Annotated in this window: 58 protein-coding genes and 3 tRNA genes (1 of these 61 running past the window's edge); 17 read left to right on the plus strand and 44 right to left on the minus strand. The window is 72.8% G+C overall.

All coding sequences use genetic code 11. The features are described 5' to 3' along the window. The 4 genes in view from JQT67_RS09190 to JQT67_RS09205 are tightly spaced (at most 12 nt apart) and all read left to right on the plus strand, a layout consistent with a single transcriptional unit that may run on beyond the window. On the plus strand, nt 1-470 hold the 3' portion of the coding sequence (locus JQT67_RS09190; protein WP_208064404.1) for an ABC transporter ATP-binding protein. Its footprint begins 394 nt before the window's first position; only the last 470 of its 864 coding nucleotides appear in the window; its start codon lies off the left edge, out of view; the stop codon is at nt 468-470. Beyond that, a complete protein-coding gene (locus JQT67_RS09195; protein WP_208064405.1) occupies nt 467-1,330 on the plus strand; it encodes an ABC transporter permease in 864 nt (287 codons plus the stop codon). Before JQT67_RS09190 ends, JQT67_RS09195 begins: the two co-directional genes overlap by 4 nt. A gap of 12 nt (nt 1,331-1,342) precedes the next feature. Beyond that, nucleotides 1,343-2,515: a sensor histidine kinase gene (locus JQT67_RS09200; RefSeq protein ID WP_208064406.1), complete on the plus strand. Its 1,173-nt coding sequence runs from the start codon at nt 1,343-1,345 to the stop codon at nt 2,513-2,515. After that, nucleotides 2,512-3,126, plus strand: a complete 615-nt coding sequence (locus tag JQT67_RS09205) for a response regulator transcription factor (protein ID WP_208064407.1) — start codon at nt 2,512-2,514, stop codon at nt 3,124-3,126. The genes JQT67_RS09200 and JQT67_RS09205 overlap by 4 nt, the downstream gene beginning before the upstream one ends. Nucleotides 3,127-3,129: 3 nt before the next feature. Here JQT67_RS09205 and JQT67_RS09210 read toward each other — a convergent pair whose 3' ends face one another. The 8 genes from JQT67_RS09210 to JQT67_RS09245 form a co-directional block, all read right to left on the minus strand. Next, nucleotides 3,130-3,552, minus strand: coding sequence for a VOC family protein (locus tag JQT67_RS09210; RefSeq protein ID WP_208064408.1), 423 nt, complete (start codon nt 3,550-3,552; stop codon nt 3,130-3,132). Nucleotides 3,553-3,604: 52 nt separating this feature from the next. Next, nucleotides 3,605-4,753, minus strand: a complete 1,149-nt coding sequence (locus tag JQT67_RS09215) for a UDP-N-acetylmuramate dehydrogenase (RefSeq protein ID WP_208064409.1) — start codon at nt 4,751-4,753, stop codon at nt 3,605-3,607. Beyond that, a complete protein-coding gene (locus tag JQT67_RS09220) occupies nt 4,750-5,163 on the minus strand; it encodes a MaoC/PaaZ C-terminal domain-containing protein (RefSeq protein WP_208064410.1) in 414 nt (137 codons plus the stop codon). Before JQT67_RS09220 ends, JQT67_RS09215 begins: the two co-directional genes overlap by 4 nt. Continuing rightward, entirely contained in the window at nt 5,160-5,609 is a 450-nt protein-coding gene (locus JQT67_RS09225) for a MaoC family dehydratase N-terminal domain-containing protein (protein WP_208064411.1), read from the minus strand. The genes JQT67_RS09220 and JQT67_RS09225 overlap by 4 nt, the downstream gene beginning before the upstream one ends. 25 nt (nt 5,610-5,634) lie before the next feature. Then, the gene (locus JQT67_RS09230) at nt 5,635-6,639 is read right to left on the minus strand and encodes a homocysteine S-methyltransferase family protein (protein WP_243755869.1); all 1,005 of its coding nucleotides are present in this window, start codon (nt 6,637-6,639) and stop codon (nt 5,635-5,637) included. 151 nt (nt 6,640-6,790) lie between these two features. After that, nucleotides 6,791-6,864, minus strand: a tRNA-Met gene (locus JQT67_RS09235). Between the two features lie 38 nt (nt 6,865-6,902). Next, nucleotides 6,903-6,974 (minus strand) — tRNA-Thr (locus tag JQT67_RS09240). Nucleotides 6,975-7,030: 56 nt separating this feature from the next. Further along, nucleotides 7,031-7,936 carry a LysR family transcriptional regulator gene (locus JQT67_RS09245; protein ID WP_208064412.1) on the minus strand — a complete coding sequence of 302 codons (906 nt, stop codon included), beginning with the start codon at nt 7,934-7,936 and terminating at the stop codon, nt 7,031-7,033. A gap of 108 nt (nt 7,937-8,044) precedes the next feature. Here JQT67_RS09245 and JQT67_RS09250 point away from each other — a divergent pair, with 108 nt between their 5' ends. Next, on the plus strand, nt 8,045-8,980 hold the full coding sequence (locus JQT67_RS09250; RefSeq protein WP_374222126.1) for an EamA family transporter: 936 nt from the start codon (nt 8,045-8,047) through the stop codon (nt 8,978-8,980). 133 nt (nt 8,981-9,113) lie between these two features. On the opposite strand, the gene JQT67_RS09255 is transcribed toward JQT67_RS09250, so the two are convergent. The 7 genes from JQT67_RS09255 to JQT67_RS09285 all read right to left on the minus strand — a co-directional run bounded on the left by JQT67_RS09255 (nt 9,114) and on the right by JQT67_RS09285 (nt 16,753). Then, nucleotides 9,114-10,691, minus strand: a complete 1,578-nt coding sequence (locus tag JQT67_RS09255) for a cation acetate symporter (RefSeq protein ID WP_208064414.1) — start codon at nt 10,689-10,691, stop codon at nt 9,114-9,116. After that, a complete protein-coding gene (locus JQT67_RS09260) occupies nt 10,691-10,996 on the minus strand; it encodes a DUF485 domain-containing protein (RefSeq protein WP_243755885.1) in 306 nt (101 codons plus the stop codon). Before JQT67_RS09260 ends, JQT67_RS09255 begins: the two co-directional genes overlap by 1 nt. 156 nt (nt 10,997-11,152) lie before the next feature. Continuing rightward, a complete protein-coding gene (locus JQT67_RS09265) occupies nt 11,153-11,281 on the minus strand; it encodes a MetS family NSS transporter small subunit (RefSeq protein WP_021009766.1) in 129 nt (42 codons plus the stop codon). Then, complete coding sequence (locus tag JQT67_RS09270) at nt 11,278-12,810, minus strand: sodium-dependent transporter (RefSeq protein ID WP_208064416.1); 1,533 nt, start codon at nt 12,808-12,810, stop codon at nt 11,278-11,280. Before JQT67_RS09270 ends, JQT67_RS09265 begins: the two co-directional genes overlap by 4 nt. A 70-nt stretch (nt 12,811-12,880) precedes the next feature. Continuing rightward, nucleotides 12,881-13,735: a sugar ABC transporter permease gene (locus JQT67_RS09275; protein ID WP_243755886.1), complete on the minus strand. Its 855-nt coding sequence runs from the start codon at nt 13,733-13,735 to the stop codon at nt 12,881-12,883. A gap of 80 nt (nt 13,736-13,815) precedes the next feature. Further along, nucleotides 13,816-15,414: an ABC transporter permease subunit gene (locus tag JQT67_RS09280; protein ID WP_208064418.1), complete on the minus strand. Its 1,599-nt coding sequence runs from the start codon at nt 15,412-15,414 to the stop codon at nt 13,816-13,818. A gap of 82 nt (nt 15,415-15,496) precedes the next feature. Then, a complete protein-coding gene (locus tag JQT67_RS09285; RefSeq protein WP_208064419.1) occupies nt 15,497-16,753 on the minus strand; it encodes a maltose ABC transporter substrate-binding protein in 1,257 nt (418 codons plus the stop codon). Nucleotides 16,754-16,933: 180 nt separating this feature from the next. Here JQT67_RS09285 and JQT67_RS09290 point away from each other — a divergent pair, with 180 nt between their 5' ends. Further along, a complete protein-coding gene (locus tag JQT67_RS09290) occupies nt 16,934-18,574 on the plus strand; it encodes a glycoside hydrolase family 13 protein (RefSeq protein WP_208064420.1) in 1,641 nt (546 codons plus the stop codon). A gap of 72 nt (nt 18,575-18,646) precedes the next feature. Here the strand turns inward: JQT67_RS09290 and JQT67_RS13770 are convergent, their stop codons facing one another. Further along, nucleotides 18,647-19,831, minus strand: a complete 1,185-nt coding sequence (locus JQT67_RS13770; RefSeq protein WP_208064421.1) for a M23 family metallopeptidase — start codon at nt 19,829-19,831, stop codon at nt 18,647-18,649. A gap of 184 nt (nt 19,832-20,015) precedes the next feature. Then, nucleotides 20,016-20,819: an inositol monophosphatase family protein gene (locus JQT67_RS09300; RefSeq protein ID WP_208064422.1), complete on the minus strand. Its 804-nt coding sequence runs from the start codon at nt 20,817-20,819 to the stop codon at nt 20,016-20,018. A 90-nt stretch (nt 20,820-20,909) separates the two neighbouring features. Here JQT67_RS09300 and JQT67_RS09305 point away from each other — a divergent pair. The 3 genes from JQT67_RS09305 to JQT67_RS09315 all read left to right on the plus strand — a co-directional run bounded on the left by JQT67_RS09305 (nt 20,910) and on the right by JQT67_RS09315 (nt 23,121). Beyond that, nucleotides 20,910-20,991 (plus strand) — tRNA-Tyr (locus tag JQT67_RS09305). A 167-nt stretch (nt 20,992-21,158) separates the two neighbouring features. Further along, nucleotides 21,159-21,647, plus strand: a complete 489-nt coding sequence (locus tag JQT67_RS09310) for a YajQ family cyclic di-GMP-binding protein (protein ID WP_021011890.1) — start codon at nt 21,159-21,161, stop codon at nt 21,645-21,647. A 22-nt stretch (nt 21,648-21,669) separates the two neighbouring features. Then, nucleotides 21,670-23,121: a phospholipase D-like domain-containing protein gene (locus tag JQT67_RS09315; RefSeq protein ID WP_021011889.1), complete on the plus strand. Its 1,452-nt coding sequence runs from the start codon at nt 21,670-21,672 to the stop codon at nt 23,119-23,121. A 9-nt stretch (nt 23,122-23,130) separates the two neighbouring features. On the opposite strand, the gene JQT67_RS09320 is transcribed toward JQT67_RS09315, so the two are convergent. Genes JQT67_RS09320 through JQT67_RS09335 form a run of 4 tightly spaced genes read right to left on the minus strand, consistent with a single transcriptional unit; the run spans nt 23,131 to nt 27,059 of the window. Beyond that, the gene (locus tag JQT67_RS09320) at nt 23,131-23,895 is read right to left on the minus strand and encodes a sulfite exporter TauE/SafE family protein (protein WP_208064423.1); all 765 of its coding nucleotides are present in this window, start codon (nt 23,893-23,895) and stop codon (nt 23,131-23,133) included. Nucleotide 23,896: 1 nt separating this feature from the next. Next, on the minus strand, nt 23,897-25,249 hold the full coding sequence (locus tag JQT67_RS09325; RefSeq protein ID WP_208064424.1) for an FAD-dependent oxidoreductase: 1,353 nt from the start codon (nt 25,247-25,249) through the stop codon (nt 23,897-23,899). A 47-nt stretch (nt 25,250-25,296) separates the two neighbouring features. Next, nucleotides 25,297-26,307: a polyprenyl synthetase family protein gene (locus JQT67_RS09330; protein ID WP_208064425.1), complete on the minus strand. Its 1,011-nt coding sequence runs from the start codon at nt 26,305-26,307 to the stop codon at nt 25,297-25,299. Further along, nucleotides 26,307-27,059, minus strand: a complete 753-nt coding sequence (locus JQT67_RS09335) for a class I SAM-dependent methyltransferase (protein ID WP_208064426.1) — start codon at nt 27,057-27,059, stop codon at nt 26,307-26,309. The genes JQT67_RS09330 and JQT67_RS09335 overlap by 1 nt, the downstream gene beginning before the upstream one ends. 69 nt (nt 27,060-27,128) lie before the next feature. Between JQT67_RS09335 and JQT67_RS09340 the strand changes: the two genes are divergently transcribed. After that, complete coding sequence (locus JQT67_RS09340) at nt 27,129-28,337, plus strand: isochorismate synthase MenF (RefSeq protein ID WP_208064427.1); 1,209 nt, start codon at nt 27,129-27,131, stop codon at nt 28,335-28,337. A 255-nt stretch (nt 28,338-28,592) separates the two neighbouring features. Here the strand turns inward: JQT67_RS09340 and JQT67_RS09345 are convergent, their stop codons facing one another. Genes JQT67_RS09345 through JQT67_RS09365 form a run of 5 tightly spaced genes read right to left on the minus strand, consistent with a single transcriptional unit; the run spans nt 28,593 to nt 33,591 of the window. Then, on the minus strand, nt 28,593-29,444 hold the full coding sequence (locus tag JQT67_RS09345) for a polyphosphate kinase 2 family protein (RefSeq protein WP_208064428.1): 852 nt from the start codon (nt 29,442-29,444) through the stop codon (nt 28,593-28,595). Between the two features lie 9 nt (nt 29,445-29,453). Then, nucleotides 29,454-30,662: an AI-2E family transporter gene (locus tag JQT67_RS09350; RefSeq protein ID WP_208064429.1), complete on the minus strand. Its 1,209-nt coding sequence runs from the start codon at nt 30,660-30,662 to the stop codon at nt 29,454-29,456. Then, complete coding sequence (locus tag JQT67_RS09355) at nt 30,662-31,519, minus strand: SDR family oxidoreductase (protein WP_208064430.1); 858 nt, start codon at nt 31,517-31,519, stop codon at nt 30,662-30,664. The genes JQT67_RS09350 and JQT67_RS09355 overlap by 1 nt, the downstream gene beginning before the upstream one ends. Then, nucleotides 31,503-33,167 carry a 2-succinyl-5-enolpyruvyl-6-hydroxy-3-cyclohexene-1-carboxylic-acid synthase gene (gene menD, locus JQT67_RS09360; protein WP_307864285.1) on the minus strand — a complete coding sequence of 555 codons (1,665 nt, stop codon included), beginning with the start codon at nt 33,165-33,167 and terminating at the stop codon, nt 31,503-31,505. Before menD ends, JQT67_RS09355 begins: the two co-directional genes overlap by 17 nt. Beyond that, the gene (locus tag JQT67_RS09365) at nt 33,160-33,591 is read right to left on the minus strand and encodes a PLDc N-terminal domain-containing protein (RefSeq protein WP_208064432.1); all 432 of its coding nucleotides are present in this window, start codon (nt 33,589-33,591) and stop codon (nt 33,160-33,162) included. The genes menD and JQT67_RS09365 overlap by 8 nt, the downstream gene beginning before the upstream one ends. 51 nt (nt 33,592-33,642) lie before the next feature. Here JQT67_RS09365 and JQT67_RS09370 point away from each other — a divergent pair, with 51 nt between their 5' ends. Beyond that, nucleotides 33,643-34,056, plus strand: coding sequence for a DUF4229 domain-containing protein (locus JQT67_RS09370; protein ID WP_208064433.1), 414 nt, complete (start codon nt 33,643-33,645; stop codon nt 34,054-34,056). Nucleotides 34,057-34,075: 19 nt separating this feature from the next. Here the strand turns inward: JQT67_RS09370 and JQT67_RS09375 are convergent, their stop codons facing one another. The 9 genes from JQT67_RS09375 to JQT67_RS09415 all read right to left on the minus strand — a co-directional run bounded on the left by JQT67_RS09375 (nt 34,076) and on the right by JQT67_RS09415 (nt 42,314). Then, the gene (locus JQT67_RS09375) at nt 34,076-35,128 is read right to left on the minus strand and encodes a hypothetical protein (protein ID WP_208064434.1); all 1,053 of its coding nucleotides are present in this window, start codon (nt 35,126-35,128) and stop codon (nt 34,076-34,078) included. 44 nt (nt 35,129-35,172) lie between these two features. Beyond that, on the minus strand, nt 35,173-36,129 hold the full coding sequence (locus JQT67_RS09380; RefSeq protein ID WP_208064435.1) for a 1,4-dihydroxy-2-naphthoate polyprenyltransferase: 957 nt from the start codon (nt 36,127-36,129) through the stop codon (nt 35,173-35,175). A 163-nt stretch (nt 36,130-36,292) separates the two neighbouring features. After that, nucleotides 36,293-37,294 (minus strand): AMP-binding protein, encoded by a 1,002-nt coding sequence (locus JQT67_RS09385; RefSeq protein ID WP_051222457.1) that lies wholly within the window; start codon nt 37,292-37,294, stop codon nt 36,293-36,295. Nucleotides 37,295-37,333: 39 nt separating this feature from the next. Next, entirely contained in the window at nt 37,334-38,233 is a 900-nt protein-coding gene (locus tag JQT67_RS09390; protein ID WP_208064436.1) for a 1,4-dihydroxy-2-naphthoyl-CoA synthase, read from the minus strand. 32 nt (nt 38,234-38,265) lie between these two features. Continuing rightward, the gene (locus tag JQT67_RS09395) at nt 38,266-39,321 is read right to left on the minus strand and encodes a hypothetical protein (RefSeq protein WP_208064437.1); all 1,056 of its coding nucleotides are present in this window, start codon (nt 39,319-39,321) and stop codon (nt 38,266-38,268) included. Nucleotides 39,322-39,373: 52 nt separating this feature from the next. Next, a complete protein-coding gene (locus JQT67_RS09400; RefSeq protein WP_208064438.1) occupies nt 39,374-40,483 on the minus strand; it encodes a hypothetical protein in 1,110 nt (369 codons plus the stop codon). Between the two features lie 65 nt (nt 40,484-40,548). After that, nucleotides 40,549-40,935 carry a hypothetical protein gene (locus tag JQT67_RS09405; protein WP_208064439.1) on the minus strand — a complete coding sequence of 129 codons (387 nt, stop codon included), beginning with the start codon at nt 40,933-40,935 and terminating at the stop codon, nt 40,549-40,551. A gap of 69 nt (nt 40,936-41,004) precedes the next feature. Further along, nucleotides 41,005-41,949, minus strand: a complete 945-nt coding sequence (locus tag JQT67_RS09410) for a hypothetical protein (protein ID WP_208064440.1) — start codon at nt 41,947-41,949, stop codon at nt 41,005-41,007. A gap of 32 nt (nt 41,950-41,981) precedes the next feature. Then, on the minus strand, nt 41,982-42,314 hold the full coding sequence (locus JQT67_RS09415; RefSeq protein WP_208064441.1) for a hypothetical protein: 333 nt from the start codon (nt 42,312-42,314) through the stop codon (nt 41,982-41,984). A gap of 34 nt (nt 42,315-42,348) precedes the next feature. Between JQT67_RS09415 and JQT67_RS09420 the strand changes: the two genes are divergently transcribed. Then, the gene (locus JQT67_RS09420; protein WP_307864286.1) at nt 42,349-43,317 is read left to right on the plus strand and encodes an o-succinylbenzoate synthase; all 969 of its coding nucleotides are present in this window, start codon (nt 42,349-42,351) and stop codon (nt 43,315-43,317) included. Nucleotides 43,318-43,447: 130 nt separating this feature from the next. Here the strand turns inward: JQT67_RS09420 and ccsB are convergent, their stop codons facing one another. Genes ccsB through JQT67_RS09445 form a run of 5 tightly spaced genes read right to left on the minus strand, consistent with a single transcriptional unit; the run spans nt 43,448 to nt 48,019 of the window. Then, nucleotides 43,448-44,404 carry a c-type cytochrome biogenesis protein CcsB gene (ccsB, locus tag JQT67_RS09425; protein ID WP_374222130.1) on the minus strand — a complete coding sequence of 319 codons (957 nt, stop codon included), beginning with the start codon at nt 44,402-44,404 and terminating at the stop codon, nt 43,448-43,450. A 1-nt stretch (nt 44,405) separates the two neighbouring features. Beyond that, complete coding sequence (locus tag JQT67_RS09430) at nt 44,406-46,058, minus strand: cytochrome c biogenesis protein ResB (RefSeq protein WP_243755870.1); 1,653 nt, start codon at nt 46,056-46,058, stop codon at nt 44,406-44,408. Then, on the minus strand, nt 46,042-46,785 hold the full coding sequence (locus JQT67_RS09435) for a cytochrome c biogenesis protein CcdA (protein ID WP_208064531.1): 744 nt from the start codon (nt 46,783-46,785) through the stop codon (nt 46,042-46,044). The genes JQT67_RS09430 and JQT67_RS09435 overlap by 17 nt, the downstream gene beginning before the upstream one ends. After that, the gene (locus JQT67_RS09440) at nt 46,785-47,372 is read right to left on the minus strand and encodes a TlpA disulfide reductase family protein (RefSeq protein WP_307864287.1); all 588 of its coding nucleotides are present in this window, start codon (nt 47,370-47,372) and stop codon (nt 46,785-46,787) included. Before JQT67_RS09440 ends, JQT67_RS09435 begins: the two co-directional genes overlap by 1 nt. Nucleotides 47,373-47,377: 5 nt before the next feature. Continuing rightward, the gene (locus JQT67_RS09445) at nt 47,378-48,019 is read right to left on the minus strand and encodes a histidine phosphatase family protein (RefSeq protein ID WP_208064443.1); all 642 of its coding nucleotides are present in this window, start codon (nt 48,017-48,019) and stop codon (nt 47,378-47,380) included. Nucleotides 48,020-48,161: 142 nt separating this feature from the next. Here JQT67_RS09445 and JQT67_RS09450 point away from each other — a divergent pair, with 142 nt between their 5' ends. Together JQT67_RS09450 and aspS are read left to right on the plus strand one after the other, a co-directional pair. Next, a complete protein-coding gene (locus JQT67_RS09450; RefSeq protein WP_021011863.1) occupies nt 48,162-48,443 on the plus strand; it encodes a hypothetical protein in 282 nt (93 codons plus the stop codon). A 10-nt stretch (nt 48,444-48,453) separates the two neighbouring features. Next, on the plus strand, nt 48,454-49,776 hold the full coding sequence (gene aspS, locus JQT67_RS09455) for an aspartate--tRNA(Asn) ligase (RefSeq protein WP_307864288.1): 1,323 nt from the start codon (nt 48,454-48,456) through the stop codon (nt 49,774-49,776). A gap of 40 nt (nt 49,777-49,816) precedes the next feature. Here aspS and JQT67_RS09460 read toward each other — a convergent pair whose 3' ends face one another. The 3 genes from JQT67_RS09460 to JQT67_RS13775 all read right to left on the minus strand — a co-directional run bounded on the left by JQT67_RS09460 (nt 49,817) and on the right by JQT67_RS13775 (nt 51,041). Continuing rightward, entirely contained in the window at nt 49,817-50,068 is a 252-nt protein-coding gene (locus JQT67_RS09460; protein ID WP_208064445.1) for a glutaredoxin family protein, read from the minus strand. A 79-nt stretch (nt 50,069-50,147) separates the two neighbouring features. Further along, the gene (locus JQT67_RS09465; protein ID WP_021011861.1) at nt 50,148-50,246 is read right to left on the minus strand and encodes a 30S ribosomal protein bS22; all 99 of its coding nucleotides are present in this window, start codon (nt 50,244-50,246) and stop codon (nt 50,148-50,150) included. Nucleotides 50,247-50,360: 114 nt separating this feature from the next. Further along, complete coding sequence (locus JQT67_RS13775) at nt 50,361-51,041, minus strand: helix-turn-helix transcriptional regulator (RefSeq protein WP_208064446.1); 681 nt, start codon at nt 51,039-51,041, stop codon at nt 50,361-50,363. A gap of 129 nt (nt 51,042-51,170) precedes the next feature. Between JQT67_RS13775 and JQT67_RS09475 the strand changes: the two genes are divergently transcribed. Genes JQT67_RS09475 through JQT67_RS09485 form a run of 3 tightly spaced genes read left to right on the plus strand, consistent with a single transcriptional unit; the run spans nt 51,171 to nt 53,675 of the window. Continuing rightward, nucleotides 51,171-52,601 (plus strand): TrkH family potassium uptake protein, encoded by a 1,431-nt coding sequence (locus JQT67_RS09475; protein WP_021011859.1) that lies wholly within the window; start codon nt 51,171-51,173, stop codon nt 52,599-52,601. Continuing rightward, nucleotides 52,594-53,265: a TrkA family potassium uptake protein gene (locus tag JQT67_RS09480; protein ID WP_021011858.1), complete on the plus strand. Its 672-nt coding sequence runs from the start codon at nt 52,594-52,596 to the stop codon at nt 53,263-53,265. Before JQT67_RS09475 ends, JQT67_RS09480 begins: the two co-directional genes overlap by 8 nt. Next, nucleotides 53,262-53,675, plus strand: a complete 414-nt coding sequence (locus tag JQT67_RS09485; RefSeq protein WP_307864289.1) for a YchJ family metal-binding protein — start codon at nt 53,262-53,264, stop codon at nt 53,673-53,675. The genes JQT67_RS09480 and JQT67_RS09485 overlap by 4 nt, the downstream gene beginning before the upstream one ends. Before the next feature lie 6 nt (nt 53,676-53,681). Here JQT67_RS09485 and proC read toward each other — a convergent pair whose 3' ends face one another. Further along, the gene (proC, locus tag JQT67_RS09490) at nt 53,682-54,506 is read right to left on the minus strand and encodes a pyrroline-5-carboxylate reductase (RefSeq protein ID WP_208064447.1); all 825 of its coding nucleotides are present in this window, start codon (nt 54,504-54,506) and stop codon (nt 53,682-53,684) included. Nucleotide 54,507: the final 1 nt, after the last annotated feature.

The raw sequence follows: 54,507 nt of genomic DNA on the forward strand, positions 1-54,507 counted from the left end.
AGCTCTCGGGCGGCCAGCAGCGCCGCGTCGACGTCGCCCTCGGCATCATCGGCCGGCCCGAGGTGCTCTTCCTCGACGAGCCGACCACGGGCTTCGACCCGCAGGCGCGGCGCGCCTTCTGGCAGCTCATCCGCGACGTCGCGGCCGACGGCACGACCATCCTGCTCACGACCCACTACCTCGACGAGGCGGAGCAGCTCGCCGACCGCGCGGGCATCATCGCCGGCGGCCGGCTGCTCGCGATGGATCGCACCGACCGCATCGGCGGCGCCGACGCGCGCACGCCGATCGTGCGGTGGTCGGATGCGTCGGGCCACCACGAGGTGCGCACGCACGAGCCCGCCGCGGTCGTGCGACAGCTGCGCGGCGAGCCCGCCGACCTCGAGATCATGCGCCCCTCGCTCGAGGACGTCTACCTCTCCCTCATCGGCGACGACGCCGACGACCAGCCCGAGGAGGCTGCAGCATGACCGCCATCGCTCCGCTCACCGCCGGCGCCGCCCCCGCGCGCACCGGCCTCCGACCCGGCCACACGCTGCGGTGCGCCGCCGACCGCGTGCGCATCGAGCTGCTGCAGTACTTCCGCCGCAGCGACGCGCTCGTGTTCACCTTCCTGTTCCCCGTGCTGCTGTTCGCGATCTTCGCGAGCGCGTTCGGCTCGCTGCCGGCGATGCTCGAGCTCGAGGGCCAGCAGGTGACGCAGGCCCACTACTACGTCCCCGCGATGCTCGCGGCCGGCGTGTTCCTCTCTGGCGTGCAGAACCTCGGGATCGAGATCGCGGTCGAGCGCAACGACGGCACGCTGCAGCGGCTCGCCGCGACCCCGCTCCCGGTGCTCTCCTACTTCCTCGGCAAGCTCGGCCAGCTGCTCGTCACCTCGCTCGCCCAGGCGGCGCTCCTGCTGGCCGTCGCGGTCGGCGCCTTCGGCATCGACCTCCCGACCGAGCCCGAGCGCTGGTTCGCGCTCGCTTGGGTGTTCTTCGGCGCGCTCGTGTGCTTCGCGGTGCTGGGCGTCGCGGTCGCGCAGATCCCCCGCACCGTGAGCAGCGCATCCGCCGTCGTCATCCCGCTCGCGCTCATCCTGCAGTTCGTCTCGGGCATCTACCTCGCCTTCCCGATGCTGCCGGAGTGGCTGCAGACGATCGCGAACCTCTTCCCACTCGCGTGGGTCGGGCACGGGATGCGCTTCGCGCTGCTGCCCGAGATCGCCCACCACCTCGAGGTCGGCGAGGCGTGGAACCTGCAGGGCGTCGCGATGGCCCTCGGGATCTGGGCGGTGGTCGGTACCGTGGTGGCAGCGCTGACGTTCCGCTGGATCAAGCGGGGCTGACCGGAGGACGACATGACGGCGAGCGAGCCGCTGCGCGCCGGGGGCGAGAGCGCTCCCGGCGCCGCTCGCGTGCGCGCGACGGCCATCGAGGACCCGCGGATGTGGGATGCGTTCGTCGGCATCGGGGTCGTCGTGCTGCTCGTCGTCGCGGGCTTCGCGGGCGACCTGCCGTCGATCGCGCTCGGCGCCGCCGGGGTGCTCACGGTCGGCGCCGCCTACCCGCTCGCGCGCCGGGCGATGCTCGAGGAGCGGCCGAGCACCGCCTTCCAGGTCGCCGCGGTCGTCGGCACCGCGGTCGCTGCCTTCGCGTATCCGCCGCTCGCCGGCACCCAGGCGCTCGCCGCGCCGCTCCTGTGGGTCGCCTCGTGCGACAGCATCCGTCGAGCCGTGGTCGCGAACGTCGCGCTCTTCGCGGCCGTGCTGGCCGCGTTCCTGCTCTCGGGCGGCGACGCGTGGCTGCTCACGACGACGCAGTCGCTCAGCTTCGCCTTCAGCATGGTCATCGGCCTGTGGATCTCGGGGCTCTCGCGGGCGACCGAGGAGCGCGACCGGCTCATCGCCGAGCTCGAGGCCGCGCAGGCCTCGATCGCACGGCTGAGCGGCGAGCACGCGACCGCCGCCGAGCGGGCGCGCATCGCCCGCGACCTCCACGACACGATCGCGCAGGACCTCGCCGCGATCGCGATGCTCGCGCAGCGCCGCGGCGCCGACGCGGCGACGCTCGCCGCGGTCGAGGAGCTCGCGCAGGGCGCGCTCGCCGAGGTGCGCGGGCTCGTCGCCGCGAACGCACCCGTCGGCCTCGACGACGGGCTGCCGATCGCGCTCGAGCGGCTCGGCGAGCGCTTCGCGGCCGAGACGGGCATCGCGGTGCGGGTCGAGGCGGTCGCGGTCGAGCTGCCGGTCGACGCGCAGGCGGCGCTCCTGCGCACGGCGCAGGAGTCGCTCGCGAACGTGCGCAAGCACGCCAGCGCGGCGAGCGTCGGGGTCACCCTGACGGCGGATGCGTCCGGCGTGCGGCTCGAGGTCGCCGACGACGGGCGCGGGTTCGACCGCGCCGCGGTGCGGCGGGGACTCGGGCTGCAGGGCCTCGACGAGCGGATGTCGCTCGCGGGCGGCAGCCTCGAGATCGACTCCTCGCCCGCGGGCACGCGCGTCGTCGCTCGGGTCGGCGCGGGGGCGGCGTGATCCGGGTCGCGGTCGCCGACGACCACCCGGTCGTGCGCGGCGGCCTCGCGGCGCTGCTGGCGGAGGCGGACGACATCGAGGTCGTCGGGCAGGCGGCCGACGGCGAGGCGCTCGTCGCGCTCGCGCGGCAGGAGCGCCCCGACGTCGTGCTCACCGACCTGCGGATGCCGGGGGTCGGCGGCGCGGAGGCGACCCGGCGCATCCTCGCGGAGCTGCCGCAGACGCGCGTGCTCGTGCTGACGACCTACGACTCCGATGCCGACATCCTGGCGGCGACGGAGGCGGGCGCGACCGGCTACCTGCTGAAGGCCGCGCCGCCGCTCGAGATCTTCGCCGCGGTGCGCGCGGTCGCTCGGGGCGAGCGCGCGATGGCGCCGACCGTCGCGCGAGCGCTCGCCGACCGCCAGCGCGGTCCGGCGCTCGCACTCTCTGCCCGCGAGCGGGAGGTGCTCGAGCGCATGAAGGCGGGCGCGACGAACGCGGCGATCGGTCGCGCGCTGTTCATCGGCGAGGCGACGGTGAAGACGCACGTGCAGTCGATCTTCGCGAAGCTCGGCGTGCGCGATCGCACCTCGGCGGTCGCGGTCGCGATCGAGCGCGGCCTGCTCTGAGCCCTATCCCACCGGGACGAAGCGCTCCTCGCCATCGAGCTCCTCGAAGAGGGTGAGCGTGAGGTCGGCGGGACCCTCGAGTCGCGCGTTCCGCGAGCGCCACGGCGTCTCAACGGGCTCGGCGATCACGGTCGCACCGGCGGTCTCGAGCCGTCGCGTGACGCCCTCGGCGTCGTCGACCTCGAACGCGACGCGCATCCGCGGGCTCTCCCGCCCGTCGGCCTCGATCCGGTCGATCATGCGCTTCTGCGCGGGGTTCGCGAGCTCGAGCGTCGCGCGACCGGCGTCGAGGATCGCGACGCGCGCCTCGCCGTCGCCCTCGAACGCCGCGATCTCGGGCAGGCCGAGCGCATCGCGGTAGAACGCGAGCGCGGCCTCGAAGTCCTCCGCCTCGACGACGAGGCGCAGCTGCATGGGAGCGGTCATGGCAGCGGCAACCGCGGCCGCGTCGCGCGCATTCCCGCGCGGGCTGGTGCGCCTACAGCTGCAGGCCGACGAGCACGGGCTCGGGCACGAGGTGCACGCCCCACTGGTTCTCGACGCGAGCCTGCACGAAGCGCGCGAGCTCGGCGATCTCCTCGCCCGTCGCACCGCCGCGGTTCGTGAGCGCGAGCGTGTGCTTCGACGAGATCGCCGCGCGCGAGCCCGGGAGCGAGAAGCCGCGGCCGATGCCCGAGTGCTCGATGAGCCACGCGGCCGAGAGCTTCACGCGCGGCACGGGCCGCTCGAGCGGCGGCACGGCGTCGTCGGCGCCGAGCGGGAGCACGACCGGCTGCGGCTCGGGCGCGACCGACCAGCGGGGCGCGTCGTCGGGCAGCCCGGCGGCGAACCGCGCGGAGACGACCGGGTTCGTGAAGAAGGAGCCGGCGCTCACCGAATCGGGGTCGTCCGAGAGCACCATGCCCTTCGAGGAGCGCAGCGCGAGCACCGATGCGCGCACGTCCTCGAGCGGCACGCGCGTGCCGAGCTCGACGCCGAGCGCTGACGCGAGCTGCTGGTAGGCGATCGGCTGGCTGCGACCGTCGGCCGAGCGCCGCAGGCGCAGGTCGACCGAGAGCACGACGCCGCGCAGCACGCCCTGCTTCATCGCCGAGTCGCGGTAGCCGAGCCGCAGCTCGGCCGCCGGCACGAAGCGGGTCTCGAGCGTGTCTGCCTCGAGCAGCTCGAGGCCGACGAGCGTCGACGAGAGCTCCTGGCCGTAGGCGCCGATGTTCTGGATCGGCGCGGCGCCGGTCGAGCCCGGCACGCCGCTGAGCGCCTCGATGCCCGCGAGCCCCTCCGCGACCGTGCGCTCGACGAGCGCGTCCCACGGCTCGCCCGCCTCCACGCGCAGCACGACCGAGTCGTCGGGCGGCGGCTCCTCCCCCGCCGGGCGATGCGGCGGCGGGGCGGCGGGCAGGGCGCGGATGCCCCGGGTCGAGATCTGCAGCACGGTGCCCTCGAACGGCTCGGACGACGCGACCGTGTTGGAGCCGCCGCCGAGCAGCAGCAGCGGCTCGTGGTCGTCGGCGAGCGCCTCGGCGTAGGCCGCGGCGACCTCCTCGCGCGTCGTCGCCTCGATCCAGCGGGCGGCCTCGCCGCCCACCCGCATGGTCGTCGCGTCGGCGAGGCGCTGCGGGGCGCTCATCCGTCGGTCTTCACGACGACCTGCGCCTTGCCGAGCACGGTCTGCTCGGCGCTCGTCACCGTGAGGTCGATGCGCGCCGTGCCCTCGCCGAGCTGCCCGACCTTCGCGACGACGTGGAGCGCGGCACCGGTCTCGGGGTCGACGACCACGGGCCGCGTGAAGCGCACCTGGTAGTCGAGCACGCGCTCGGGCCCCGCCCAGGCGACGACGGGCTGCACGGCGACGCCCATCGTGAGCATCCCGTGCGCGAGCACGCCCGGCAGGCCGACCGACGCGGCGACGTCGTCGCGGTAGTGGATGGGGTTGAAGTCGCCGGAGGCGCCGGCGTAGCGCACGAGCGACTCGCGCGAGAGCGCGATGTCGCGCTCGGCGACGACCTGGCCCACCTCGAGGCCGACGAGCGCGCTCATGCCGGCTCCCCCGCCACCACGAGCGACGACGTGGCCGTCACCACGTGCTCGCCCGACGCATCCGTCACGCGCGTCTCGCACGTGACCATGTCGTTGCCGCCGAGCGAGCGCACGCGCGTGACGGTCAGCTGCCCGGTGAGCTCGTCGCCGGCGACGATCGCGCGCGTGGCCGTGAAGCGCTGGTCGCCGTGCACGATGCGCTCGAGCACGATCCCGGCGGCGGGGTCGTCGAGCAGCTGGTTCCAGGTGAGCTGCTGGATGACGATCGGGAACGTCGGCGGCGCGATGACGTCGGCGTGGCCCGCGGCGCGAGCGGCCTCGACGTCGTGGTGCAGCGGGTGCCCTGCCTGCACCGCGCGCGCGAACTCGCGCACCTTCTCGCGGCCGACGAGGTAGGGCGGCGTGGGCGGGTACTGCCTGCCCTGGATCTCGGGGTTGACTGGCACCCGGCCAGTCTACGGAGGGGGCGCTTCACGCGAGCGTGCGGTCCTCCCAGAGGGCGGCGATGTGGCGGGCGTCGGTGCCGCAGCAGCCTCCGACGATCGCGAGGTTCGGCAGCTGCGCGCGCAGCTCGGCGTGCCCTCGGCGCAGCTCGCCGATGTCGCCCGCGTCGAGGGTCGTCGCGCGATCGAGCTCGGCGTGCGTCCGCGTGGAGGCGTTGTAGCGCACGCTCACGATGCGCCGCCGCCAGGTGCCCTCGTCGAGTCCGCGGAGGATGTGCTGCGGATGCGCGCAGTTGAGCATGTAGTGGACGGTGTCGGTCTCGGCATCCACGGTCTCGATCGCCTCGCGCAGCGGCATCCCGCCGCGCAGCCGCCCGTCGGCCTCGACGGTGAAGCCGATGACGACGGGGAGCCCGTGGTAGAACGCGGCGCGGGCGAGGCCGACCGCCTCCCCCGGGTCGGAGAGCGTGAAGGCGGTGACGAGGTCGACGCCGCCCTCGGCGAAGGCGTCGATCTGCGGCTCGTGGTACATCTGCGCGTCGTCGGGGTCGATCGGCGGGATGTCGGCGTACGCGTCGGCGCGCGGCCCCATCGCGCCGCTGATGAGCACGTCGGAGATGTCGGCGTAGCGCTCCTCGCGCAAGCGCAGGAGGTGCCGGACGGCCTGCACGTTGACGTCGTAGAGCTCGCGGCGCGAATCGCCGAGCCGCGCTCCCCAATCGGCGCTCGCGCGCCAGGTGGGCGTCTCGAGCACGAGGCCGGTGCCGTGCTCGCGCGCGATCGCCGCGTAGCCGTCGAAGTACTCCTCGAGCAGCGCGCGACCGCGCTCGGTGCGCACGAGCGGGTAGGCGGCGAACTCGCGCAGCTCCTCGCCGCGGTTGTAGATGAGATCGGTCTCGAGCCCGCCGTCGGTGACGAAGGGGCGGGCTGCGGTCGGCCATGCGACCTGCGTGCGGACCGGCGCGTCGTGGTGGTGCTGCGACGGCTTCGCCGTGAGCGACGGTGACATCGTGCGTCGCGCGATCGTGGACATCGAGTCCTCCTCGGCATCGAGGCAGGCTGCGCGGCCTGTCGTGGCACGCAGGGTACTCCCGGGTCGGACGCGCGTCCATGCCCCGATTCGCGGTGGCGTGGGGACGGAGAAGGGGATCGGGCGTCGGCCCGATCCCCTGCATCTCCGGCGGTAGCGAGGGCGGGGTTCGAACCCGCGACCTCACGATTATGAGTCGTGCGCTCTCACCAACTGAGCTACCCCGCCAGGACGCCCACCCGAGCCCGAAGCGTCGAGCGAACGCGAGCCCCGGGCGAGGATTGAACTCGCGACCCCTTCCTTACCATGGAAGTGCTCTACCACTGAGCTACCGGGGCGAAGCCTGTGCAGGCAACCGGACGATCATAGCACCGCGCCGGGGACCGGTTCGACCTCACCGGCGCGTCGCGGGCGCGATCTCGGCGGCGCACGCGCGCAGCGCGTCGAGCACGTGGAGCACGACGGCGCGCTCGGCGACCTCGGGCCGCGCGAGCGCGCTGATGATCCGTCCGGCGGCGACGCCGCGCAGCGGCACGAGACGCACCCCGGCCGACGGTCGCGTGCTGAGCCGCGGCAGGATGCCGATCCCCATCCCTGCCTCGACGAGTGCTTCGACGAGCCGGTTGTCGCGCATCCGCTGGACGATGCGGAAGCGCTCGCGCGCCGCATCCTCGATCGCGAGGCGCAGGTCGTCGAAGGGGTACCCCTCGGGCACCCCGATCCACTGCTCCCCCGCGACGTCGGCGGGTGTCAGCACCTCGCGCGAGGCGAGCGGATGCGCGGCGGGCAGGGCGATGTCGAGCGGCTCGCGCAGCAGGTCGACGACGCGCAGGTGCTGCCAGTCGGGCCGAGGCGACCGCGCCATGCGGTGCCCGATCACGAGGTCGTGGTCGCGCGCGAGGGCCGCGTAGTCGACCTCGGCGACGTCGTGGTCGTGCACGCGGACCTCCACATCGCCGACGAGCATGGAGAGCAGCGCGGGCAGCAGCACCACCCCCGCGCTCGGGAGCGCCGCGACGTCGACGCGACCCACGATGCCGCCCTGGAAGGCGGCGAGACGCGCCTCGACGCTCGCGACGGCGGCGGCGACCTCGACCGCGCCCACCGCGAGCAGTCGCCCCGGCGCGGTGAGCCGCACGCCGCGACCGACGGGTTCGGTGAGCGCGAGGCCAAGCGTGCGCTCGAGTGAGCGGAGCCGCTGCGAGACGGCGGAGGGCGTCACCGACAGCGCGCGAGCGACGGCCGTGAGGCTCCCCCGCTCGTCGAGCTCCCGCAGCAGCACCAGGTCTCGCAGCTCCATGCAGCAACGCTACACAGATACCTGAGCAACGTTCGCTTGTGCTGCAAGGTCGATGTCTGATCGGCTTCCGCCATGATCCCGCGTGCGATGTCCACCCGAGAGCGGCTGATGGCGATCCTGGTGGCGGTGCTCTGGGGGCTCAACTTCCTCGCGATCCACCTCTCGCTCGAGCAGTTCCCGCCGTTCTTCCTCGTCGCGCTGCGCTTCGCGCTGCTCGCGGTGCCGACCGTGCTGCTCGTCCCCCGCCCGGACGTGCCGCTGCGCTGGCTGCTCGGCTACGGCCTCGGCTTCGGGACCCTGCAGTTCCTGTTCCTGTACTGGGCGATGGCGACCGGGATGCCGGCGGGCCTCGCCTCGCTCGTGCTGCAGTCCTCCGCGCCGATGACGGTGCTCCTGGGCGCCACGCTGCTGCGGGAGCGCCTCGACCGCGGGCAGGTGATCGGCATCTTGCTCGCCGTCGCCGGCCTCACCGCGATCGGCTGGCAGCAGCTCGGCTCGGCTGCCCTCGGGCCGTTCCTGCTCACGCTGCTTGGCGCGCTCGGCTGGGCGCTGGGCAACCTCTCGAACAGGCTGGCCCGACCGTCGAAGCCCATGCACCTGACGCTCTGGATGTCGGTGGTGCCGGTCGTGCCGATGCTCGCGGTCTCACTCTGGGCCGAGGGGCCGGCCGCGATCGGCGCGTCGTTCGTGGGCCTCGAGACCACGACGGGACTGCTCGCGCTCGCCGGCCTCGGCTACACCGTGCTGCTCGGCACGGTCGTCGGCAGCGGCATCTGGACCTGGTTGCTCGCCCGCCATCCCTCGTCGCGCATCGCGCCGTTCTCGATGCTCGTGCCGATCGTCGGCCTGCTGACCGCGTGGGCGGCGCTCGGCGAGACGCTCACCGCCGGCGAGCTCGCCGGCGCGGGCGTCGTGGTGCTGGGCGTGCTGCTGGGCTCCGGCGCGCTGCCGCGCGGGGCGCGCCGCCGGCTCGAGCTCGAGGCGGCTCCAGACGGGGCCGCGCCGGCATCCTCCGGACCCATCGCCACCGCATCCGCTCGCTGAATCGGCCCCGCCGACCTCGACGTCGGGCGCTCGGGCCGCTTCGACCGTCACCTCGCGATCAGCGCGGCTCGAGCTCCGGGACGGGCCGCCCGGTGCCGCGCGCGGCAGCCGGACGGCCCTCGGTCGGAGCCGGTCAGTGCTCGCTGGCCTTCTCGGCACCCGCTCCCGTGAAGGAGCGCACCTCCATCTCGGCCTGCTTCACGGCGTGGTCGGCCGACGGCTTCGTGACGAGCGTGCCGATGACGCCGAGCACGAACGCGAGCGGGATCGACACGATGCCGGGGTTCGCGAGCGGGAAGATCGCGAAGTCGGCATCCGGGAAGATCGACGTCTCGCGGCCCGACACGACGGGCGAGAGCACGATGAGCAGCACGCACGCGATGAGGCCGCCGTACATCGACCACAGCGCCCCACCGGTGTTGAACCGGCGCCAGAACAGCGAGTAGATGATGGTCGGCAGGTTGGCGCTCGCCGCGACCGCGAACGCGAGCGCCACGAGGAACGCGACGTTCTGGTTCTGGGCGAGGATGCCGCCGAGGATCGCGATGACGCCGATCACGACGACCGTGATGCGCGCGACCTTGACCTCCGCACCCGGCTGCACGTCGCCGCGCTTGATGATGGATGCGTAGATGTCGTGCGCGAACGACGTCGCCGCCGTGATGGCGAGGCCCGCGACGACCGCGAGGATCGTCGCGAACGCGATGGCGGAGATGACCGCCATGAGCACCGGCCCGCCGAGCGCGAGCGCGAGCAGCGGGGCCGCGGCGTTCTCGCCGCCCGGGGCCTCACGGATGGTCTCCGGCCCCACGAGCGCACCGGCGCCGAAGCCGAGCACGAGCGTGAAGAGGTAGAAGATGCCGATGAGCCAGATCGCCCAGACGACGCTCCGGCGCGCCTCCCTCGCCGACGGCACCGTGTAGAAGCGCATGAGCACGTGCGGGAGCCCCGCGGTGCCGAGCACGAGCGCGAGGCCGAGCGAGAGGAAGTCCACGGGGTTCGTGTACTTGAGGCCCGGCGCGAGGATCGCCTCACCCTCGGGCGACGCCTCGACCGCGCGGGCGAGCAGCTCGTTGAAGTCGAACTGCACCATGAACAGCACGATGAGCGTCATGATGCCCGCGCCCGCGATGAGCAGCACCGCCTTGATGATCTGCACCCACGTCGTGCCCTTCATGCCGCCGACGATGACGTAGACGATCATCAGGATGCCCACGACCGCGATCGTGATCGAGGTCGCGAGCGTGCCCTCGAAGCCCATGAGGAGCGCGACGAGGCCACCGGCGCCGGCCATCTGCGCGACGAGGTAGAAGAAGCACACCGCGAGCGTCGCGAGCGCCGCCGCCATGCGCACGGGGCGCTGCTTGAGCCGGAAGCTCAGCACGTCGGCCATCGTGAAGCGGCCGGTGTTGCGCAGCAGCTCGGCGACGAGCAGCAGCGCGACGAGCCACGCGACGAGGAAGCCGATCGAGTAGAGGAACCCGTCGTAGCCCGCGACCGCGATCGCGCCGCAGATGCCGAGGAAGCTCGCGGCCGAGAGGTAGTCGCCCGCGATCGCGACGCCGTTCTGCCTGCCCGAGAACGATCGGCCGGCGGCGTAGAACTCGTTCTCGGTCGCCTTGCGGCGCGAGACGCGGAAGACGATGAAGAGCGTCACGGCGACGAACGCGCCGAACACGATCATGTTGATGAGCGGATTGATCTCCTCCATCACCGGCCCCCGACCATCGCCGCGTGCTCCATCTGCTCGCGCAGCGGCTCGGCGTCGCGGTCGTAGACCCGGTTCGCCCAGCGGCTGTAGAGCATCGTGATCGCGAAGGTGCTCACGAACTGCGCGAGCCCGAACAGCAGCCCGACCGTGATGTAGCTGTCGCCGAGTCGCGTCGCGAAGAAGTCGGGCGCGAAGCCCGCGATGAGCACGTACGCGAGGTACCAGGCGAGGAAGAGCACGGTGAGCGGCACGATGAACCGCATGAACCTGCTGCGGAGGCGCTGGAACTCCGGCGATGCCTGCATCTGCAGGCTCCGCTCGGCGATCGGGTCGGAATCTGGCACGCGCGGATCTCCCATCCCAGGCGCGACGCTGCGCCCGCTTCGTCGTTGAAGTGGGCTGAGCCTATACGCATCCTCAGGTCTGGCTCAACGCGCGCTCAAGCGCGTCGAGCGACCGCGTCACAGGTCGCGCATCGACGCGTCGGGCTCGCGGCCCTTGAAGCGCACGATGTTCACGATCGCGGCGCCGAGCCCGCCCCAGAGCACGAGCATCGAGACCGCCATCAGCAGGATCGCGTCGATCGTCATCGGATGACCTCCTCGTCGTGCGGCGGCGCCTCGAGCGGCGTCGTCTGCTTCCACTTCGGGATCGCGAGCAGCAAGCCCGCGACGAGCGCCGCACCGGCCGCGCCCCACCCGAACACCCCAAGCATCCACGCGGGGTAGCCCTCGTACGGCACCGTGATCGCGGTGACGGCCTCCTGCACGAGCATGAGCGCGATGAGCACGGGCGTCACGAACGTCACGAGCACGACCCACCAGCGGCCGAGCCGGATCGAGCTGAAGCGGCTCATGTGCTCGGCGAACCACGGCACGCGCCGGATCCCCCAGCCCACCGCGATCATCGCGACGAGCGCCACGAGCAGGATGCCGAAGCGATTGATGAAGTAGTCGGCGATGTCGAGCACGATCACGCCGCTCCTGGTGGAGAACAGCAGGATGCTGACGATCGCCATCGGCACGGTCACCGCGAGCGTGGCGGCGACGCGCCCCATCTCGAGCTTGTCGCGCACGGCCGAGATGACGACCTCGAGGATGCTCACGAGCGACGTGAAGCCCGCGAGCACGAGCGAGGCGAAGAACAGCACGCCGAGCAGCGCCCCGAACGGCGCTTGCGAGATGATCGCCGGGAACGCGACGAACGCGAGCCCGATGCCAGCGCTCACGACGTCGGCGACCGCCGCGCCCGAGGCCTGCGCGAGGAAGCCGAGCGCCGAGAACACGCCGATGCCGGCGAGCAGCTCGAAGCCGGAGTTGGCGAAGCCGACGACGAATGCCGAACCCGTCATGTCGACCTTCCGCCCCACGTAGGAGGCGTAGGTGATCATGATGCCGAAGCCGACCGAGAGCGAGAAGAAGATCTGGCCGAAGGCGCTCGCCCACACCGCCGGGTCGAGCAGGGCGGCCCAGTTGGGGGCGAAGAGCGACTGCAGGCCGTCGATCGCGCCGGGCAGCATGAGCGCCTGCACCACGAGGGCGCCGAACGCGATCAGCAGCACGGGGATGAAGATGACGGATGTCGCCCCGACGCCCTTCTGGACGCCGAGCGCCATCACGACGATCGTGACGAGCCAGATGATGGCCATCGGGATGAGCACGGCCGGCACGAACTCGAGCGAGACGACCCCCGCCTCTGTCTGCAGGAAGTCGCCGAAGAGGAACGCCTCGGGGTCGTCGCCCCACGCCTGCGTGAAGGAGAAGCCGATGTACTGCGTCGACCACGCGAGGATCGCCGCGTAGTACACCGCGATGACGACGCAGATCGCGACCTGCCACCAGCCGATGAACTCGAGCCTGCGGTGCAGGCGGGCGAACGACAGCGGCGCCGAGCCGCGCTGCGAGTGGCCGATCGCGTAGTCGAGCAGCAGGAGCGGGATGCCGGCGACGAGCAGGGCGACGAGGTAGGGCAGGATGAACGCCCCGCCGCCGCCCTCGTAGGCGACGTAGGGGAAGCGCCAGATGTTGCCGAGCCCGACGGCGGAGCCGATCGCCGCCATGATGAAGACGGTCTTGTTCGAGAACCGCCCGCGATCGATCGGCGCCTTCACCTGCGTCATGGCCGGACCTCCACCGCTCCGTCGAGATGCATGCCCCTACCGTGCCACACCCGCCCGGGGCGCGGGCGGCCTACTTGACGGCGCCCGCCGTGAGCCCGCCGACGATGTACTTCTGCAGCCAGAGGAACAGCGCCATGACCGGGATCGCCGCGAGCACGGCGCCGGCCGCGAAGACCGGGTAGTTGGTGTTCGTCTCCTCCGAGACGTAGCGGAAGAGCCCGACGGCGAGCGTGAGCCGGTCGGGGCTCGTCAGGATGACCGACGAGACGACGAACTCGCTCATCGTCGTGATGAACGACAGCAGCCCGACGACGGCGAGGATCGGCGCGACGAGCCGCAGGATGATCGTGAAGAAGATCCGCGCGTGGCCGGCGCCGTCGATCTTCGCGGCCTCGTCGATCGACGACGGCACCGTGTTGAAGAAGCCGTACATCAGGTAGGTGTTCACGCCGAGCGCGCCGCCGAGGTAGATCATGATGAGGCCCACGAGCGAGTCGAGGCCGATCGCGGGGAAGAAGTCGCTGATGCCGCGCATGAGCAGGTAGATCGCGACGACTGCGAGGAGCTGCGGGAACATCTGCACGAGGATGAGGCTCAGGAGGCCGAAGCGGCGGCCGGTGAAGCGCATCCGGCTGAAGGAGTAGGCGGCGAGCGCGCCGAGGAACACCGTGCCCGCGGCGGTCACGAGGCCCACGATGAGCGAGTTGGCGAACCACGCGGCGTAGGGGCGCCGCGGGTCGCTCAGCAGGGCGATGTAGTTCTCGGCCGACACCTCGCGGAAGAGCGCGTTCGAGCCGGTGAGCGTGCCGCTCGGGTTGAGCGACGCGCTCAGCACGTACACGAGCGGGAAGACGGCGAACAGCACGACCGCGATGCCGACGAGGTGGCGCCAGCCGAGCTCGCGGAGCCACTTCTGGAACGACATCCTCGACTGCGGCGCGGGTCGCCGCTCGGGCTCGCGGTCCCCCGTCGGGTCGACGGCGATGGGATCGATCTCGATGCTCATCAGTTCAGCTCCTCGAGCGCCTTGGTGCGGCGGAACGCGATCGTCGACACGGTCGCGACGATGATGAAGATCAGGATCGAGAGCGCCGAGGCGAGCCCGTAGTCGCGGCCGACCCCCTCGAACGCGGTCTTGTAGACGAGCGTGATGAGCAGGTCGGTGTGGCCGACGTTCTCCTCGACGCCCGCCATGCGGGGCCCACCGCGCGTGAGCATGTAGATGATGTTGAAGTTGTTGAAGTTGAACGCGAACGACGAGATGAGCAGCGGCGCGGTCGAGACGAACAGGAGCGGCAGCTTGATGCCGCTGAAGACCTGCCAGCCGCTCGCGCCGTCGACCGACGCGGCCTCGGTGAGCTCCTCCGGGATCGACTGCAGCGCACCCAGGCAGATGAGGAACATGTAGGGGAAGCCCAGCCACACGTTGACGACGATCGTCGAGACCTTCGCGAGCCACGGATCCGTGAGCCACGGGATGTCGGCCCCGCCGAGCAGCACGTTGTTGATGAACCCGAACTCGGTGTTCATGAGCCCGAGCCAGACGAGCGCGCCGAGGAACGAGGGGAACGCGTACGGCAGGATCGACAGCACGCGGTAGGCGAACTTCGACTTCATGCGCGGATCGTTGAGCGCGATCGCGAGGAAGAGGCCGAGGAAGAACGAGAGCCCGACCGAGATGATCGCGAACGCGAACGTCCACAGCAGCACCGAGACGAGCGCGCCGCCGTAGCGGGGGTTCTCGAAGGGGTAGAGGAAGTTCTCGAAGCCGACCACGATCTGCCAGCCGGTGCCGAGCACCTGCCCGTCGTCGCTCTCGAACTGGCCGTTGCCGAGGTCGCGGTAGACGATGCCGCTCGCACTGTCGGTCATCGTGTCGGCGGCCTCGTCGTAGACGAACGTCGACTCGAACACGAAGGCCTGGGATGCGTTCGTCGTGCGCAGGAAGCCGTCGGCGAGGTCGTCGCTCAGCGGCACCTGCAGCGCCGCGATCTCCTGCTGCCGCTGCAGGATGTCCTGCATGCCGAGGCTCGTCCAGCCGGCGACCGCGGTCGCGCGCGGTCCGTCCATCGTGACGTCGCCCTCGGCGACCTCCTCGAGCGGCTGCTCGGCGGTGCCGACGAGCACGTCGCCCTCGGGGCTCGTCGCGAGCAGCCCGAGCCCGGCGAGGCTCTCGACGACCTGCACCTGGTAGACGGGCGAGCCCTCGACGCGCTGCGTGTTCTGGCCGACGATCGCCGAGATCGCGTCGTCCTTCGTCGAGTTGTGCCCGTCGCCGTAGTTCGTGAAGGCGATGTAGAGCGTGTAGACGATGACGAAGACCTGGAAGACCGCGAGGAAGATGAGCCCGGGTGTGAGGTACTTCGCCGGCAGCAGCCCCGGGCTCAGGTAGACCCAGTTGACGAGGAGCGTCACGACGAGCACGACGCCCGCGAGCACGTAGTCGTCCTGCAGCAGCATCACCGACATCGCGAAGACCGCGACCGCGTCGACGAGCGCGAGCAGCAGCAGCTTCACGGCCAGCACCTTGATGCTCGAGGGCTGGTGGCGGATGCCTCGCCTCGGCGCGCGGGTGCGCCTCGGCGGTGCGTCGGTGGTGGTCAAGACGGGCTCCTGTCGCCTCGGCTGTCGCTGGGGATGGGACGGCGGCCGGCCCGATCGGGCCGGCCGCCGCGTCGCCGGGGGCTCAGCCGCCCAGCGTGCCCTGGATCTTCTCGGCCATCGCGGTCCACGCCGCGGCCGGGTCGGCCGCCTGGCCGCCGATGATCTGCGCCTCGGTGGTGCCCCAGTCGGTCCACAGCGCATCCATCTCGGGGATGTTCGGCATCGGCACGCCCTCGGCGCCGACGGCGCCGAAGCCCGCGACGTCCTCGTTCGACTGCGCCGCCTCGAACGCCGCGGTCAGCGCGGGCGCGCGCTGGCCGCTCTCGAAGATCGCCGTCTGCGCTTCCTCGCCCGCGATGTACTCGGTGAGGAACTGCGAGGCGACGATGGGGTTGTTCGCGTACTGCGAGATGAAGAAGCCCTGCACGCCCACGAACGGCGTCGCCGGCTGGCCGCCCGCCGAGGGGATCGGGTCGATCGCGTACTCGATGCCCGCCTCCTGGAAGTCGGCGAGGTTCCACGGGCCGGTGATCGTGTAGGGGCTCGTGCCGGAGGCGAACTGCTCCTTCGCGATGTCCTGCGAGATGTTCAGGTTGATGATGCCCTCGGCACCCCACTGCGCGAGCGCCTGGGCGAACTGCACGTTGCCCTCGTTGCCGAGCTGCAGGTCGTCGGGGTTGTAGGAGCCGTCCTCGTTGATGCCGAAGACCGGGCCGCCGAACGAGGCCTGCAGCGGGTACAGGTGGTACGGGTCGGCGTTGTTCGGGTCGATGCCGACCAGCAGCGGGTGCTCGGCCTGGCCCGACGCGACGGCCGCCTGGCCGGTCGCGACGAGGTCGTCCCACGTCGCGGGCGCCTCGGGGGCGAGCGCCGTGTTGCGCACGAGCGCGATGTTCTCGATCGAGACGGGCACACCGTAGACGGAGCCGTCGTAGGTCATGGCCGAGACCGCGACCTCCTCGAAGTCGCTCGCGAGGTCGCCGAGCTCGACCTGCTGGATGACGCCGTTCTGGACGAGCTTGCCGATCCAGTCGTGCGCGCCGACGACGACGTCGGGGCCGTCGCCCGAGGGCGCCTGGGTCGTGAGGTCGTCGCGGATGGTGTTGAAGTCCTTGATGATGACCTCGACCGTCGTGCCGGTCTCCTCCTCGAACGTGGCGACGACGCCCTCGAGGGCCGACGCGCGGTTCTCGTCCATCCAGACGATGAGCTCGCCGCCGCCCTGCGGCGCTGCCGACTCCGTGCCCTCGGGCGCGGGGGTGCCGCCGCCCGAGCAGGCCGCGAGCGTGAGCGCGAGGGCGCCGACGCCGGCCGCCTTCACGAGGCTGCTGTGCTTCATGGTGCCTTCCTTCAGGTCAGATGGGCTCCGCTGACGACGGCGTCGTCGCGTGCCTGGCTCATCGTGGCCGCAACCTGCGCCCTCTGCAACCTGGCGTGACCGATAGTCGCCGATCGTTGGCATTTCGTGACCTTGGGCACCGCGTCGGCGCGACCCAGGGCATCCGCCTACCCTGGAGCCATGACCAAAGTCTCGACACAGCAACCGCAGTCCGCGCCCGGCCACGAGTGGTGGCGCTCCGCCGTGATCTACCAGATCTACCCGCGCAGCTTCGCCGACGCCTCGGGCGACGGCATCGGCGACCTCGGCGGCATCACGGCGCGGCTGCCGCACCTCGCCGAGCTGGGCGTCGACGCGGTCTGGCTGAGCCCCTTCTACCGCTCGCCTCAGAAGGACGCCGGCTACGACGTGAGCGACTACATGGACGTCGACCCGCTCTTCGGCACGCTCGACGACTTCGACCGCATGCTCGCCGAGGCGCACACCCAGGGCCTCCGCGTGATCGTCGACCTCGTGCCGAACCACTCCTCCGACCAGCACGAGTGGTTCCAGGCGGCGCTCGCCGCGGGTCCCGGCAGCCCGGAGCGCACGCGCTACATCTTCCGCGAGGGCAAGGGCCCGGGCGGCGACGAGCCGCCGAACAACTGGCAGAGCGTCTTCGGCGGGCCCGCGTGGACGCGCGTCGCCGACGGCGAGTGGTACCTCCACCTGTTCGACTCCTCGCAGCCCGACTTCGACTGGAACAACCCCGAGGTCGGCGACATGTTCGTCGAGGTGCTGCGCTTCTGGCTCGACCGGGGCGTCGACGGCTTCCGCGTCGACGTCGCGCACGGCAACGCGAAGGCGGAGGGGCTGCCCGACGTCGACGAGGAGCTCATCGCCGCCGGCTCGATGGACTCGCCGTTCTTCGGCCAGGAGCACGTGCACGAGATCTACCGGCGCTGGCGCACGGTGCTCGACGAGTACGAGGGCGACCGCGTGCTGTGCGCCGAGGCGTGGGTGAGCCCGCTCGAGAAGATGGCGCGCTTCGTGCGCCCCGACGAGATGCACCAGGCGTTCAACTTCGTCTACCTCGAGACCCCGTGGGACGCGGCGCAGCTGCGCTCGGTGATCGACGAGTCGATCCGCGAGTTTGGCGCCGTCGGCGCGCCGCCGACGTGGGTGCTCTCGAACCACGACACCATCCGGCACCGCACGCGCCTCGCGCTCGTGCCGCCGCCGCCCCACGGCGCGGGCATCGGCCCGACCTCGAAGTCGAAGGCCGACCCGACCGTCTCGCTGCGCCGTGGCCGTGCCGCGACGGCGCTCATGCTCGCGCTCCCCGGGAGCGCCTACGTCTACCAGGGCGAGGAGCTCGGCCTGCCCGAGGTCACGGCGATCGAGCCGGAGCAGCGCGAGGACCCGACGTTCCACCGCACGAAGGGCGAGCTCTGGGGTCGCGACGGCTGCCGCGTGCCGATCCCGTGGGAATCGGAGGCGCCGGCGTACGGCTTCTCGCCGACGGGCGAGACCTGGTTGCCGCAGCCGCCGGAGTGGGCGACGCTCGCCCGCGACGCGCAGGCGGGCGTCGAGGGCTCCACGCTCGAGCTCTACCGCCGCGCGCTCGCGCTCCGCGAGGCGCACGGCCTGGGCACCGGTGAGCTCGAGTGGATCGACGTGGGCCCGACCGCGATCGGCTTCCGCAACGGCGACATCACCGTGATCGCGAACATCGGTCACGACGCCGTCGACGTGCCGCGCGGCGAGATCCTGCTCTCCTCGTCGCCGCTCGACGCGGCGTCGCTCGCGGCCGACGAGACCGTGTGGGTGCGCACCGCCTGATCAGGCGCCGATGCACGAAGGACGCCCTGCCGATCGGCAGGGCGTCCTTCTGCGATTCGCGGGGGGCGGCGCTCAGCGGTGCTCGAGGTTCATCTCGCGCGTCTGCAGCCACAGCACCGGGTCGAACGAGACGTAGTCGCTGTTCTTCAGCTCGAGGTGCAGGTGCGGGCCGGTCGAGCGGCCCGAGTTGCCGACCTGGCCGATGATCGTCGTGATGTCGACGACCTGGCCGACGCGCACGTCGATCGAGCCGGGCAGCATGTGTCCGTACCAGGACTGCACGAACTGGCCGTCGATGTTGTGGTCGATGAAGACGGAGTAGCCGCCGCCGCCCGGGTTGTTGCCCTGGAAGACGGCCGACACGACGCCGTTCGCGATCGGACGGATGTCGGTGCCGAGGCCGGGCGTGAAGTCGCTGCCGCCGTGGAAGCCGCCGGGACGGTAGCCGAAGCCGCTCGACATCGACACCTGGTCCATGTCGGGGAACGGCGTCTGCACGAAGCTCGTCTCGAGCATCGACCACACCTGCGGGAAGGCGGGGTCGCCCGTGTAGGACGGGCCGGCGGGCTCGCCGTCGGCGACCGCCTGGAAGGCGGCGCGCTCGCCGTCGGACATCCGAGCGGCCGCGACCTGGTCGTTGACGATGATGTCGTCGCGGGCGAAGTAGCTCGTCACCTCGGCCGAGACGCCCTCGAGCGTCTGCTCGCCCTCCTCGTGCATCGCCGCGACCTGCGGGTCGATGCCGCCGGGCTGCTGTACGGCCTGGGCGGGGAGGCTCGTGACGACGACGAGCGAGCCGATGAACAGCAGTGCGCCGCCGGCCGTGATCTTCTGCGCGATGCCGCGGACGCTCGAGCGGCGGCGGACCGGCGGCCCGGCGGGAGCCGTCCGGCGCACGACGCGCGGCGCGAGCGGCCGGGGCGCGAGCGGGCGCACGGCAGGCGCGTGCTCGCCGCCGGTGCCGAGCGAGGGCGCGTCGACGGTGATGACGGGCGGGGCGAACGCCTCCGCAGCCATGGTCACGGGCAGCTCGCGCGCGGCTTGCGTCGCCGCCTCGCGCATCGCGCGGCGGGTCGTGTAGAGCGGTGCCGAGCCCTCGACGACCGTGACGCGGGCGGCGGTGCGGGCCTCGGCGGCGGTGAGCGCGATCGCCTCGGCGGCGCGCTCCCGCTCGCGCAGCTCGCGGCGCGTGGGCGGCGCAGGCGCGACGACAGCCTCAGCCGACGAGCGCAGTGCTCGTCGTGTGGGGGATGTCACGCGGGGGCCGTCCTGGAGGTCGAGTCTGGGGTTCGGTGGCGCGCGTCGATCCTGGGGGCGATCGTGACCAGCGCCGGTTCCGATGAAAGCACGGACCGGGCGTCAGGAGCAACGACGCGCGGAGCGGCTCTCTCGCGCGCTCCAGGCATCAAAGATAACGGAACGGTAACGGCCTGGCAAGAGGTCAGACATCCCCGACGGGCAGCGGCGCCAGGAGCTCGAGGAGCTCGGCGGCCATCTGCGGGTGGGCCGCGAGCAGGAACCGCGATCCCGGCGCCTCACCCTGCCAGCCGTGCAGCGAGCCGCCTGCCTCCTCGACGAGGAGCGCCCCGGCCGCGAAGTCCCACGGCTGCAGGCCGATCTCGTAGTAGGCGTTGAGCCGCCCGGAGGCGACGTTCGCGAGGTCGAGCGCGGCCGCCCCGATGCGGCGGATGTCGCGCACGGAGCCGATGAGCTCCTGCACGATCGCGGCCTGCCGCTGCCGGCGGCCCGCGTCGTACCCGAACCCCGTGCCGACGAGCGCGGTCGCCGCCGGGACGGCATCCGCCACCCTGATCGGCCGGCCGTCGAGGGTCGCTCCCCCGCCGCGCGTCGCCTCGAAGCGCTCGCTCGTCGCGGCGTTGACGACGACGCCCGAGAGCGGCTGCCACGTGCTCGGGTCGGGCTCGCCCTCGACGAGGCCGATCGAGACGGCGTACGCGGGGATGTCGTAGAGGTAGTTGACGGTGCCGTCGATCGGGTCGATCACCCACGTGAGGCCCGAGGTGCCGGGGATGCTCGTGCCCTCCTCGCCGACGATGCCGTCGTCGGGGCGCGCGGTGCGGAGGCGCTCGACGACGAGCCGCTCGACCTCGCGGTCGGCCTCGGTGACGATGTCGACGAGGCTCGACTTGCTCGCGGCGACCGCGACGCCGACGCGGCGGCGGGCCCTCGCGAGCTCGGCCGCCTCGACGGCGATGCTGACGTTGAGGTCGTGGAGCTCGCGCATGCCTCCACGGTAGCGAGCGCGCCCGGGCGCCGAGCGGGGCGGGGCCGCGCCTGTGGGTGTTGTAAGGTGGACGACGGCCCGCGCGGCCTCGGCGAGTTACCCAAGCGGCCAAAGGGATCTGACTGTAAATCAGCTGGCAATGCCTTCGGGGGTTCGAATCCCTCACTCGCCACCCTCCGGAAGCCCCGCCCTCGCGGCGGGGCTTCCGCCGTCTCCGCCGCGCTCTCTCCGGCGCAGAGTTCCGGCACTCTGCTGCTGAGCGCGTCTCGTGGCGCAGAGTTCCGGCACTCTGCGCCGCCGCACGGGACGGGCACGGCGCGACCGGCCTAGGATCAGGGCATGGCAGATTCCTCGTTCGATGTGGTCAGCAAGGTCGACAAGATGGAGGCCGAGAACGCCGTCAACCAGGCGCGCAAGGAGGTCGAGCAGCGCTACGACTTCAAGGGCGTCGGCGCCGACGTCGCGTGGAGCGGCGAGAAGCTGCTGCTCAAGGCGTCGAGCGAGGAGCGCGTGAAGGCCGTGCTCGACGTCGTGCAGTCGAAGTTCATCAAGCGCGGCATCGACCTCAAGATGCTCGACCAGGGCGACCCCTACCCCTCGGGGAAGGAGTTCCGCATCGAGATCTCGCTCAAGGACGGCATCTCGAGCGAGAACGCGAAGAAGGTCACGAAGCTCATCCGCGACGAGGGCCCCAAGAGCGTCAAGGCGCAGATCCAGGGCGACGAGGTGCGCGTCACCTCGAAGAGCCGCGACGACCTGCAGGAGACGATCCGGCTGCTCAAGGGCGGCGACTTCGACATCGACCTGCAGTTCGTCAACTTCCGCTGATCACCCCGACTCCCCCGTCCCCGTGGAGCTGACGCTCGCGCAGGCGTTCGGCACGCTCTACCTCGTCGTCGACATCCTCCTGCGCATCGTCGCGCTCTTCGTCGTGCCGTACAACCGGCGACCGTCGTCGGCGATCGCGTGGCTGCTCGTCATCCAGCTGCAGCCGATCGTCGGCTGGATCGTCTTCGGCGTCCTCGGCAACACGCGCCTGCCGCGCGCGCGCCGCGAGAAGATGTCGGCGATCCAGGAGCTCATCCGCGAGAGCACGCTCTCGATCGACGACGCGCCCGCCGCGCGCGAGCGACCGTCGTGGCTCGGCGGGGTGCTCGAGCTCAACCGCGCCCTCTCGTCGATGCCGCACGTCGGTCCGACGCAAGGCGTCGTATGGGGCGAGTTCGACGCGCAGCTCGAGGCGATGGCCCGGCGCATCGACGAGGCGGAGCACTGGGTGCACGTCGAGTTCTACCTCATCGTCGCGAGCGAGCGCACCGAGGTCTTCTTCGCGGCGCTCGAGCGCGCCGCCGCTCGGGGCGTGACCGTGCGCGTGCTCGTCGACCACCTCACGAGCGCGCGCTACCCGCGCCGCAAGGAGACGATCGCCCGGCTCGAGGCGATGGGCGCCGAATGGCGCGACATGCTGCCGCTCAAGCCGTGGCGCGCGCAGTGGCAGCGGCCCGACCTCCGCAACCACCGCAAGCTCGTCGTGATCGACGGCTCGGTCGGCTTCACCGGCTCGCTCAACCTCGTCGACCCCTCCTACCTGTGGCGGAAGAACATCCGCCGCGGCCTGCAGTGGCGCGACTCGTGGATCGAGCTCACGGGCCAGCCGGTGCGAGCGCTCGACGTGCTCTTCTGGTCGGACTGGTGGGCCGAGTCGAACGAGCTCGTCGAGCTCGCGACGCACGGCTCCGAGCACCAGGGCGACCTCAACGCATCCGTCATCCCCTCCGGCCCCGGCTTCGAGGGCGAGATCAACCTGCGCATCTTCCTCGAGCTCGTGCACGCGGCCGAGGAGCGCATCACGATCGTGAGCCCCTACTTCGTGCCCGATGAGGCGATGCGCTACGCCATCACGTCGGCCGCGATCCGCGGCGTCGACGTCGAGCTGTTCGCGAGCGAGATCGGCGACCAGTTCTGGACCCACCACGCGCAGCGCTCGTACTACGAGGAGCTGCTGCGGGCGGGGGTGCGCATCACGCTCTTCGCGAAGCCGACCGTGCTGCACTCGAAGTTCATGACCTTCGACGACAAGGTCTCGATCATCGGCTCGTCGAACATCGACATGCGCTCGTTCGGCCTCAACTTCGAGGTGTCGATGCTCATCGAGGGCGAGTCGATGGTGAAGCAGCTGCAGGGCACCGCGGAGGGGTACCGGCTGCAGTCGTCGGAGCTCACGCTCGAGACGTGGCTCGCGCGCCCGCGCGTGACGCAGCTGTTCGACAACGTCGCGCGGCTGACCTCGGCGCTGCAGTAGCGCCGCGGCTCACGAGAGCAGCATCGTGAGCGCGACCCCGATCGCGAACGCGATGACGACGAGCCGCAGCGCCCACGAGGGCACGCGGCGCGAGAGCCAGCCGCCCGCGATGCCGCCGGCGAGCGAGCCGACGAGCATGACGAGCACGACGCCCCAGTGGATGAGCGGCGAGAAGGCGAGGATGATCGCGCCCGTGCCGTTGACGACGGCCGCGAGCACGTTCTTGAGCGCGTTGTGGTGCTGGAGCGAGTCGTGGATGAGCAGCCCGAGCATCGCGAGCATCATGACGCCGACGCCCGCGCCGAAGTAGGCGCCGTAGATGCCGACGAGCAGGAGCGAGGCCCTCGTCGCCCAGCCGCCGGTCGAGGCGGTGTCGAAGCCGCTGTCGGGCGCGCGGCCGAGGCGCTTCGCGACCAGCGGCTGCGCGGCGAACAGGCCGGCCGCGCCGAGCACGAGCCACGGCACGATCGCGGTGAACGAGTCGGAGGGCGTCAGCAGCAGCAGCACCGCACCGATCGCGCCGCCGATCGCGCCGAACGGCGCGTTGGAGAGGAAGCGGCGGCGCTGGTGCCGCAGCTCGGCGCGGTAGCTCCACGCGCCGCCGAGCGTGCCCATGAGCATGCCGATCGACGACGTCATGTTCGCCGCGAGCGGGCTCATGCCGGCGGCGAGCATCGCCGGGAAGGTGATGAGCGTGCCGCCGCCCGCCGCCGCGTTGATCGCGCCGCCGCCGATCGACGCGAGCGCGATCAGCGCCCAGCCGATCGGCTCCAAGTCAGCGCTCGTCGCGCGAGATCTTCACCATCTCGTCGCGCGGCACGACCTTGACGCGCGCGCGCCCGTGCGGCTCGCCGAGCGCCATCTCGTGCTGGTCGAGGCGGATCCAGCCGTCGATGTCGGTCCACTCGACGCCGCGCTCGGCGAGCAGCCGCGGCACGGCGTCCTGGTCGAACGGCTCGGGCGACCACCACGAGTTGGAATCGCCGAGCAGCTGCTCGATCGTCTCCTTCGCATCCGACTTCGTGTGGCCGATGAGGCCCACGGGGCCGCGCTTGATCCAGCCGGTCGCGTACATGCCCGGCAGGGGGCGGATGCCGTCCATCACCCGGCCGGCCTCGTTCGGGATGACGCCGCGACGCTCGTCGAACGGCACCCCCGGCAGCGGCGACGAGAAGTAGCCGACCGCGCGGTAGACCGCTTGCACCGGGAACTCCCGGAACTCGCCCGTGCCCTCGAGCCCATCCGGGGTCGGGCGCGTGCGCTCGACGCGCAGCGCCTCCACGCGCTCGTCGCCGAGCACCGCATCCGGCCGCGACCAGAAGTGCAGGTGCAGGCGGCGCGACGCCTGGCCGACCTCGCGCTGCCGCCACTGGTCGAGCACGCGCGAGATCACGAGGATCTGCTTGTTCTGCTTCGCCGTCTCCTCGTCGGGGTCGACGCCGAAGTCCTCGTCGTGCACGATCATGTCGACGTCGCGCAGCTCGCCGAGCTCGCGCAGCTCGAGCGGCGTGAACTTCACCCCGAGCGGGCCACGGCGGCCGAAGACGTGCACGTCGGTGACGGGGGATGCCTCGAGGCCGGCGACGACGTTGCCGGGCACCTCGGTGGGCATGAGGTCCTCGGGGTGCTTCACGAGCATCCGGGCGACGTCGAGGGCGACGTTGCCGTTGCCGATGACGGCGATCTCCTTCGCCTCGAGCGGCCACTCGCGCGGCACGTCGGGGTGGCCGTCGTACCAGGAGACGAAGTCGGCGGCGCCGTAGGAGCCGGGCAGCTCGACGCCGGGGATGTCGAGCGGGGCGTCCTTCGTCGCGCCGGTCGCGAAGATGACGCCGTGGTAGAGCCGCTCGAGGTCGGCGACGGTGATGTCGTCGCCGAACCTCACGTTGCCGAACAGCCGCACGACGCCCGCCTCGAGCACCTCGCGGAGCGCCGAGATGATGCCCTTGATGCGCGGGTGGTCGGGGGCGACGCCGTAGCGCACGAGCCCGTACGGCGCGGGCAGCTGCTCGAACAGGTCGATGTAGACCTCGCCGCCCGCCTCGCGGACGGCCTTCTTCAGGATGTCGGCGGCGTAGATGCCGGCGGGACCGGCGCCGATCACGGCGATGCGGAGCGGTTCGCTCACTTCTCTCCTTGGGGTGAGGGCGGCCGCGCCGCCCGGGCTTCGGGTGCTCAGCGGGTGCGGGAGACGACCTTCTCGGCGAACGCCTCGAGGCCGCGCCGCACCGTGCCGGCGGGGAGCGGCTCGAGCGCCGCGAGCGCCTCGCGCTGCCAGCGCTCCGCCTCGGCCATCGTCTCGTCGACGACGTCGTGGGCGGCGAGCTCGGCGACCGCGGCGGCGAGGTCGGTTTCGTCGGCGGGATCCTGCAGGCGGGCGAGCAGCGCGGCCGCGGCGTCGTCGGTTCGACGGGCCAGCAGCAGCACCGGCAGCGTCTCGACCCCGGCGCGCACGTCGTTGCCCTGGTCCTTGCCGGTGCCGGGGTCGGCCGAGAGGTCGATGACGTCGTCGACGAGCTGGAAGGCGACGCCGATGCGCTCGCCGAACTCGCGGAGCGCCTCGCGGTGCGCGTCGTCGGCGCCGCTCACGAGCGCGCCGCACTCGGCGGCCGCGGCGATGAGCGAGCCAGTCTTGTCGGCGAGCACCTGCAGGTAGTGCGCGACGGGATCCGCGTCGCCGGGCCCGAGCGTCTCGTGCAGCTGCCCGAGGCACAGGCGCTCGAAGGTGCGCGCCTGCAGCTCGGCGACCTCGCGGCCGAGCGGAGCGGCGAGCATGCCGGCGCGCGCGAAGAGCAGGTCGCCGGCGAGGATCGCGACGGAGTTGCTCCACGCGACGTGCGCGGAGGGCACGCCGCGACGGGTCTCCGCCTCGTCCATCACGTCGTCGTGGTACAGGCTCGCGACGTGGGTGATCTCGATGAGCTCGGCCGCCGTGAGCACTTGGTCGTCGATGCCGCGCCCGAGGTGCGCGGTGAGCAGCAGCAGGAGCGGCCGGGCGCGCTTGCCGCCCGCCTCCAGCAGGTAGCGCGTCACCGCATCCGCCACGGAGTCGGCGACGTGCAGGTGGGCGAGCAGCCGCTCCTCGACCGTCTCGAGGCTCTGCTCGATGCGGTCGACGACGCGGCGGTCGGCGGGCGCGGCGAAGCGCGGCCCGCGGAGACCGAAGGTCTCGGGGATCGTCGGCATCAGTCGGCCTGCTCCTCCGGGCTCGCGTGGCGCGCGAGGCGCAGCGCGGCGGTCTGCTCGGTGGGCTTGCGGCCGCGGTGCAGCGCGACGACGCCGAGCGTGAGGTTGCGGTGCGCGACGCGCGTGAAGCCCGCGGTGCGGATCCACTGCGAGAGCGACTGCTGGTCGGGCCAGGTCGAGATCGACTCGACGAGGTAGCGGTAGGCTTCGGGGTTGCTGCTCGCGAGCCGCGCCATGCCGGGCAGCGCCGTGCGCAGGTAGAGCTCGTAGCCCTTGCGCACGACGTCGACGGGCGGGTGCGAGAACTCGCACACGACGAGGCGCCCGCCGGGCTTCAGCACGCGGTGGAACTCGCTGAGCGCCGCGCGTGGCTGCTGCACGTTGCGCAGGCCGAACGAGATCGTGACGGCGTCGAAGGTGTCGCCGTCGAACGGCAGCTCGGTCGCGCTGCCGTGCACGAACTCGATGTCGGGGTGGCGGCGCCGGCCCTCCTCGAGCATCCCGTGGCTGATGTCGAGCGCGGTGACGAGCGCGCCGGCCTTCGCCATCGGGGCGGCCGAGGCCCCCGTGCCGGCGGCGACGTCGAGGATGCGCTCGCCCGCCTGCGGGCGCACGGCGCGCTGCATCTGGATGCGCCAGAGCTTGTCGTTGCCGGCCGAGAGCAGCGAGTTGAGCAGGTCGTATCGCTTGGCCGTCGCGTCGAACATGCCCGCGACCTCGTTGGGGTCCTTCTGCATGTCGGCTCGGCTCACACCCCCATCCTAGGCGCCGCGGGCTGGGGCCGAGTCGGGCGCCCGCGACGGCCGTCTAGGCTGGCGTGCATGCCCAGCCTGCACGCGCGCACCGAGCGCGCGGAGCCCGGCCGGCTGCTCGAGCACGCCGAGCCGCGCTGGCCGCTCGCGATCCGCCGCGGCGCCGACGGCATCGTCGGCCGAGGCGTCGCGATGCGGCTCGAGTTCCGGGGGCCCTCGCGCTTCACGGATGCGGCGGATGCGTGGCGCGACGTCGCGCGCGACGCGGTCGTCGACGACGCGGTCGCCGTCCCCGGCACGGGCCTCGTCGCGTTCGGCGCGTTCGCCTTCGACGACGCGTCGGCCGCGACGAGCGTGCTCATCGTGCCGAAGCTCGTGGTCGGCCGTCGCGGCGACGACGAGTGGGTGACGTGGATCGGCGACGAGGGCCGGCTGCACCCGACCGCGGTGGAGGAGGTGCGCGTCGAGCTCACCGACGGCGCGATCGGCGCCGAGCGCTACCGCGCCGTCGTGACGGAGGCGACCGAGCGCATCCGTGCCGGTGAGGCCGAGAAGATCGTCGTCGCGCGGGATCGCGTCGGGCAGCTGCCGCCCGACGGCGACGTGCGCTCGGTCGCGGTCGGCCTCGTGCAGCGCTACCCCGACGCGGTGACCTACGCGGTCGACGGGCTCGTCGGCGCGAGCCCCGAGACGCTCATCGCCGCGCACCGCGGCCACTTCTTCTCGCGCGTGCTCGCGGGCACGGCCGCGCGCGGGGCGACGCCGTCGCGCGACGCCGAGATCGCCGAGGCGCTCGCGTCGGGCGACAAGGACCTGCGGGAGCACCGCTTCGCGGCGGACTCCGCGATGGCGGTGCTCCGCGAGCTCGCGCCCGACGCGCGCGCGTCGGAGCCGTTCCCGCTGCGGCTGCCCAACCTGTGGCACCTCGCGACCGACATCACGGGCACGCTCGGCGACCGGTCGACGCTCGACGTGCTCGCCCTGCTGCACCCGACGGCCGCGGTCGGGGGCACGCCGCGCGAGGCGTCGCTCGCGCTCATCCGCGAGCTCGAGGGGGTCGACCGCGGCCGCTACGCCGGGCCCGTCGGGTGGATCGACGGCGACGGCGGCGGCGAGTGGGTCATCGCGCTGCGCGGCGCGGAGATCGCCGCCGACGGCGGCATCCGCGCGTTCGCGGGCGCGGGCATCGTCGCAGGCTCGGACCCCGAGGCGGAGCTCGCCGAGACCGGCGTGAAGCTGCGCCCCATCACCGACGCGCTCGCCGACCCGCTCCCCTGACTCGCGCCCGCCTTCGAGTGGCGCCTCCCGCACCTGAGTGGCGCCTCCCGCACCTGAATGGCGCCTCCCGCACCTGAATGGCGCCTCCCGCACCTGAATGGCGCCTCCCGTGCCTGAGTGGCGCTTCCGGACGGTGAGTGGCGACTTCCGCAAGCCGGGAGTCGCCCTCGACGCAGGCGCCACTCCCCTGCCGCAGGCGCCACTCACCGGCCGGAGGCGTCACTCGCCTGCCGGAGGCGCCACTCGAGCGCGCGGTCAGCTCGCGGGGGTGCCACCCGCGCCGACGAGGCGGGCTCGCTCGGCGGCCACGTCGAAGTCGGCGGTCGGCCACTGCGGGTCGATGCGCTCGAGCGCCTCGAGCAGCAGCTCGTGCACCGCGAGTCGCGCGTACCACTTGCGATCCGCGGGCACGACGTGCCACGGCGCCTGCTCGGTCGCCGTCCGCGCGATCGCGATCTCGTACGCCTCCATGTAGGCGTCCCAGTGCTCGCGCTCGTCGATGTCGCCCGGGTTGTACTTCCAGTGCTTGTCGGGCCGGTCGAGCCGCTCGAGCAGGCGCGCGCCCTGCTCCTCGAACGACACGTGCAGCATGACCTTGACGAGCGAGATGCCGCGCTCGGCGATCTCCCGCTCGAACTCGACGATGCGGCCGTAGCGCTCCTCGACCACGTCGGGCGCCGAGAGCCCGCGCACGCGGTGGATGAGCACGTCCTCGTAGTGCGAGCGGTCGAAGACGCCGATCATTCCCGGCGCCGGCAGCTCGCGCTCGATGCGCCACAGGAAGTCGTGCGAGCGCTCCTCCTCGGTGGGCGCCTTGAACGCCTTGATGCGCACGCCCTGCGGGTCGACCTGGCCGACGACGTGCCGCATGATGCCGCCCTTGCCGGACGTGTCCATCCCCTGCACCATGAGCAGCACCGCGCGCTCGCCGCCCGCGGTGCTCTCGGCGAAGAGCCGCTCCTGCAGCTCGGCGAGGCGCTCGGCGCCCGCCTCGAGCGCCCGCTGCCCCTCGGCCTTGCGGCCGTCGAAGCCGGGAGTGGATGCGGGGCTCACGCTCGCGAGGTCGACGGGACCGGTGATGCGCAGCGCGTCGGTGATCGCGGTCATGGTCGGAGACTAGCCCTGCGACGCTGGCGGCTCCTGGACGGGGATGGCCGCGGTGGGCGGCCGCTGGTCGCGCGGCCGCACCCCGGGCGAGACGGCGCGGCCGAGCCGGCCGGGCGGCGCCGCGTCGACCTTGTTCGAGATGAGCTTGCTCATCCAGCCGAGCCGCGGGTCGGGGTCGACGAGCATCGTCTTGACGGCGAGCGTCGCCGGCAGCGCGAGCAGCGCGCCGACCGGTCCGAGCGCGAAGGCCCACACGAGCAGCGACAGGAACGACGTCGCGGGCGTCACGCCGACGGCATCGCCGGCGATCTTGGGCTGCACGAGCGACTGCATGACGAAGTTGATGACGCTGAAGAGGATCGCGGTCAGGAGCGCGTTGAGCGGCCCGTTGGCGAGCAGCGCCATGAGGGTCGGCGGCACCGTGCCGATGACGAAGCCGATGTTCGGGATGTAGTTGGTCACGAACGCGAACACGGCCCAGACGAGCGCGAGCGGCACCCCGAGCGCCATGAGCGCGACGAGGTCGAGCGCCGAGACGACGAGGCCGAAGAGCGTCGTGACGACCCAGTAGCGCTGCACGCCGGCCGCGAAGCGGTCGACGCCCCGCACGAGGTCGGGGTTGGTGACGGCGATGCGCTGCATGCGGTCGGGCAGCCGCATCGAGTCCCACGCGAGGAAGAAGATGACGACGAAGAGCGTCGCGACGAAGCCGAGCACAGCGCCCGCGTCCGAGGCGAGCGAGCCGACCGTGCTGGCGATCGCGCCGGGGCTGAAGGCGTTCCGCAGCTGCTGGAGCGCCTCGTCCTCCGAGACCCCGAGCGTCTCGAGCCACGCGAGCGTCTCGCGGTAGAGCCGGTTGAACTCGCTCGAGTAGCCGGGCAGCTCGGTCATGAGCGACTGCACCGACCAGTAGATCGACCACAGCAGCGCGACGAGGAAGCCGTAGACCGTCAGCATCGACGCGAGCGCGGCCACGAGCCTCGGCGCCCCGATGCGCAGCAGCCACTGCTGCAGCGGCATCACCGCGACGACGAGGTTGAGCCCGAGGAAGACGGGCGCGACGAAGGATGCGACCTGGTTGAGGGCGATGAGCACGGCGATGACCGCGATCACCGAGATGAGCACGATGAGCGTGCGCGGGAGCGCCCACCGCTCCCGCGGCGGCTCGGCCTGGACGACGGGCGCCGGCTGCTGCCGCCGCTGCCACGGCCAGCGCATCAGCGGAGCGCCCGCTCGCCGTCGTGGGGCGCGGCCTGCCGGCCCCGGAACGCGTCCATCCCCTCGTTGACGCCCAGCGCATCCGCCACCAGGTCGCCGAGCGCGGTCGGGAGCGCCTTGATCGCCGGTACGAGGCGCACGAGCGGCGGCAGCGCGAGGAGCGTGCGGCGCGAGTCGATCGCGGCGAGGATCTGCGTCGCGACGCGCGCTTGCGACAGGATCGGCAGCAGCGCCGGCACCTTCGTCGTGACGCCCTCGAACATGCCCGTGTCGATGTAGAACGGCGCGACGGTGAGCGTGGTGATGGGCGAGCGCTCCTTGCGCAGCTCGGCGCGCAGCGACTCCATGAAGCCGACCGCGGCGAACTTGCTCGCGGCGTAGTCGGTCTGGCCCGCGACGCCGATGAGGCCGGCGGCGCTCGCGACGGTGACGATGCGCCCGCGGCCCGCGTCGCGCATCGCGGGCAGGAAGGCGCGCGTGACCAGGATGGGCGCGATCGCGTTGACGCGCATCGTGCGCTCGATCTGGGCGACGCTCAGCGAGGCGAGCGGCTTGCCGGAGATGACGCCAGCGTTGTTGACGACGACGTCGACGGGGCCGAGCATGAGCGTCTCGGCGGCCGCGAGCTCGATCGCGTCGGCGTCGGTGAGGTCGACGACGACGGCGGTCGCGCGGCCGTCCTCCGCGTCGATCTCGGCGACCACGGCGCGCGCCGCTCGCTCGTCGCGGTCCCAGAGCACGACGTGGGCGCCCTTCCGCGCCGCCGCGAGCGCGACGAGCCGGCCGATGCCGCTGCCGCCGCCGGTGATGACGATCCGCGTCGAGCCGTCGATGACGGTGTCAGAGCCCTTGCGCATCCGCGCCCCCTTCCAGCACTGCCTCGATGATGCCCGGTCTCGGCTGCGACAGGGCCCTCCGGAGCCCGGCGCGGTCGACGACGCGCTCGAACGGCCAGCCGTAGGCGGCCGCGAGGTGCTCGAGGTCGACGTCGTGCGGGGTGCGCTGCACGCGCGCGAAGTCGCCGGGGTCGGCGCTGCCGGCGACCTCGAGCAGCTCGAAGAGACTGCCGCCGTTGTCGTTGCCGACGACGATCTGCAGCCGCGGCCGCTCCTCCCCGGGCGGCACGTGCAGGCCGCCTGCCTCGTGCAGCAGGGCGAGGTCTCCGATGAGCAGCCGCGTGATGCCGCCGGCGCTCTCGCGCTCGTGCGCGACGGCGATGCCGGATGCGGTGCTGACGGTGCCGTCGATGCCGGCGAGCCCGCGGTTGGCGTGGGCGCGCACCGCCTTCGGGCCGGCGACGAGGTCGAGCTCGCGGATGAGCCGCGACGCCGCGACGACGAGCCGGTCGTGCGGCCACGTGCGGTCCCACACCTGGCTCACGAGCTCGCGGCGGGTGATGGGGGTGCGCCCCTCCGCGAGCTCCGCCCGCGCGTAGTCGGCGCGCGTGAGGTCCGAGTCGGGCGCCGCCTCGGCGTCGCGCGCGTCGGCGAGCGCGCGGCCCGCGTGCAGCCAGCACTCGACCCACGCGCGGTCGGCGTCGTCGGGCTCAGCGGGCTCGACCTCGATGCGCCCTGCGAGCACGCGCGAGACGCCCGTGCCGCGCACGTTGTCCTGCCCGGCGCGGCCGAGCACGACGACCTCGACGTCGGGCCGACGGATGAGGCCGGTCACCGAGCGCGAGAGGGTCGGGTGGCCGAGCACGACGACGCGGCGCACCTCGTCGGCGAGCTGCGGCACGACGTCGCGCCCGTGCGGCACGAGCAGCGGGCCGAAGCGCGCGCCGGAGGTCGGCTCGGCGAGCAGCGGCGCCGCGAGCGCCGCCGCGACGTCGACGGCCGCGGGGCCCGCGTCGGCGCCCGCGATCACGACCGTGCGGGGCGCGGGCAGGAGCGTCGCGCTCGGCATCGGCGGCCGCTCGACGCGGTCGACGCGGCGGTGCGGCATCGGATCGCCGCCCGAGAGCGGCTCGCGGAAGGCGATGTTGAGCTGCACGGGGCCTGGCTCGGTGTGCTCGCCGTCGCGCCAGCCCAGCGCGGCACCCACGGCGCTGACGGCGTCGTCCTCGGGCTCGCGCAGCGCATCCGCCCCCACGTCGAGCACGACCCGAGCCGCATCGCCGAAGATGCCCGCCTGCCGGGTCGTCTGGTTGGCGCGGATGCCGTGCAGCTCGGTCGGCCGGTCGGCGGTGATGGCGATGAGCGGCACGTCGCTGTGGTGTGCCTCGAGCATCGCCGGGTGGAGGTTCGCGAGCGCGGTGCCGCTCGTCACGACGATCGCGACCGGGCGGCGCGTCTCGCGGGCGAGCCCGAGCGCGAGGAAGGCGCCCGAGCGCTCATCGATCCGCACGTGCAGGTGCAGCGCGCCCTCGCGCGCGAGGCGGGCAGCGGCGAGCGCGATCGCCTGCGAGCGGGAGCCGGGGCAGACGACGATGTCGCCGACGCCCGCATCGGCGAGCGCGGCGACGAGCCGGTCGGCGTAGGCGGCGGCGGGGAGGGTGTCAGGCACGCGCCGCGTCGCCGTCATCGGGCGAGCGACGGCCAGACCCGTCGGAGTCGTCGGGGTCATCCCCGGCGTCGGGGCCCACGACCGGCCGGTCGGGGCGGGGCTGCGTGCGGGGGTCCTCGTCGTCGAGCGCCGCGAGCTGCGCCTCGAGCTCGGCGATGCGGCGGTCGGCCTCCTCGTCGGAGACGAGCGTCGAGCGCGAGAACGAGGGGTCGTCGTCGGGCGCCATCGGGCGCGCCGCCGAGCGCGGGCCCTTGCCCCACGCGAGCCAGCCGATCGCGCCGAAGACGGGCACGACGACGATGAGCACGACCCACAGCACGCGGTTGAGACGGCGGATGCGGCGGTCATCCGTGACGGTGAGGTCGACGAGCGCGTAGACCGTCACCACGAGGGCGAGGATCCCGCCGAGGATGAGCCATCTCATGTCACCCACCCTAGGCCTCTTCCCTATGGCGCGGCTCTTAGACTTGAGGGCATGGGCCCCTCGATGCGCTACCTCGTCGTGCGCGCTGCGCTGTTCCTCGTGCCGTTCGCGCTGCTGATGATCGCGGACGTGCCGTGGCCGATCTCGCTGCTCGTCGCCCTCGCGTTCGCGTTCGCCGCGTCGATCGTGTTCTTCGGCAGGCTGCGCGACGAGGCGGCCCGTGACCTGCAGCGGATGCGTCAGGGTCGCAAGCGCGAGGGCGCCGGTCCCGACGACGCCGACATCGAGGACGAGGCGCTCGACGCGGGCGCCGCACCGGCGGCAGGCGTCGCGCGCGACGCGGACGCGGGCGCGGTCGACGCGAGCGCCGCTCGAGCGGACCTCGCAGATGCGGCGCCCGAGGCGCCGCCCGCCCGCCAGACCGACGCGGCCGACGGGCACGACGCATCCGAGCCGCGCGCCTGACGCGCTGACGCCCGCGCGATCAGCGGCAGGCCTCCCACGCGTGCTCCTCGCCCGCGGGATCGAGCACGGCCGGACCGCTGCACTCCCAGTCGATGCCGCCCGCCCCGTCGGCGCGCGCACGGACCGCGACGCGCACGTCGCCCGCGGCGCCCGGCACACTCACCGGCACGTCGAGCTCGACGATGCCGCCTGCGACGGGCGCCATGCTCGTGAAGTCGCCGAGCGTCGCTCCCGCGCCGCCGCGCGGGCACGCCTGGACGGCACCGCAGGCGAGCGCATGCGCGAGCGCCCGCTCGCGCGCGGCCTCGACGACCTCCTCGTCGACTCGCCAGACGCGCGGCTCCGAGACGACCGACGTGCTCGGATCGCCGTCGACGACGAGCGCGAGCGGCCCGAAGTCGACGAGTGCGTGCTCGACAGGGTCGGCGGCGTAGACGCCGGGGTAGAGCAGCGTCGGGCTGTCACCGCCGAGGTCGACGCCGAGGTAGGCCGGCAGCGCGACGTACTGCATCGCATCGAGGCGCACAGGCTCGGCGAGGCTCGTCACGATGCGCCACCCGTCGCCCTCGCGCACTGCCTGCAGGCGGCGTTCGGCGGAGCGCTGGCCCGCACGGTAGGAGACCTCGACCGTCGCGGCGTCGCCGTCGAGCTCGACGGCCCCGACGCCGAAGCGGTCGATCCGCTCGGCATCGGCGAGCGCCGCGTCGGTCAGCAGCGGCGCCTCGCCCTCGACCGGCACGAGCGCGCTCGCGTCGTCGCCGCGGCCCTCGGCGATCGCGGTCAGGTAGTCGAGGGCCGCCGCTGTGATCGCGTCGGTCGCAACGGTGTGCGCGTGGCGCTGCACCGCCTGAGCGACGCCGATGCCGAGCGCCACGACCACGAGAGCCGCCGCCAGCACGGCGCCGACCACGAGCCGGCGGCGTCGCGCGGCCTCGACCGACGGGTCGTCGCCGCGCGGGTCGCTGTCGAACGCTGCCTGCTCGCGCAGCGGCTCGTCGGTCTCGAGCGTCGGGCTCGCCGCCGCGTTCGGGCGCGCGGACGGCATCTCGAACTCCGGCATCGGTGACGGCACGCATCCATCATCACCCACCGACGGCGATGCCGGCGTCAGGCGCGTCAGGCGCCGACGAAGCCTGCCGGGCCGCCCCAGATCGCGACACCGAGACCGACGCCGTAGAGCAGCGCCGTCATGCCGGTGAGGCCGAGCGCGGTGATGAGGTCGCGCGGCGTGCGCGACGTGATGACGATGACCATCGCCGGGCCCGCGAGCAGCAGCACCGCGAAGACGACGAAGCCGTAGGCGAGCGCGTACGAGAACACCCACAGGATGCCGAACGGCACGAGCATGAGCAGCACGTAGAGCGCCTTCGACGGGCCGCGGCCGAGCAGCGTCGCGAGCGTGCGCTTGCCGGCGGCGCGGTCGGTGTCGATGTCGCGCAGATTGTTGCACAGCATGAGCGCCGCCGAGATCGCGCCGATGGCGATGCCGAGCGCGATCGAGTCGTCGGTGATGCGGCCGAGCATCGCGTAGACGGTGCCGCACACCGCGACGGGGCCGAAGAAGAGGAAGGCCATGAGCTCGCCGAGGGCGTAGTAGCCGTAGGGGCGCTTGCCGCCCGTGTAGCCCAACGCCGCGACGATGCAGACCGCGCCGACCGCGAGCAGCCACCAGCGGCCGCTCAGCACGACGACGGCGATGCCCGCGAGCGCGCCCGCGGCGAGGAAGCCGATCGCGACGTTCCGCACCGCCTCGGGCGCCGCCTTGCCGGCGCCGACGAGCCGGCCGGGGCCGACGCGCACGGCGTCGGTGCCCTTGACGCCGTCGGAGTAGTCGTTCGCGAAGTTGACGCCGATCTGCATGCAGATCGCGAGCAGCAGGCACGCGATCGCGATGCCGAGGTGGTAGCCCTCGGCGTTGAACGCGGCGGCGGTGCCGAGCGCGACGGGCGCGACCGCCATGCCGAGCGTGCGGGGGCGGGATGCGGCGATCCAGTCGCGCGCGGTCGCGGGCGAAGGAGCGGTGCCGGCGTGCTGCGCGCGCTTCGCGGGGTTGCCGGAGCGGGGGTTGGCCATCGCCTTCGATGGTAGTCGCCGCGCGCACCGCTCGACCGGGCCGCCGCCCACCGACTCGACCCGTTCCCGCCGACCGGAGCCCTCGCAGCGGGTCCACCGGGCGAGAGCAGGTCGGCTCGGCGAACCGCCGCGGATTCCATCCGGATGCGCGGCCGGCCGGGACTCAGCCGAACAGCCCCCGGCGGCGCCGCTCCTGCGTGCGGCTCGCGACGAGCCGCGTGAGGCGCTTGCGGTCGGGCTTGCCGGATGCCGTGGTCGGCATCACCGAGACCGTCACGAGGTGGTTCGGTCGCGCGGGCTTCCCGAGCGCATTGCCGACCGCCGCGCGGATCTCGGCGAGCGAGGGCTTGAGCGTCGTGACGACCGCCGGCACCTCGCCCCACTCCGGGTGCGGCGCCGCCACGACCACCGCGTCGGGCGCGAAGGTCTGCACGACGTGCTCGACCGCCGCGAGCGACACCTTGATGCCGCCGGAGTTGATGACGTCGTCGATGCGGCCTGAGACCTGCAGCAGGCCGCTGATGAGGCTGCCCGCGTCGCCCGTCTTGTACCAGCGCGTGCCGGAGCCGTCGACGACGAAGCGCTGCGCCGTGAGCTCCGGGTCGTCGTAGCCGTCGGCGAGCTGCGGCCCGGCGATCTCGATCTGGTCGGTGAGGCGCAGCTTCACGTCGCGCAGCGGCCGGCCGTCCCACACGCATCCGCCGACCGTCTCGGTCGCGCCGTAGGTGCGGGTCACGCGCCAGCCGAGCCGCGCCGCGCGCTCGATGAGCCCGAAGGGCGCGCGCTGACCGCCGAGCAGGATGCGGTCGAGCCGCGCGATCGGCCCGATGAACGAGCGGTCGAGCGCCGCCGCGTCGACGAGCCGCGCGAGCTGCGTCGGCACGAGCGACGTGTACTTCCGCTCGTGCTCGAGGCTCTGCACGGCCTCGACGAACGCCTCCGCGGTGAAGGCTCCCTCGGTGCGCACGAGCGGCGCGCCGGAGACGGCGTTGCGCCAGATGACGTTCTTGCCGGCGATGTACTGCTCGGGCAGCGCGAGCACCCACTGGCCGGGGCCGCCGAGCCGCTCGATCGCAGCCTCGGTCGACGCCTGCACGGCCTCATCGGAGATGATGACGCGCTTGGGCTTGCCGCTCGACCCGCTGGTCTCCACGACGATCGTCATCGCTCTCCTCCCCTGCTCGCGCGGTCCGTCCGGTCCTGCTCAGTAGTGCCACGGGTAGCCCGACCAGTCGGGCTCCCGCTTCTCGAGGAACGAGTCGCGGCCCTCGACGGCCTCGTCGGTGCCGTACGCGAGCCGGGTCGCCTCGCCAGCGAAGATCTGCTGCCCGACGAGCCCGTCGTCGACGGCGTTGAACGCGAACTTCAGCATCCGGATCGCCGTCGGGCTCTTCGTCAGGATCTCGCGCGCCCACTCGATCGCGGTCGACTCGAGCTCGGCGTGGGGCACGGATGCGTTGATCGCCCCGGCCGCGAGGGCTCGGTCCGCGCTGTACTCGCGGGCGAGGAAGAAGACCTCGCGCGCGAACTTCTGCCCGGTCTGCCTCGCCATGTACGCGGACCCGTAACCGGCGTCGAACGAGCCGACGTCCGCATCCGTCTGCTTGAAGCGCGCGTGCTCGGCGCTCGCGATCGTGAGGTCGCACACGACGTGGAGCGAGTGCCCGCCGCCGGCCGCCCAGCCGGGCACGACCGCGATGACGACCTTCGGCATGAAGCGGATGAGCCGCTGCACCTCGAGAATGTGCAGGCGCCCGCTGCGCGCGGGGTCGACCGACGCCGCACTGTCGCCATCGGCGTAGCGGTAGCCGTCCCGGCCGCGGATGCGCTGGTCGCCGCCCGAGCAGAACGCCCAGCCGCCGTCCTTGGGGCTCGGGCCGTTGCCGGTCAGGAGCACGACGCCCACCCGGCTGTCCTGCCGCAGCCCGTCGAGCGCGCGGTGCAGCTCGTCGACGGTGTGGGGCCGGAAGGCGTTGCGCACCTCGGGCCGGTCGAAGGCGACGCGGCCGATGCGGCCGTCGCGCGAGCGGTGCACCGTGATGTCGTCGTAGCCGGGCTCCGCGTCACCCCACTCGGCGGGATCGAACAGGGGCGAGATGGTCACCGGGCCAGCCTACCCAGCGCCACCTGCGCGGGTCAGCCGCACGCCTCGAGCGCGGTGCCGAACCAGCCCGGCTCGCCGCACTCCCAGCGCAACGGCCGGTCGTGCTCGTCGAGCGTGACGCGCACCTGCACGTCGAACGACTCGCGGCCCGGCTCGTCGAGCGTCATGAAGCCGACCGAGAGGTCGACGGTGCGCGCGACCGGATCGACGCCCGCGACGTGCACGCGATCGTCGAAGCGGATGCGCGAGGCGTGCGGCACGAGGCAGCCGTTGCGCTGCCAGCACGCGTCGACCTGGGCCGCGGCGAGCTCGGTCGCGCGGTCGCCCACCGCTCGCACGACCGTGACGGTGAGCTCCGGCTCGGTCGGCGTGCGCGGGTCGCCGTCGACGGTGAAGACGTTCCCGCCGACGACGAGCACGGCGCCGGCGACCTCGTCGAGCTCGTAGACGCCCGGGTAGAGCAGCACGGGCAGGAAGCCCGTGAGCTGCACGCCGACGATCGAGGCGTGCATGCCCGGATCCAGGCCGCCGAGGTCGAGCGCCTCTGCGAGCGACGTGCGCAGCCGCCACTCGCCGTCGATCCGCTCGGCCTGCAGCGTGCGGAAGACGTCGACGCCCCGCACGCGGTAGTGCACCTCGGCGGTGCCGCGGTCGCCCTCGATGTGCACGACCTCCACCTCGGGCACCTCGATCGGGCGCGCCGAGCGCAGCACCTCCGGCGGTGCGGCGTACGCGAGCCCGCGGATGGGCACCATCTCGGTCGCCCGGCGGGAGTCGCCGTCGGCGATCGCATCGACGTAGTCGAGCGCCGTCGCGCGAAGGCTCTCGACCGCGGCGCCCGCGGCGGCCCGCTCGGCGGTCTCGAGCATCGCCGGCACGCCGGCGCCGATCGCGAGACCGACGAGCGCCGCTGCGGCGACGTGCTTGAGCAGGAACGCGCGGCTCGCGCGCACGGGCGCGGATGCGTCGGGCTCGATCGCGCTCTCGCGCACCTCGGGCGCGGGTGGCGAGGGCGCCGCGGGCGGCACGTCCTCGATCCTCGGAGCCACCGGCGGCGGCATCTCGAACTGCGGCATCTCGCCCGCCATGCGCTCATGATGCACCCGCCGAGGGCGCGCGGGAAGCGGTCGGTTCCGCGGTTCAGCCGAGCGCCGGGCAGGGCACGAGCGCCGCGTCGAACGTGCCCGGCCGGCCGCACTCCCACAGCACCGGCGTGCCCTCGGCGTCGACCGTCAGCTGCACCTGCATCTCGAGCCACTCGGAGGTCGCACCGGTCGTCGCCATGAGGGGCACCCCGAGCACGATCGGTCCGCTCGCCATCCGCCACTGCACGTGCACGCCGTCCTGCGCACCGAGGAGCGCGCCCTCCGGGATCGCGCACGAGCGATCGAGCTGGCACGCGGCCGCCGCGGCGATCGCGTAGTCGGACGCCAGCGCGGCGAGGTCGGGGACGAGCTCGTGCTGCACCCAGATCTCCGTGGGGCTCTGAGGGTCGCCGTCGACGACGAAGCGCTCGCCGCCCGTCGCGAGCACCGGTCCCTCGACCCGGTCGAGCGCGTAGGTGCCGGGGTAGAGCCGCAGGTCGCGGCCGTCGAGGTCGATGCCCCCGATCGAGGCCGACACCTCGTCGTAGGGCTGCACGCTCGCGCGCTCCGCGAGCGATGTGAGCAGCTGCCATCGACCGTCGACGCGCTCGGCCTCGAGGCTCCGCTCCACGTCTTGACCGGCGACGCGGTAGCGCACCTCGACCGAGCCGACGTCGCCGTCGATGTGCACCATCCGCACCTCCTGCCGCTCGATCGGGCGCGCGCTCGCGAGCAGCGCCGCCGGTGCGGCGACCGCGCGATCGGCCTGGCGGACGAGGGGCACGAGGCTCGTCGCGTCGTCGGCACGGCGCTCCGCGATCGCGGTGAGGTAGTCCTCTGCGAGCGAGCGGAGGCCGTCGACCTCTGCGGCGGCGGCCGCGCGGTCGAGCGCCTGCACCGTGGCGGGCACGCCCGCGCCGACGAGCGCGCCGACGAGCCCCGCCGCGAGCACGTGCCGCCAGACGACCCGCGGCCGCGGCGCGGGCGCGGACGCGACCGGCGCCGACTCGACGGTCAGCTCGGTGGCGCCCAGCACGGCCGACACATCCGCTGCAGTCGACGCGGGGCCGATCGAGGCGACCGCGGGAGCGGGAGACGCGTCCGCGGGAGGGCCGGCCGGCGGCGGCACCTCCGGCATCTCGAACTCGGGCATCGTCGTCGACACGCGACCATCCTGGCGTTCGGATGCGCGATTCGCGCCCGCGCGGCGCGAATCGTTACGAAGGCGGCTCAGATGGGCGCGGAGAGCGCGCCGAGGAAGCCCCAGCCGAACCAGCTCGCCGCGCCGAAGAGCACGAGGAAGCCGAGCGCGAGGGCGGCGCCGAAGACGCCCGAGCGTCGCCCATCCGTGCTCTTGGCCGCGAGGCAGCCGACGACGACCGCCGCGAGGCCCGCTGCGACCGCGAGCACGAGCACGACGACGAGCGCGGGCAGCTCGCCCGGCCGCGGCGCGAAGAGGTAGCTCAGCTGCTGCACGAGCGAGACGCCCTGCAGCACGAGCGCGCCGAGCATGAGCCACAGCGACATCGCGCCGAGGCGGGCGGCGCGCCGGTCGCGCACGGCGCGCGGCGCGCGAGGCGCGCGGTGGTCGGCCTCTGCGAGGAGTTCTTCGAGCATCGCCCGATGCTACGAGCGGGTCGTCGGCCGCCCGGGCAGGCGCGCGGAGGCATCCGCACACGCCCGCCGTCAGCCGCAGCTGCGCGGCTCGGCTCCCGCGAGGGCGCAGCGCATGCCCTCGAAGGCGCTGAGCGTGGGATCCATGAAGCCGACGACCTCGAGCGACGTGCCCACCTCGCCCGACGCGATCGGCACCTGCACGGCGACCTCGCCCGCTTGCCCGGCGCGCGGCACGACGATGGGGCGCGGCAGCTGCGCCGCGTCGAAGCCCGGCGGCAGGGCGCACGAGCGGGCGGCGACGCACTCGTCGACGAAGGCGCGGCCGGCCGCGTCGAGCGCGTCGATCGCCGCGTCGGTGAGGCTCGGGGCGAGGTCGACGGCGACGCGAGAGCGCGGGTCGCCGTCGGTCTCGAACGAGGCGGCGGGCATCGTCACGAGCGGCGCGTCGATCGCGGCGATCGCGTGGCTGCCGGGCAGCAGCAGGAGGCTCCGGGTCGCCGGCACGACGCCGATGCCGTCGATCTGCACGGGCACCGACAGGGCGGTCGTGATGGCGACGGGCTCGCCGAGCGTGCGCTGCAGGCGCCACGCGCCGTCGGCGTAGACGGCGTCGATCTCCCGCAGCACGGTGCGCTCGGCGATCACGTAGGTGACGTCGACCCGCGCCGTGCCGTCGCCGAGCTCGACCGCCGCGACGCGGGGCGAGCGGAGCCGGCCGGCCTCGGCGATCGTGCTCGGGAGCGCCGCGGCGCGCTCGGCAGACGAGTGCAGCGCCTCCTCGGCGACCTCGTCGTCGCCCGCCGCGATCGCCTCGAGGTAGCCGAGCACCGCTTGGCGCGCCGCCTCCTCGGAGCGGGGGCCGCTGCGCTCGAGCAGCGCCTGGACGCCGAGCGTGCCGGCGATGCCGACGAGCAGCGCGACGACGGCGACCGCGATGAGCGCGCGGCGGGAGGACGCCGGCTCGGGCGGGGCCTGATCATCGTCGGGCATCTGGAACTGCGGCGCCGTCGCCATGCGACCAAGGATGCCACCGCATCCGCCCGGGTCTACTGCAGGAGGCCGAGCGCGAAGCCGATGACGAGGAAGACGACCGGGTTGGAGATGACGAGCAGGCCGCCCGCGATCGCGGCCATCGTGATGTTCGCCGTGCCACGCTTCGCGAGCGCCGCGATCGCGAACCAGAGGCCGAGGAGCGTGAAGATGCCCCACAGCGGCAAGAGCCACACGACCAGCCTGTCGAGGTCGACGAAGGCGATGCCGAAGCACAGCAGCAGCATCGCTCCGCACAGCACCGCGGCGACGAGCGCGAGGATGCCCCACACGGGGTTGCGGCGTCGGGTGCGCGAGGCGCGCGTCTCGATGACCCAGGGCAGCTCCACGGGACGATCATGGCAGGCGTGCGAGCATGGGCGCGTGGACCTCGACCTCGAGCGGCTCGCCAATCGCATGCACGTCGTCTCGCTGCCGCTCGCGACGCGCTTCCGCGGCGTCGAGGCGCGGGAGGCGGCGCTCTTCTCGGGGCCGGCGGGCTGGGGCGAGTGGAGCCCGTTCCTCGAGTACGAGCCGGAGGAGGCCGCGCGCTGGCTGCGCGCGGCGCTCGAGGACGCCGACCGCGAGCGGCCTGCGCCCGTCCGCGAGTCGGTGCGGGTCAACGCCACGCTGCCGGCCGTCGCGCCGGACGCGGTCGCGGGCGTGCTCGCGCGCTACGACGGCTGCCGCACGGTGAAGGTCAAGGTCGCCGAGCGCGGCCAGGTGCTCGCCGACGACGTCGCGCGCGTCGCTGAGGTGCGGGCGCTGCTGCCCGACGTGCGGATCCGGCTCGACGCGAACGGCGGCTGGAACCTCGACGAGGCGGAGTCGGCGATCCGGGCGCTCGAGCGCTTCGACCTCGAGTACGTCGAGCAGCCGTGCGCGACGGTGCCGGAGCTCGCCGAGCTGCGCTCGCGGGTGCGGAAGCTCGACATCCCGATCGCGGCCGACGAGTCGGTGCGGAAGGCGGAGGACCCGCTGCTCGTGGCGCGCGCCGGAGCCGCGGACATCGTCGTCGTCAAGGCGCAGCCGCTCGGCGGCATCCGCGCGGCGCTCGCGATCGTCGCCGAGGCGGGGCTGCCGGCCGTCGTCTCCTCGGCCCTCGACACCTCCGTGGGCCTCTCGATGGGCGCGGGACTCGCGGGCGCGCTGCCCGAGCTGCCCTTCGACTGCGGGCTCGGCACCGGCGCGCTGCTCGCGGCCGACGTCGCGGTGCCGCTCGTGCCGGTGGCCGGCGCGATCCCGGTCGGCCGCGTCGCTCCCGATCCGGCGCTGCTCGAGGCGCACGCCGCGCCGCCCGAGCGGGTCGAGCACTGGCGGGCGCGGCTCGCGGCGGCGCTCCCCCACCTCTGAGGGGCGGGGCCCCGGCCCTCCCTGCCGCGAGCAGCGGCGATTTGGCGGATCGGTCGCGAGGAGCGGTCGCATCGCGCTGCCGTCGCTTGGATCACCGCTGCTCGCGACGGCGCCGCGACGAGCGGCGGGCCTACAGGCCGCTGTAGGCGTGCAGCCCCTTGAAGAACAGGTTGACGACCGAGTAGTTGAAGATGATCGCCGCGAAGCCGACGAGCTGCAGCCACGCCGAGCGCGAGCCGCGCCAGCCGCGCGTCGCCCGCGCGTGGATGTAGCCGGCGTAGACGACCCAGATCACGAAGGTCCAGACCTCCTTCGTGTCCCAGCCCCAGTAGCGGCCCCACGCGTGCTCGGCCCAGATCGCACCCGCGATGAGCGTGAAGGTCCAGAAGATGAAGCCGATGACGCCGACGCGGTAGGCGAGGTCCTCGAGCTGCACGGTCGAGGGCAGCGCCCGCAGGAAGCCGCTCGAGCGCCGCTCCTTGATGAGCTGCAGGATGCTCAGGCCCGAGCCGAGCGCGAAGAACCCGGTCGCGAGCGTCGCGACGAAGACGTGGATCACGAGCCAGTACGACTGCAGCGCCGGCGGGAGCGGCGTCGGCGTGACGTAGAAGTTGACGGTCGCGAGGCCGAGGAAGACCGTCGCGAGGCCCGAGATGAAGACGCCGAGGAAGTTCAGGTCGCGCCACAGCCGCGAGAGCACGAAGACGCCGACGATGACGGCGACGCCCGTGAGCGCGAACTCGTACATGTTGGCCCACGGCACGCGGCCGGCGGCGAGACCGCGCATGACGGCGCCGCCGAGGTGCAGCGCCCACGCGATGACGATGAGCGCGAAGCCGATGCGCGCGCCGCGGCCCGGGCGGGCGGCCGGGGCGGAGGCGGCGGGGGCGGATGCGGCGGGTCGCGCGGGTGCACCCGGCGCGCCCGCGCTCACGAGCTCGCGCGCCTCCTCGGGCACCGCGGTCGCGGCGGAGCGGCGCGCGACGTCGACCGCGTAGGCGACGAACGCGAGCGTGTAGACGGCCATGGCCGAGTACACGAGCAGCAGCGACCAGGCGTCGAGATCAGCGGGAGTCACGGCGGGGATCCTACTCTCGCGGCCTATCAGCGGGCCCTGCCGGACGGGCCTCGCCCGCGGTCGCACCGACCGCATCCGCCGTCGCCGCAGCGTCGTCGCCGCCGGTCGCCGCACCGTCGTCGACGAGCCGCTGCGCGAGGTCGTCGACCGCGCGCTCGAGCGTCGGGTCCTCGCCGCGCGCGAGGCCCGCGAGCTCGAGGCGGTCGCCCACGGCCTTCACCCACATGCGGCGGCGCGGCACGAGGAGCGACGCGAGGAGCGAGACGAACAGCAGCACGGTGATCCAGAACACCGGGGTCTGCGTGTGGTCGACGTGCACCTCGATGACGCCGTAGCGCCGCACGTCCTCGAACGTGATCGTGCCGAGCCCACCGGGGATGTCGATCGTCTGCCCAGGCGCGAGCGTCAGCGCATCCGTGCCCGAGTCGCCGCCGGCGATCTGCGTCATCTCGTCGGTCTCGAGCGCGTACACCGAGCGCGGCACGCCGCGGTCGAGCCCGAGGTCGCCCGCGAAGGCCTGCAGCGAGAGCACGGGGTTCGCGAGGTCGGGGTAGGCGGAGGCGAGCGCGCCGGTGTCGAGCGGCACCGCGGTCGGGTAGAAGAACCCGCGCAGGCCCAGCTGCTCCTCGAGCCCGTCGGGCAGCTTGATGACGCCGAGGCTCGTCATCGCGTCGTCCTGCGCGAGGAACGGCGTGTACTGGTCGTACACGACCTGGCCCGACGCATCCCGCACCGAGATGCGCGGCGCGTAGCCGTTCGAGATGAGGTAGAGGTCGGCGCCCGCGACGTTCAGCGGCTCGTTGACCTTGATCTGCGCGTCGCGCTCGGCACCGTCCTCGGTGACCGACACGAGCGCGGTGAAGTCGAGCGGCGCGCCGATCGCGTCGCGGTTCTCGGTCTCGTACTCGACCTGCAGGTCGTCGAGCACGACCGCGAAGGGCTCGAGCGAGCCCTCGTCGAACCACTGCCCCGACGAGAACGAGTCGTAGCTCGAGAGCGTGTTCGCGAAGCCGCGGCCCTCGACCAGCAGGCGCTGCCCGTCGTAGCCGAAGCCCGAGCCGAGCCCGATGACGAGCAGCAGGCCGAGCATCGAGATGTGGAAGAGCAGGTTGCCGGTCTCGCGCAGGTAGCCGCGCTCGGCCGAGACCGAGTCGCCGTAGCGGGCGGTGCGGTAGCCGAGCCGGCGCAGCACGCGGTCGGCGCGGTCGAGGTCGGATGCGTCCCCGGGCACGGTCTGGAACCCGACGAGCCGCGAGAGGCGCGCGGGCGTGCGCGGCGGCTGGGCGCGCATCGCCTTCCAGTGGTGGGCGAGGCGCGGCACGACGCAGCCGACGAGCGACGTGAACAGCAGGATGTAGATCGCCGAGAACCACGGGCTCGAGTAGACGTCGTGCAGCGACAGCGCGTCGTAGAGCCAGATGAGCTCGGGGTTGTCGGCGCGCACCTGGATGACGCCGTTCGGGTCGCTCGACTCCTGCGGCACGAGGCTGCCGGGGATCGCGGCGACCGCGAGCAGGAGGAGCAGCACGATCGCGGTGCGCATCGAGGTGAGCTGGCGCCAGAGGAAGCGCGCCCAGCCGCGCACGCCGAGCGGCGGCTGCGAGGGCGCGGCGACCCCGTCGACGTGGTCGCCGGGCCGCAGCGGATCAGATGACTGTGACAACGCTCGCGATCCAACCCTGGAGGGACTGCATGATGGCGTTCCAGGCGCCCGTGACCATCAGCACGCCGATCGCGATGAGCATCGCGCCGCCCGCGACGTTGATCGCCCGGATGTGCCGACGCATCCACGCGACGGCGCCGCCGGCCCAGCCGAGGCCGAGCGCGAGCAGCAGGAACGGGATGCCGAGGCCGAGCGCGTAGGCGAGGCCGAGCAGCGCGCCCTGCCACGCCGAGCCGGTCGTGACGGTGAGCGCGCTGATCGCGGCGAGCGTCGGGCCGGAGCACGGCGTCCAGCCGAGCGCGAAGACGACGCCGACGAGCGGGGCAGCCCACAGGCCGCCCGCCTTGACCTGCTGCGGCTTCCAGATGCGCTGCAGGAACGAGAACTGCCCGACGAAGACGAGGCCGAGCACGATGAGCGCGCCGCCCAGGATGCGCACGAGCGTGTCGCCGTGCTGCAGCAGGAACGAGCTCACGGCGCCGACGATCGCGTTGCCGAGCACGAACACGAGCGTGAAGCCGGCGATGAAGAGGCCGACGCCCCCGACGAGCCGGCCGCGGCCGCGGCCCTGCTCGCCGACGAGCGAGCCGACGAGCCCGAGGTAGCCGGGCACGAGCGGCAGGATGCACGGGCTCGCGAACGAGACGATGCCGGCGAGCAGCGCGATCGGGACGGAGACGAGCAGCTGGCCGCTCAGCACGGCACCCGCGGGGTCGAAGGCGGCGATCACCGCTCGAGCTCCTCCCGCAGCAGCGTCGCGAGGATGCTCGTGTCGGAGACGGCGCCCGAGACGCGCGCCGCGACGCGGCCCTCCTTGTCGAGCACGAGCGTCGAGGGCACCGCGTTCGGCGCGACGATGCCCGTGAAGGCGAGCTGCGCCTCGGCGCTCTCGTCGTCGAGGATCGACGGGTAGTCGATGCCGAACTGCTCCTCGAACGCGATCGCCTGCGCGGCGCCGTCGCGCGTGTTGACGCCGAGGAAGTCGACCTCCTCGCCGAACTCTGCGTGCAGCTCGGCGAGCACGGGCGCCTCGACGCGGCACGGCGGGCACGCGGCGTACCAGAAGTTCACGAGCGCGACCCCGTCGAGCTCCGATGACTCGAACTCGCCGCCGTCGGCGAGCGGTCCGCCGAACTCGCCCGGCGCCTGGCGCTCCTCGAGCGGCACCTCGGTCACGAAGCCGTCGCCCGCGATGTAGCCCGCGTCGCCGACCTGCCCGGCCACGCCGTCGGCGCTCGAGCAGCCCGCGAGCGCGAGCGCAGCGAGCGCGACCGCGCCCACGCGCATCCGCCGCCTCGTGCCCTTCGTCGTCACGCCGCTCACACCGCTCCCGCGTCGACCGCGTCGACGCCCGCGGCGGGCTCGGCGTAGTCGACCTCGACCATGCGGCCGTCGCGCCGCACGTAGCTCGTGATCGACGAGAGCTGGCAGCGGCGCTTGCGCGGGTCGTGCCAGAGCGGCTTGCCTGCGAGCGCGAGGTGCGAGATCCAGATGGGCGACTGATGGCTCACCATCACGATGTCGCCGTCGTCGCCCGACTCGTCGAGCTCGTCCCACGCGTCCTCCATCGCGGCGATGACGCGCTGCGCGATGGCGGTGTAGGGCTCGCCCCACGAGGGGCGGAAGGGGTTGCGCAGCAGCGGCCACGCCGAGGGGTGGCGCAACGCGCCGCTCGCCTCGAAGGTCTTGCCCTCGAACTCGTTGGTCGGCTCGATGATGCGGTGCTCGGTGCGGATCTCGAGGCCGAAGCGCTCCGACCACGGCTGCGCCGACTGCTGCGCGCGCTCGAGCGGGCTCGCGGCCAGGCGCACGACGGGCCGGTTCGCGAGGTGCTCGGCCGCGAGCTCGGCCATCCGCTCGCCGCGCTCGGAGAGACGGTAGCCGGGCAGTCGCCCGTAGAGGATGCGCTCCGGGTTGTGCACCTCGCCATGGCGCACGAGATGGAGGCGACGGGCGGGCATGACCTCAATCGTACTTGCGGAGTCTATGCGCGGTGGAACTGAGGGCGGAGGCCCTTTCGGGCCTTCGCCGCGACCCCAGCGCCGGCGCCCGTCCCGGGCGCCGGGGCGCCCGGCTGACGCGCGAGCACGCCAGGATGGAGGTGTGCCGCTCCTCGTGCCCCTCGTCGCAGCGCTGCTCGTCGCCGCCGGCGCCGCCATGCTGTGGGTGTGGGCCGGCTCGATCGCGCATCGCGCGCACGGCGGCACGGTCGCGCTCGTCGTGGTCGCGCTCGCCGCCGCGGGCGTCTGGCTGCTGGTCGCCTCCGACGGCGCGGATGCGTCGGTGCCGGCCGCGGCGGGGTGGATCGCGCTCGGCGCGTCCGGAGTCGCGCTCGTCGCCGGGTGGATCGGGATCGCGCGATGGGCGCCGGAGCGTCGTCGGTAGGATCGAGCGCGTGACTCAGCCGACCTCGCTCCCCCGCACGCTCATCGCCGACCTCGCGTCGCTGCCGGATGGGCCGGTGAAGGTGCAGGGCTGGGTCGAGACGGTGCGCGATCAGAAGCGCGTGCAGTTCGTGATCGTGCGCGACGAGTCGGGTGCCGCCCAGCTCGTCAACCCGGTCAACGACGACACCGCCGAGACGGCCGCGACGATCTCGGGCCTCATGCACGGCTCGTTCATCAGCGTGACGGGCGACCTCAAGGCCGACGAGCGCGTCAAGCTCGGCGGGCTCGAGGTCAAGGTCGGCTCGCTCGTGGTCGAGTCGGTCGCGAAGGACTCCCCGATCGCCGACGACTCGTCGATCGACAAGCGCCTCGACTGGCGCTTCCTCGACCTGCGCCGCCCCGAGGCGCAGCTGATCTTCCGCGTGCAGACCACGATCGAGCACGCGATGCGCCAGCACTGGATCGACGAGGGCTTCATCGAGCTGCACACGCCGAAGCTCATGGCCACCGCCTCCGAGTCGCGCGCCGAGCTCTTCGAGGTGCCCTACTTCGAGACGACCGCCTACCTCGCGCAGTCGCCGCAGCTGTTCAAGCAGATGGCGCAGTCGGCAGGCTTCGGCAAGATCTTCGAGATCGGCCCGGCCTTCCGCGCCGACCCCTCGTTCACGAGCCGCCACGCGACCGAGTTCACGTCGATCGACTCCGAGATCTCCTGGATCGACTCGCACGAGGACGTCATGCAGCTGCACGAGCAGCTGCTCGCGAAGGCGGTCGCCGCGGTCGTCGAGCGGCACGGCGCCGAGATCGAGGAGCGCTTCGGCATCACCCTCGAGGTGCCGACGCTGCCGTTCCCGCGCATCCCCCACGCCGAGGTGAAGGCGATCGTCGAGGGCCGCGGCCACACGATCGAGCGCGCCGACGGCGACCTCGACCCCGAGGCGGAGCGCCAGATCTCGGCGCACGTCAAGGAGACGATGGGCCACGACTTCGTGTTCGTCACCGAGTACCCCTCGGGCGTGCGGCCGTTCTACCACCTGCGCCCCGAGGGCCGCGGCGAGGTGACGAACTCGTACGACCTCATCTACAACGGCGTCGAGATCTCGACCGGCGCGCAGCGCGAGCACCGCATCGATGTGCTCGAGGCGCAGATCGCCGAGAAGGGCATGGATGCGTCGGAGCTCGAGGAGTACCTCGACTTCTTCCGCTACGGGGTGCCCCCTCACGGCGGCTTCGGCATGGGCCTCGCGCGCGTCGTGATGCTCATGCTCGGCCTCGGCTCGATCCGCGAGACGACCTACCTCTTCCGCGGCCCGACGCGCCTGAAGCCGTAGCGGCCTCCGCTCGTCCGGCGCCTGCCCACCGGCGGGAGCGTCAGGCGCCGAGCCGCGTCCGGATGCGGTCGGTCAGCTTCGCCTCGTCGACCCGCCACGCGGAGTGCTGGCGGCCGTCGATGAGCACGACCGGGATGTCGTCGCTGTAGCGCTCCGCGAGCGCGGGGTCGTCGAGGATCGACAGCTCCGTGAGCGTCACCTGGTCGAACCCTGCGACCACTCGCTCGACGATCGGCCGGGCGTCGTCGCACAGGTGGCAGCCGGGCTTCGTGATGAGCGTGATCTCGACCATCGCTCCAGCCTAGACACCGGCGGAGACAAGCAGAGGCCGGGAGCCTGCGACTGCAGGTCCCGGCCTTGGCTGCAACCGACTACTTGCGGTTGCGACGCTGGTGGCGCGTCTTGCGAAGCAGCTTGCGGTGCTTCTTCTTCGCCATGCGCTTGCGGCGCTTCTTGACGACAGAACCCATCGAGGTTCCTCACTTCCGAATCGGGATTGCTCGCTGACGCTGCGCAGCCTCGAGGCCCGCGCAGGGAAAACGCTCGGGCAATCGTACCGGAATCGGCGCGTGCGCCGCTGGGGGTCAGTCCAAGCGGGCGTCGTCGGCCTCGCGCGCGGGCCGCTCCGACGCATCCGTCGACCGCTGGTCCCGGCTCCGCAGCTTGCCCTTCGCGTCGTCGAAGCGCTGCGCGTTGCGCGCCGACAGCTCCTGCAGCCGCTCCTGCACCTCGTGGATGCGGTCCCGGGCCTCCTGCACGCGCTCCTGCACGTCGTGCACGCGGTCGGCGGCGCGGCGACCGATGGATGCGCCGACGGGCGCGGGGTGCTCGACGGTCTCCGAGACGCGGGCGAGCGCCTGCTCGGCTGCGACGCGCGCCTGCTCGGCGGCCTGCCTCGCCTGGTCGGCGGCGGCGCGCAGCGGAGCCTGCACGTTGACGCCCGCCCACGCGGCGAAGGCGGCCGCGCCGAGCGAAGCCTCCTCCTGGTCGCCCTCGGCGAAGATGAACGGCATGAGCCAGTCGTCGATCTCGTCGAATGGCGCGAGCACGATCGCGTAGTGGCGGTGCTGCCCGTCCTCGCGCACCGTCACGAGGCCGGCGTCGCGCAGCGTGCGCAAGTGCTTCGAGACCGTCGGCTGCGGCACGCCGAGCGCCTCGACGATCTGGCTGACCGAGGCGTCTCCGGTCGTCGCGCGGCGCTCGAGGAGCACCCCGAGGATGTCGCGGCGCGTGCTGTCCGCGATCACGCTGAAGATGTCGGCCATGCGCAAAGCATGCCAGCGTCGAGCCGGGGGCGACAAACCGCGGTCGGCGCGTGACGGCGCTCGCGAGGACTACGCTTGCCCCGTCCTGCGCCGCCCGACGGCGCTCCGGTTCCGCGAAGGGCACAGCACGTGGCGCAGCTGCGGTCGTCGAGCGATGCGACGCTGCTCGAACGATCGCGCGACGCCGTCGAGCACTTCGCCGCCGCCTATCCCGCGCGCTTCGCGATCGTCGTCTTCGCGGCGCTCAACCTCGTCTTCGCGGTGCTGCTCGCGACGCCGTGGGCGACAGCGGGCGACGGCACGACCGGTGCGGTGGATGCGTTCTTCCAGGCCGTGAGCGTCGTGTGCGTCACGGGGCTCACGGTCGTCGACATGGCGACGCACTGGAGCCCGTTCGGGAACGCCGTCGTGATGATCGGCGTCGAGGTCGGCGGCATCGGCGTGCTGACGCTCGCCTCGATCCTCGGCATGACGGTCGCGCGCCGCCTGGGGCTCCGGCAGCGGCTCATGGCGGCGAGCGACTCCAACCCCTCGCGGGTGCGGCGCGGGGTCGTGCAGGAGCAGCAGGCGATCCGGCTCGGCGAGGTCGGCTCGCTGCTGCGCATCGTCGCGCTCTCGGTGCTCGCGTTCGAGGCCGTGCTCGTCGTGCTGCTGCTGCCGCGGCTGCTGCTCGAGGGCAAGGACTTCCTCACCGCGCTCTACGAGGCGACCTACTGGTCGATCATGGCGTTCACGAACTCCGGCTTCGTGCCCACCGTCGAGGGGCTGGAGCCGTTCGCGACCGACCCGTGGTTCCTCGGCGTGCTCATGCTCGGCGTCTTCGTCGGCTCGCTCGGCTTCCCCGTCTACTTCGTCATCCTGCGGCACCTCGGCAAGCCGCGGCAGTGGTCGCTGCACGTCAAGCTCACGATCACCGTCTCGCTCCTGCTCTTCCTCCTCGGCGGGCTCGCGTTCCTCGTGCTCGAGTGGGGCAACGCCGACTCGTGGGGCACTGACGACTTCGGCCAGCAGCTGCTGCACGCCTTCTTCCTCTCGGCGATGGCGCGCTCGGGCGGTTTCGCGGTGGACGACCTCGGGCTGCTGCACAACTCGAGCCTGCTCGTGACCGACATGCTGATGTTCGTCGGCGGCGGCTCGGCCTCGACGGCGGGCGGCATCAAGGTCACGACGCTCGCGATCCTCTTCCTCGCGGCGATCGCCGAGGCGCGCGGCCGCAAGTCGATGGAGGCCTTCGGCCGCCGCATCCCCTCGGACGTCCTGCGCCTCGCCGTCTCCGTCACGCTCTGGAGCGCGACGATCGTCGCCGGTGTGACGATCGTGCTGCTCGAGATCACCGGCGCGCCGCTGTCGTTCGTGCTCTTCGACGTCATCAGCGCGTTCGCGACCGTCGGCCTCTCGACCGGCTTCACGCACGCGGGGCTCGAGGACCCGGCGAAGATCATCCTCGCGCTGACGATGTTCGTCGGCCGCATCGGTAGTGTGACGCTCGCCGCGGCGCTCGCCGCGAGCCAGCGGACGCAGCTGTTCACGCGCCCCGAGGAGAGGCCGATCGTTGGTTGACAGGATCCCCCACGACGCCCCCGTGCTCGTGATCGGGCTGGGCCGCTTCGGCGCCGCGACGGCGGGGCAGCTCGCCCGCCTCGACCGCGAGGTGCTCGCGATCGACGGCGACATCAACCTCGTGCAGAAGTGGTCGGAGCGCTTGACGCACACGGTGCAGGCCGACGCCCGCTCGATCGACGCGCTCAAGCAGGTCGGCGCGCAGGACTTCTCGATCGCCGTCTGCGCGGTCGGCTCGTCGATCGAGGCGTCGGTGCTCATCGTGGCGAACCTCGTCGACCTCGGCATCCCGCAGATCTGGGCGAAGGCCATCAGCCAGTCGCACGGCAAAATTCTCAGCCGCATCGGCGCCAACCACGTCATCTACCCCGAGGCGGAGGCCGGCGAGCGCGTCGCGCACCTCGTCTCGGGCCGGATGCTCGACTACATCCAGTTCGACGACCAGTTCGCGATCGTGAAGATGTACCCGCCGAAGCACATCCGCGGCATCTCGCTCGCCGAGTCGAAGATCCGCTCGAAGTACCACCTGACGGTCGTCGGCGTGAAGAGCCCGGGCGGGGAGTTCACCTACGCGACACCCGAGACCGTCGTCTCAAACCACGACCTCATCATCGTCTCGGGCAACCAGAACGACATCGAGCGCTTCGCGGGCCTCAGCGCGTGAGCACCGAGAGCGCAGCGCGCACGGCGATCGATGACAGCAAGCGCTGCCCGTGCGGCACCGGGCTGACGTACGGCGAGTGCTGCGGCCCGATCCACCGCCGCGAGCGCGAGCCCGCGACGGCCGAGCAGCTCATGCGCTCGCGCTTCACCGCCTTCGCGCTCGGCGACGTCGACTGGCTGCTCGCCTCCTGGCACCCCACGACCCGGCCGCGCTCCCTCGAGCTCGACCCGGGCATCCGCTGGCTCCGGCTCGACATCGTCGGCACGAGCGCCGGCGGGCCGTTCGACCGCGAGGGCACTGTCTCGTTCGACGCGCACTGGGTCGCCGACGGCACGCGCGGCGCGATGCGCGAGCTCAGCCGCTTCCGCCGCGACCAGGGCTGGCAGTACCTCGACGGCCAGCAGCGCTGACGCGCGTCAGCCCGCGGCGAGCTCGCGCGCGCGCTCGAGCGCCGCGCCCGTCGCCCGGTCGAAGACCTCGCCGAGGCGCGCCTCCTGCAGCACCGCGACGGCCCGCTCGGTCGTGCCCTTCGGGCTCGTCACCCGGCGGCGCAGCTCGGCCGGCTCGGCGCCGTCGGCGGCGAGCAGCTCGCTCGCCCCGCGGAACGTGCCCTGCACCATCGTCGCCGCCTGCTCGGGCGTGAAGCCCATCCGCTCGGCCACGCCCGTGAGCTCCTCGATGAGCAGGAAGACGTAGGCGGGACCCGAGCCGGAGATCGTCGAGAGCGCGTCGATCTGCGACTCCTCGAGCACGAGCACCTCCCCGACCGACTCGAACAGCCGCGCGACGAGCGCGACGTCGTCGGCCGAGGCACGGCTGCCGCCCGCGACGCCCGTCACCCCGAGGCCGACGTGCGAGGGCGTGTTGGGCATCGCCCGGACGACGGCGACGGATGCGGGCAGCGCGGCCTCGATGGACGCGGTCGTCGTGCCCGCCGCGATCGAGACGACCACCGCATCCGCCTCGAGATGGGGTGCGATCTCGCGCGCGAGCTCGACGATGCCGGCGGGCTTGACGCCGAGCACGACGAGCCTCGCGCCCGCGACCGCGCGGGCGTTGCCGTCGGGCGACGACTCGAGCGCGATCGACTCGACGCCCTCGAGCGCGATCGCCTGCGCCTTCTCGGCGGTGCGGTTGGTGACGACGATGCGCTCGGCGCCGTGGCGAGCGAGCCCCGTGAGGATCGCGCCGCCCATGGAGCCGACGCCGAGCATCGCGATGGGAGGGAGCAGCTCTGGCATG

The organism is Agrococcus sp. TF02-05 (genome assembly GCF_017565345.1).
In the GTDB taxonomy this organism is placed as follows: Bacteria; Actinomycetota; Actinomycetes; order Actinomycetales; family Microbacteriaceae; genus Agrococcus; species Agrococcus pavilionensis.

Excerpts from the sequence above, each read along its gene's own strand:
- JQT67_RS09255 (WP_208064414.1), bottom strand. The coding sequence starts at position 10,691 with ATGGAGGAGATCAATCCGCTCATCAACATGATCGTGTTCGGCGCGTTC.
- JQT67_RS09300 (WP_208064422.1), bottom strand. The coding sequence starts at position 20,819 with ATGCGCGAGCTCCACGACCTCAACGTCAGCATCGCCGTCGAGGCGGCC.
- JQT67_RS09275 (WP_243755886.1), bottom strand. The coding sequence starts at position 13,735 with ATGTCGTTCCAGAAGTGGCTCCGCGAGCTCGGCTGGCGCCACCTCGTC.
- JQT67_RS09465 (WP_021011861.1), bottom strand. The coding sequence starts at position 50,246 with ATGGGTTCTGTCGTCAAGAAGCGCCGCAAGCGCATGGCGAAGAAGAAG.
- JQT67_RS09405 (WP_208064439.1), bottom strand. The coding sequence starts at position 40,935 with ATGCTCGAAGAACTCCTCGCAGAGGCCGACCACCGCGCGCCTCGCGCG.
- JQT67_RS09445 (WP_208064443.1), bottom strand. The coding sequence starts at position 48,019 with ATGCCCGCCCGTCGCCTCCATCTCGTGCGCCATGGCGAGGTGCACAAC.
- JQT67_RS09245 (WP_208064412.1), bottom strand. The coding sequence starts at position 7,936 with ATGGAGCTGCGAGACCTGGTGCTGCTGCGGGAGCTCGACGAGCGGGGG.
- JQT67_RS09285 (WP_208064419.1), bottom strand. The coding sequence starts at position 16,753 with ATGAAGCACAGCAGCCTCGTGAAGGCGGCCGGCGTCGGCGCCCTCGCG.
- proC (WP_208064447.1), bottom strand. The coding sequence starts at position 54,506 with ATGCCAGAGCTGCTCCCTCCCATCGCGATGCTCGGCGTCGGCTCCATG.
- JQT67_RS09270 (WP_208064416.1), bottom strand. The coding sequence starts at position 12,810 with ATGACGCAGGTGAAGGCGCCGATCGATCGCGGGCGGTTCTCGAACAAG.
- JQT67_RS09290 (WP_208064420.1), top strand. The coding sequence starts at position 16,934 with ATGACCAAAGTCTCGACACAGCAACCGCAGTCCGCGCCCGGCCACGAG.
- JQT67_RS09355 (WP_208064430.1), bottom strand. The coding sequence starts at position 31,519 with ATGCGCAAGGGCTCTGACACCGTCATCGACGGCTCGACGCGGATCGTC.
- JQT67_RS09460 (WP_208064445.1), bottom strand. The coding sequence starts at position 50,068 with ATGGTCGAGATCACGCTCATCACGAAGCCCGGCTGCCACCTGTGCGAC.
- JQT67_RS09380 (WP_208064435.1), bottom strand. The coding sequence starts at position 36,129 with ATGGCCAACCCCCGCTCCGGCAACCCCGCGAAGCGCGCGCAGCACGCC.
- JQT67_RS09345 (WP_208064428.1), bottom strand. The coding sequence starts at position 29,444 with ATGACCGCGATCACCGACGCGCTGCGCATCACCGGTCCCGTCGACCTC.
- JQT67_RS09210 (WP_208064408.1), bottom strand. The coding sequence starts at position 3,552 with ATGACCGCTCCCATGCAGCTGCGCCTCGTCGTCGAGGCGGAGGACTTC.
- JQT67_RS09365 (WP_208064432.1), bottom strand. The coding sequence starts at position 33,591 with ATGAGATGGCTCATCCTCGGCGGGATCCTCGCCCTCGTGGTGACGGTC.
- JQT67_RS13775 (WP_208064446.1), bottom strand. The coding sequence starts at position 51,041 with ATGGCCGACATCTTCAGCGTGATCGCGGACAGCACGCGCCGCGACATC.
- JQT67_RS09410 (WP_208064440.1), bottom strand. The coding sequence starts at position 41,949 with ATGGCGACGGCGCCGCAGTTCCAGATGCCCGACGATGATCAGGCCCCG.
- JQT67_RS09310 (WP_021011890.1), top strand. The coding sequence starts at position 21,159 with ATGGCAGATTCCTCGTTCGATGTGGTCAGCAAGGTCGACAAGATGGAG.
- JQT67_RS09370 (WP_208064433.1), top strand. The coding sequence starts at position 33,643 with ATGGGCCCCTCGATGCGCTACCTCGTCGTGCGCGCTGCGCTGTTCCTC.
- JQT67_RS09350 (WP_208064429.1), bottom strand. The coding sequence starts at position 30,662 with ATGCGCTGGCCGTGGCAGCGGCGGCAGCAGCCGGCGCCCGTCGTCCAG.
- JQT67_RS09340 (WP_208064427.1), top strand. The coding sequence starts at position 27,129 with ATGCCCAGCCTGCACGCGCGCACCGAGCGCGCGGAGCCCGGCCGGCTG.
- JQT67_RS09215 (WP_208064409.1), bottom strand. The coding sequence starts at position 4,753 with ATGAGCGCCCCGCAGCGCCTCGCCGACGCGACGACCATGCGGGTGGGC.
- JQT67_RS09395 (WP_208064437.1), bottom strand. The coding sequence starts at position 39,321 with ATGGCGGGCGAGATGCCGCAGTTCGAGATGCCGCCGCCGGTGGCTCCG.
- JQT67_RS09385 (WP_051222457.1), bottom strand. The coding sequence starts at position 37,294 with ATGACGATCGTCGTGGAGACCAGCGGGTCGAGCGGCAAGCCCAAGCGC.
- JQT67_RS09250 (WP_374222126.1), top strand. The coding sequence starts at position 8,045 with ATGGCGATCCTGGTGGCGGTGCTCTGGGGGCTCAACTTCCTCGCGATC.
- JQT67_RS09265 (WP_021009766.1), bottom strand. The coding sequence starts at position 11,281 with ATGACGATCGACGCGATCCTGCTGATGGCGGTCTCGATGCTCGTGCTC.
- JQT67_RS09230 (WP_243755869.1), bottom strand. The coding sequence starts at position 6,639 with ATGTCCACGATCGCGCGACGCACGATGTCACCGTCGCTCACGGCGAAG.
- JQT67_RS09220 (WP_208064410.1), bottom strand. The coding sequence starts at position 5,163 with ATGAGCGCGCTCGTCGGCCTCGAGGTGGGCCAGGTCGTCGCCGAGCGC.
- JQT67_RS09195 (WP_208064405.1), top strand. The coding sequence starts at position 467 with ATGACCGCCATCGCTCCGCTCACCGCCGGCGCCGCCCCCGCGCGCACC.
- JQT67_RS09200 (WP_208064406.1), top strand. The coding sequence starts at position 1,343 with ATGACGGCGAGCGAGCCGCTGCGCGCCGGGGGCGAGAGCGCTCCCGGC.
- JQT67_RS09260 (WP_243755885.1), bottom strand. The coding sequence starts at position 10,996 with ATGCAGGCATCGCCGGAGTTCCAGCGCCTCCGCAGCAGGTTCATGCGG.
- JQT67_RS09330 (WP_208064425.1), bottom strand. The coding sequence starts at position 26,307 with ATGCCGACGATCCCCGAGACCTTCGGTCTCCGCGGGCCGCGCTTCGCC.